Source organism: Hyphomonas sp. (assembly GCF_018402285.1).
GTDB lineage: Bacteria > Pseudomonadota > Alphaproteobacteria > Caulobacterales > Hyphomonadaceae > Hyphomonas.
The window spans coordinates 576,972-627,277 of the sequence record NZ_JAGYJH010000006.1; the positions used below are offsets into that span (position 1 = coordinate 576,972).

The following is a 50,306-nucleotide window of genomic DNA, read 5'->3' on the forward strand; positions in this document are numbered from 1 at the left end:
TCGGGCGAGCGTTGTCTTGCCCGCCTGGCGGGGGCCGAGGAGTCCAACTGCAGGAAACTGCTGCAGTCGCTGGCTGAGTAGCGGTGCGATTCAGCGGGATATCATCCTTGCATTTATGGATATGTCTTCCAGAAATGCAAGGTATTATCTTCCATAAATGGCAAAATACTAAGTTTTATATACCTTAGATTTAAAATCAACTCCGATCCGGAACTGATCATCTGTCTCTCAGCTGACGATCATCACATCACGGATCGTATGGCGCAGCTTTCCGGCGCAGACGATCTCGATGCTGTCTGGATGACCCGCCTGTGTGCTGCGAAAGCCGGCGCTGCCCGGATACCCGGCCCCGCCGGGCTGAAGATCAAGCTGCAGCACGGCCGGGCTTTCTTCCTGCGTTATGGCCGTCAGCATCCAGAGCGTGTCTGTATCAAGGCGCAGGGAGACGATCAGGGGAGAGGCTGGCTTCTCCGGTCCTGGCATCCGGTCCGTCCAGGCTTCAGCGCTGAGAATATCCGGACACGGCGTCTGTGGCGGGAAGAAATGCGCGCACCCGGTCAGGGCTGCGCATGCCGCTAAAACAACGAGCCCGCGCATCAGAACTGCCCTCGCAGGCCAAACCAGAGGATGCCCGCATCATCGGCCGTGGCAACATGGTTGGGCGAGGTGATCCAGGCAGCGGCGGTTTCGGCGCTCCAGCTTTCCTGCAATTGCCAGCGCAGGCGGGTCTCGAAGTTCAGCTGCCGGCCGCTCGGTGTCAGGGCGATCTGCCGTTCACTGAAAATGAAGCCGGCTGTGTCCGCGCCCGTCACCGTCTCGAAGGTCAGGACGCCGCGTTCGGCGCGGCGGGGCTGGGCAAGGACAAAGCTGAGCGTGGCCGGGCCGAGCAAGCGGCTGGCGCCGAGCGACCAGCCGGAGGTCTGAACCGCGCTCGTATCAAGCCCTTCCAGTTCAACAAGGCCAAGTTCTGCCCCGCCCGAGAGGGACCAGCCCCCGCCGATGTCTGCAGCCGCTTCAGCCGTTAGGGCCGTCAACTGGCCTTCATTCTCCGCGCCGAGACGCGACTGGACCGCCCCGCCAAGGGCAGTCTGATTGTCTTCGATGGTTTCAAGGCTCGTGCGCGCGCGCCAGCCCAGGCCGCCGCGGCTGATGCCGGCGCCAAACCGGCTGCGGTCTGCGTCAGATGCTGTGAAGGCGTGCACATCCACGGGGCCAAAAGCATGGGTGATCGAGGCCCAGGTGCCGTCCGGGCTCAGAGCATCGGGCGTGCCAGGCTCGGTCACGAGGCTCGCAACCGGCGCAATCTGAGGCAGGCTGCCACCCCGGCCGGCCGAAACCGCGCCGCCATCAAAGCGGAAGGTTGCCGAGAGCTGTGTCTCAGGCTCTGCTTGATAGGGGGCCGCAGGGTCTTCAAACAGTCTGGGCGTGTGCCAGGAAAGCTCGATCCCGCCAGCGCGGACGGCGCGTGTCTCTCCGGCGAGCGACGCCGTGCGTACACGCAAATCGGCAAGGGGCGCCGTTGGGGCGCGGCTCATCGCGGCTGCATTGAGCTCAAAGGCGCGGTCATACCGGTCGATCAGGGCAACGCCTTGAAACAGACCGCCATGCTCTGCCCAGTCACCGAACGCGCCGCCCGGCGCGGCCGGGAGCTGGTCCAGAAAGACACGTTGCCCGTCGAAATAGGCCGACTGGGCGCCCTGGGGCTGGAAGGCCCGGGCAAGATTGAGCAGGCCAACGCCTGAAACGTCGTCGATGCCCACGCCGGCCGCGATGCCGAGCACGGGGTCCGGGCTCGGGTCGATGTAATCATCTGCGGTGTCGAGCAGGATGCGCAGGGCGTCTTCCGGCCGTGCCTGCAGGTTCGGAAAGGTCTGCAGGAGGAGGGCGAGGGAACCCGACACATAAGGCGCGGCAAAGGACGTGCCGCTGATCCGGTAATAATCGCCGATGTCATCGGCGTCATTGGTCGGGTCACCGGGGAAGACGACATCATCATCTGGGCCCGTGCTGACCACGCCTTGTCCCGGCGCCAGGATATAGGCGTTCTTTGCGTCAGGCCCTGCGCGGTTTGAAAAGCCGGCAATCCGGCCAACCTGTTCCACTTCCGGTGTCGAGGGATTGTCCGACGCGATGACGGCGCCGACGGCCACCACGCGCCCGAGGGAGTTTGCATACCCGGCTGCGCGCGAGGGGCTGTTGGCGGTGGTTCCCTTGGCGGCTACGGGATTACCGTCTTCATCCGTGGTCGGCGGTTCTGCGTCATTGCCGGCAGAGACAACAATGAGGACGCCGCGCGCGGCGGCCGCCGCGATGGCGTTCTCGATGGTCTGGTCGGAACCGGGCTCTGATCCCAGCGACAGGTTGATGACCCGCGCGCCATTGTCGACCGCGTAACGGATCGCTTCGGCGACATCTGAAACAGGATAGCGGCATCCGTCCGGCTCGGCGCAGCTGCCCGGGCGGTCTGCGCGGATGTCGAGGATGCGCGCCTCGAACGCCGTGCCGAGGATGCCCTGATTGTCTCGTTTGGCCGCGATGATACCGGTCACGAGCGTGCCGTGTCCTTCCGCGTCAATGTCGGGATCCGACCGGTCGGCTGCGTTTACGTCAAAGGTTGGCCCGGTGAACTGGCCGGAGAGGTCAGGATGGGTCTGGTCCGAGCCGGTGTCGATGACGGCAACAATAATGCCGCTGCCGGTGGCCCCGCGCGAATAGGCGGTGGACGCATTGATCAGGCCAAGGCCGCGCGTCGTGTTGTATTCGCTGGTCTCGAAAGACGCAGGCGGAGGGGCCGGTGGCGGCGGAGGCGGCGGGGAGGAGGGGGGCGGGGGAGGCGGCAGCGGCTGGACGGGCGCCGAGCCGCCGCCGCTTCCCCCGCCGCCACTGGCGCAGGCGGCGAGCCACAGGGGAGAGGCCGACAGCAAAAGCGCCGCCGCCATCGAGACTGTCTTGCGTGTATCGAAATCCGACCGGGCCATGAGCCACTCCCATTCCTGAGGCGCCCTCACGCCTGGCGTGGAGACTGTCGCGATTGCCGCGTGCAGGCAAGTTACCTTCCGCGCAACCGGCCCCGTGTCAGGCAGAGGTGTCCGGCAGAGGTGTCAGAGATAGGTGTCGAGCCCGCGGTCTTTCAGGGCCTGGACGACCTTGCCGACATCCTGGGATTTGTCCCGGGCGGCCACGAGGACGCGTGTTCCGTCTGCGACAATCACGAGGTTTTCCACCCCGACCAGCGCGACCAGGATGCCCTCGGCGGCATGGACGAGGCAGTCGCCAGCTGAAACGCTGACCGGTTCGGGCGAGTTCGTGCGGGCGGAAACTTCCCCGATCATCGCCCAGGTGCCGATATCACTCCAGGCGCAGTCGAGCGGGGCATAGACGGCCGCGCGGCTGGTATGCTCCATCACGGCATAGTCGATCGATGTGTTCTGGACCGACGCAAAGATGCCGGCATCCAGAAAGAACTTTGCGCCTTCCTGGCGCGCAGCGGCGAGGGCCTGCGCGGATGTCGCGAGAATTGCCGGCGCATGGACTGCCAGTTCGCCGAGCATTGTGGCCGCGTCGAAGAGGAAAATGCCGGCGTTCCAGCTGTACTGGCCGCTGGCAAGATAGCTGGCGGCGGTGGCGGCGTCAGGCTTTTCGCGGAAGGCGGCGACGCGCGCGACCGGGCCGCTGAGGGGGCTGCCCGCCTGGATATAGCCAAAGCCGGTATCAGGCCGGCTGGGCGCGATGCCGAATGTTGTGATGTAGCCGTCTGATGCGGTTGCAGCCGCTTGCCTGACGGCGTCGAGGAAGACGCGCGGAAGGCCGATATAATGGTCGGACGGGACGAGCAGGCCGAGACCGCCGGGAAACCTGTCGGCAATGACCCGGGCGGCAAGCGCTGCGACGGCGGCGGTGTTGCGCCCGACCGGTTCGAGCAGGATGGCGCTCGCCTCGACGCCGATTTCAGCGAGCTGGTCTTCAATGATGCCCGCATAGGCCGCGTTGCTGATGATGATCGGGGCGGCAAAGACGCCTTCATCCTCTGCTGACCCGGAAGCGCAGGACCGTTTCCTGGAACACCGATTTGTCAGAGACGAGCCGGTGGAACTGCTTGGGACAGGCCCGGTCAGAGGCAGGCCAGAGCCGCGTCCCCGCGCCGCCGCACATGATCACTGGATGGATGCTCACACTTCGTCCCCATGTCCGATCTTCCAGACCGCGACAAAGCCCATCTGACAAAAGGAATCAACCGGCAGATGTAAACACAAGCCGGTCCGTCTCAGATGCCGCTCGCCGGACCTTCCCAGATGCTGAGGAAGCCGTTCGTTTCAAGATACACGAAGATCTCCTCGGCGACGTCTTCAGCCGTGCGATCTGCCGTGCTTATTCGGATTTCAGGGTTGCCCGGCGGCTCGTACGGGCTGTCGATCCCGGTGAAATTGCGGATCTCCCCGGCGCGGGCCTTTTTGTAGAGGCCTTTGACATCCCGGCTTTCGGCGACTTCGATCGGCGTGTCGACATGGATTTCGATGAACTCGCCGTCCGGCATCAGGTTGCGCGCCAGCTGCCGCTCGGCCCGGAAGGGGGAGATGAACGAAACCAGCGTGATCAGGCCGGCATCCGACATCAGCCGGGCAACATTGGCGACCCGGCGGATGTTTTCCACCCGGTCAGCATCGGTGAAGCCAAGATCCCGGTTGAGCCCGTGGCGGACATTGTCGCCGTCCAGGATGAAGGTGTGGCGGCCGCAGGCGAAGAGGCGCTTCTGCAGCGCGTTGGCAATGGTGGACTTGCCTGATCCTGAAAGCCCTGTGAACCAGAGCACCGCCGCGCGCTGGCCCTTCTGCTCGGCAAGGGCTTCCCGGCTGATGTCAAGCGCCTGCCAGTGGATGTTGGAAGCCCGCCGCAGGGCGAAATCGATCAGGCCGAGGGCGACGGTGTCATTCGACTGGCGGTCGATCAGGATGAAGCCGCCGGTTTCCCGGTTATCCTTGTAGGGATCAAACGGGATCGGCTGGTCGAGCGAAAGCGTCGTGACGACAATCTGGTTGAGCTCGGCGGTCCGCGCGGAGGTTTCCGCCAGCGTGTTGACGTCGATGCCATGCTTTGGCGCATTGACGGTGGCGGTCACCGTCTTGGCGCCCGATTTCAGGATATAGCGGCGGCCCGGCAGAAGCGGCTGCTCGCTCATCCAGAGGAGGTGTACCTGGAACTGGTCGGAAACTTCCGCAGGCTGATCGGCTGAAGTGATCATGTCGCCGCGGGAGGTATCGATCTCGTCGGCAAAGGTCAGGGTAATCGACTGGCCGGCCACCGCTTCGGCGAGGTCACCGCTGGCTGTCACGATCCGGGTGACCGTCGTCTCGCGGCCCGATGGAAGCGACCGCACCCGGTCGCCCGCGCGGATGGCGCCGCTGGAAACCTGGCCTGCAAAGCCGCGGAAATCCAGATTGGGCCGGCTGACCCATTGCACCGGCATGCGGAAGGGGCGCGATACCTGCTCGTTTGCGATCTCGACGGTTTCCAGGTATTCGATCAGGCTCGGCCCGTCATACCAGGGCGTCTCGGGCGAGCGCTCGGTCATGTTCGTGCCGGCCAGCGCCGAGAGCGGAATGGGCTGGATAATGACCTTGCCCGGAAGACCTTCGGCAAACGCCAGATAGTCTGCGACGATGTCGTCGAAGATGTCCTGATTGAAGCCGACCAGGTCCATCTTGTTCACGGCCAGAACCAGATGGCGTATACCCAGCAGGCTGGCGATGAAGCTGTGACGGCGGGTCTGGGTCAGCACGCCCTTGCGCGCGTCGATCATCAGGATGGCTGCGTCAGCGGTTGAAGCGCCCGTTGCCATATTGCGCGTGTACTGTTCATGTCCGGGCGTATCGGCCACGATGAACTTGCGTTTCTCGGTGGCAAAGAAGCGATAGGCGACATCGATGGTGATGCCCTGCTCGCGCTCTGCGGCAAGGCCGTCGACCAGGAGCGCAAAATCAATGCTGTCGCCCTGCGTGCCGACCTTTTTGGAATCGTTCTCCAGCGCCGTGAGCTGGTCCTCGAAGATCATCTTGGAATCGTAGAGCAGGCGCCCGATCAGGGTCGACTTGCCATCATCCACCGAGCCGCAGGTGATGAAGCGCAGGAGGGACTTGTTCTCGTGCGCTTCCAGATAGGCGCCGATATCCGAAGCGATCAGATCGTCATTGAGGCGCATCAGAAATAGCCTTCCTGCTTCTTCTTTTCCATCGAGGCGGTCTGGTCCTTGTCGATGGTCCGGCCCTGGCGTTCGGAGGTGGTGGTCAGGAGGATCTCCTGGATGACGTCATCGAGCGTGTCGGCGGCACTCTCCACCGCGCCCGTCAGCGGATAGCAGCCAAGCGTCCGGAAGCGGACGGATCTGACTTCTGCCTTTGCCGCGATCTCGGCCGGCACGCGGTCATCATCGAGCATGATCAGCGAGTCGTTCCAGGCGACGACCGGCCGGGGCGCTGCCATATAGAGCGGCACAAGCTCGATGCCTTCGCGGCGGATGTATTGCCAGATGTCGAGTTCGGTCCAGTTGGAAATAGGGAAGGCCCGCAGGCTTTCGCCCTTGTGCATGCGTGTATTGTAGAGGTTCCAGATTTCCGGACGCTGCCGTTTGGGATCCCAGCGATGGCCAGCCGAGCGGAACGAGATGACGCGCTCCTTGGCGCGGGACTTTTCCTCGTCGCGGCGGGCCCCGCCAAAGGCGGCATCGAAGCCGTATTTATCAAGCGCCTGTTTCAGCGCGGCGGTCTTCATCACATCGGTATGGTAGGCCGAGCCATGGGTGAACGGGCCGACGCCTTCCTTCACCCCGTCCTCATTCGTATGGACAAGGAGTTCAAGGCCGAGCTCCTTCACCTTGCGGTCCCGGAACGCGATCATCTCCCTGAACTTCCAGCCCGTATCAACATGCAGGAGCGGGAAAGGGGGCCTTGCCGGATAGAAGGCCTTCAGCGCCAGATGCAGCATCACAGCCGAATCCTTGCCGATGGAATAAAGCATCACCGGCTTTTCGCATTCGGCCGCTACCTCCCTCAGGATATGAAGGCTTTCGGCTTCCAGCCGGTCTAGATGGGTCAGGTTGGGCAAGGGTCTCTGATCCTGTTCTGGTGCTCTGGCGCTTGCTTAGCGGGCCTTGGCTCCGGAATAAAGGCTTCGTGCTAGATTGGCAGTCTCCCTTCAGCAAAGCTAAACGAAAGCGGGCCGGGCGCCAGACCTGAATCTGCCGCAATTGGTGTCACAAATGCACATAAATCGTCATTGTGCAGCCTCAGGTCCATGGGTTTATGGAGACGGTCGGTTTATCGGCTGGGGGCAGCCCGAACGGAGCGCGAAGTTCATGTGTGGTATCGTTGCAATTGCAGGCAGGGAAGATGTCGCTGGCCGCCTGGTGGAGGGCCTGAAACGGCTTGAATATCGCGGCTATGACAGCGCCGGGGTTGCCGTGGCCGCTGCCGGCGGTGTCGAGCGCCGCCGCGCCAAGGGCAAGATCGTTAACCTTCAGGCGCGCCTCGATGAAAGCCCGCTCACGGGCCTGACCGGCATCGCCCACACCCGCTGGGCCACCCATGGCGCGCCCAACGAGGCCAACGCCCACCCTCACATGTCCGGCCCGGTGGCCATCGTCCACAATGGCATCATCGAGAATTACCGCGAGCTGCGCGAAGAGCTTGAAGGGCGTGGCCGCACATTCGAGTCCGAGACCGACAGCGAAGTCATCGCCCAGCTGATCGATGCCTACATGGCCGAAGGAAAGGACCCGGTGGCTGCCTTCGAGGCGGCGCTGAAGCATTTCCACGGCGCCTTTGCCATCGCGGCCATCTTTGCGAGCGACCCCGAGCTTGTGATCGGCGCCCGCAAGGGCTCGCCCCTGGTGCTCGGCTATGGCGAGGACGAGATGTATCTGGGCTCCGACGCCATCGCGCTCGCCCCCCTGACCCGCGATGTCACCTATCTGGAAGAGGGCGACTGGGTTGTCCTTCGCCGCAACAGCTTTGACATCCGCAATGCACTTGGGCAGCGGGTCAACCGGGCGCGGGTGACCTCGGCGGTCAATGACGCGCTGATCGAGCGCGGCGAGTATGATCACTTCATGCTCAAGGAAATCCATGAGCAGCCTGAATCGCTGGCGCGCTCCATCATGCCCTACATCAACCAGGCGACCCAGACGGTCAGCGTGCCTGACGCGGCTGAAACCCTGTTTGCCGATGCCGACCGGGCCGTCGCCATTGCCTGCGGCACGGCGTTCTATGCCGCCTTCACAGCCAAATACTGGTTCGAGCAGCTCGCCCGCCTCGCCTTCGAGCCCGACATCGCATCAGAATTCCGGTATCGCCGCCCGGTCCTGCCGCAGAAGGGCCTGTCGCTGTTCGTCAGCCAGTCGGGCGAAACGGCCGATACGCTGGCGGCGCTGCGCTATTGCCGCGAGAACCGCACGCCGGCGATTGCGGTGGTCAACGTTCCGGAAAGCTCGATCGCGCGGGAAGCGGCCTCGATCGTGCCGACCCATGCCGGGCCCGAGATCGGCGTTGCCTCGACCAAGGCGTTCACCGCCCAATTGTCCGTACTCGCCATCCTCGCCCTCTCTGCAGCAAAGGCCCGCGGGCACCTTCTGCCCGGAGACGAGGTGAAGTTTGTGCGCAGCCTGCTGGCGCTGCCGCGCAAGGTGACGCAGGCGCTGGAAGCCGCGCCGCAGGTAAGGGAGATCGCCAGGCGCATTGCCGACAAGCGGGACGTGCTCTTCCTGGGCCGGGGCCGGTATTATCCCCTCGCGCTGGAAGGCGCGCTGAAACTCAAGGAAGTCTCCTATATCCATGCCGAAGGATATGCCGCCGGTGAGCTCAAGCACGGCCCCATCGCCCTGATCGAGAAGGGCCTGCCCGTCATCGTCGTGGCGCCAAAGGACGAGCTCTTCGAGAAGACCATCTCCAATGTCGAGGAAGTGCGCGCGCGCGGGGCCGAGATCATCCTGATCTCTGATGCTGCCGGCATCAAGGCGGCGGGCAAGCGCGCCGATCATGTGATCGAGCTGCCGGACGGGGACGAGATTTCCCTGCCGATCCTGTCGGCCATTCCGCTCCAGCTGCTCGCCTATTATGTGGCGCTGACACGCGGGACCGATGTCGACCAGCCGCGCAACCTCGCCAAATCGGTGACGGTGGAATAGAGCCTCGGCGAGGAAGTCAGCTACCTGGATAAACTTGATGTCCTTGACCGTGTGCCCCGATCCGATCCTGCCGGAAGTCCTTCACGTGCTTCCTGCCCGTCATGTCGATGCGCGTGGCTGGTTTTCTGAAACTTATAATTCTGAGGCTTTTCGCAGGGCAGGTATCGAGTGTGATTTTGTCCAGGACAACCAGTCCCGGTCGGAGAAAGCCGGCACGATCCGCGGCCTTCATTTTCAGAAACCTCCGCACGCGCAGGCAAAACTCATCCGGTGCGCGCGGGGTCGCATACTGGATGTTGCCGTCGACATCCGGGCAGGGTCCCCGAGGTTCGGGGTGTTTACTCTTGTTGAACTCTCCGCGGACACCGGGCTGCAGCTGTTCATCCCGGCTGGCTTTGCACACGGCTTCTGCACTCTGGAAGACGGGTGTGAGGTTGCCTACAAGGTTGACGCATTCTTTGCGCCCGGATGTGACGCCGGGATTGCCTACAATGATCCCGACATCGGGATTGGCTGGCCTTTTCCGGAGCATGAGCTGCTTCTGTCCGACAAGGACCGAAAGCTGCCACGGCTGAAAGACCTGTGACCGCAGGATCAGTTCACCGTGGCGGGCACCAGATGAGGTCGCCTGCCGGGCCAATTCTCGTCATTGGCCGAAATGGCCAGCTCGCCTTGTCGATTGCAGCTCTGGGCAGGCCGGATACGAACTGCGTCGGCCGTCCGGAGGCTGACCTTGCAGACCCGGCAAAGCTCGCTGAGCTGATCGCTCGGATGAAGCCGCGCCTGGTGCTCAACGCGGGTGGTTTCACAAAGGTCGATCCAGCGGAAAGCCAGACAGAGGAAGCCTTCATCCTCAACCGCGATGGCCCGGCCCATCTGGCCCGTCTCTGCGCCGCCGCCGATATTCCTCTGATCCACGTCTCCACCGATTGTGTGTTTGATGGCCGGAAACAGACGTCCTATGCGCCTGATGATGTGCCTCAGCCACTCAGCGCCTATGGCCGCTCCAAGCGTGCGGGCGAAGAGGCGGTTGCAGTCAACTGCCGCAAACATCTCGTCGTGCGCGTGTCCTGGGTGTTTTCCGAACATGCTGACAATTTCGTCCGTACTATGCTGAGGCTCGCCGGGCAGCGAGACGCTGTTCTGGTGGTAAGCGATCAGATCGGCTACCCGACGTATTGCCCGGACCTTGCGGCTGGCCTTCTGGCGATGGCCGATCAAGTGCTGGCGCCGGGCTTTGACGAATGGGGCACTTATCATCTTGCCGGACGGGAAGAGATCGACCGGGCGAGCATGGCCGAGGCGATCTTTGCGCAAAGCCGCGCTATGGGAGGGCCATCTGCGCAGGTGATGCCAGTCCTGACGCGGGATTTTCCGACCCCGGCGGATCGCCCCCTGAATGCCCGTCTGGATTCGGGCAAGGCTGCGGAGGTTTTTGGGCTACGGTTGCCGGACTGGCGGGCCGGTCTTCAGAAATCCGTCAGGGTTCTTGTGGCAGAGAAGAATTGAGCCCTCTTGGGGGCAGAGCTGAGGAAGGCGAGGAGACGATGTACCCGATCAGCGAGATAGAAGAACGGATTCTTCAGACCCTTTCGGAAAAAGGCCCGCAGATCGGCAAGGAGCTTGCCTTTGCGATGCCCGATGTGCCGGTGCTGGCCCTGTGGCAGGCCTGTTTCCGCAGCCAGTCTTTCCTGATCTCGCACTTTGCGAGCTATTACCTGCGCTACGACATTACCCGCGAGGATCAGGTGCGGCTCAGCCCCTCGATCCTGCGGGACTTTCTTTCCTTCACCCTGTTCGGCCTGCCCGGGCAGCGGGAGCAGATGATCGAGCGGCAGGGCTCGCTCTCGAACATGCACAGGGAAATCAGCCGCGAGAAGATCGCTCTGGCGCAGGCGGCGATGAAGGGGGTGTTCCTGAAGCTCACCCGGGAAATCCGCAGCCAGATTTGCGCTTTCATCGCCGGGGACCTTGCCTATTTCCTCGCCCACAATGAGCCGCGCGAGCATGCTGCTTCGGGCGAGATGGTGAAGGGATCGGATGTCGACATCATCATCATCCTTTCCGACACGCTGCCCGATGAGGTGAAGGAGACGATTGATGCCGAGATGATCCGGCTCAAATCCATCTATCTGCGCCATCCCGACCATCGCCAGGAAATCGATTTCATCACCAAGCGCCAGTCCCTGATGGAGCGCCAGTTCGGCTATTCCACCATCCATGACAAGATCGCCAGCAAGATTGCCTATGAATCGATGTTCCTGGGCGGATCGCTGACGCTCTACATGGAAGTGCGCGATGCGATGTCGCGTCTGGGCGTGGACAAGCTGATCGAGGGGGATTTCGATCATGCGCTCAAGGATCGCAAGAATGCGATGCGCAAGCTGCTGCAGGTTGACGCCACCACGATTGATGACGAAACGCGCTCGCTGTTTTACTTCTCCCAGGAACGCGTAGAATTTTCCTGACACAGGCTGAAACCCTGACACAGGCTGAAACCAAGTGTGACTGGAAAGAAGGCGCAGGGCGCGCCAGAGAGCGCGCTCAAGCTCATTTGAGGAACCGACATGCAATTCATCGACCTTCAGGCCCAGCGCCGCCGCATCGAACCTGAGATCAATGCGGCCGTGCAGTCCGTCATCGAAAGCGGGCGGTATGTTCTTGGGCCCGAGGTTGGCGAACTTGAGAAACAGCTGGCGGCCTGGTGCGGGGCAAAGCATGCGGTGACCTGCGCCAATGGCACCGACGCGCTGGCGCTGGCGCTGATGGCCTGGGCGCTGAAGCCGGGCGACGCGGTCTTCTGCCCGAGCTTTACCTTTGTGGCGACCGCGCAGGTGGTTCCGTGGCTTGGCGCGACCCCGGTGTTCGTGGATATTCAAGCGGCCACCTACAACATGGATCCGGCAAGCCTTGAGGCGCAGATTGCGCGGGTGAAGGCGGAAGGTAAGCTGAAGCCGAAGGTGGTGATTGCGGTCGACCTTTTTGGTCAGCCAGCTGATTATCCGGCGATCAGGGCGATCTGTGACCGGGAAGGGATGAAGCTCATCTCCGACACCGCGCAGGGCTATGGCTGCACGCTGAACGGCCGGCATCCCTCCGACTGGGCAGACATTGCCACGACGAGCTTCTTCCCGGCCAAGCCCCTCGGCTGCTATGGCGATGGCGGCGCGATCGTGACCAATGACAGCGCGCTGGCCGAGCTGATCGAGTCGCTGCGGGTCTACGGCAAGGTGACGCCGACCGATGCGGCGCAGCGCAACTTCCATCATGATCCGAAATATCTGTCGCTGCGCGTAGGTATGAATTCGCGGCTTGATACGATCCAGGCGGCGATCCTGCTTGAGAAGCTGAAGATATTTGCCGATGAGATCGAAAAGCGCGAAGCGATTGCCCGGCGCTATTCAGCCGCCTTCAAGGGCAATGTGCGCCGTGTGCCGGCAGTCATCGAGGGCGGCCAGTCGGTCTGGGCCCAGTATGTCATCGAGCATGAAAACCGCGACGGGCTGCAGGCGCATCTGACAGCCAAGGGGATTCCGAGCATGGTTTATTATCCCGTGCCGATCCACAGCCAGGATTTTGCTGCCCGCTTTGCTCCGCCCGAGGGGAGCCTCCCGGTTACCGAAACGGCGAGCCGGCATGTTCTTGCCCTGCCGATGCATCCTTATCTGCCTGCGGAAGATCAGGACCGGGTGATCGAGGCGGTACTCGGGTTTAACGGGTGATCAGGGACAGGTGCCTGAAGATTTTATCAGGATCTTTTCGGGCTAGGGTTCACTCAAAAGAAAGTGGAAGGCCACCCCTGGCTGATCGGAGGCAGGGTGGGCTCTACAGGCTGGATAGGGTAGGAGTGCCGGATAGCTAAACCGGCCTCTTTTTCAGTTCAGCCGACACCAGCCGCAGAATGTCCGACGGGGCTGCGTCCAGTGCTGAAGTCAGCCTGAGGAACTCGACTACATCGAGTCTGCGTTCACCAAGTTCGATCTTCGCGACGAAAGACTGTGGAACCCCCAGCATATCGGCGACTTCCTGTTGCGACAGGCCAGCCTTCTGTCGTGAACTCTTCAGCTCACGGACCAGGACACGGTGTGCCGGAGATCGAAGCGACTTTGACAAAGGTCCCACCAGAACAAAAAAGCATTGATTTTCTAATCCTGATCGCGGATAATCCCATTTTAGGATTAAATGGATTTCGCCATGGAATGCGGCGCGACGATACCTGAAGAAACTGGAGGCCAGTGCATCTCGGTCTGGAAGGATGCGCTTCGGCCAGGCATGGAGAAGCTGCATGGCCTGAGTGGCTTTGCCGACTTTAATGCGCGTGACTGACCCGGCTACTCACCCTAAGCCTGCCGTACACACTTTACGGACTCGGGCACGAATTGAGGATCGCGCAGCGCCCTGCACTGCCCCGCAGCAACGTGGTGAGCGCGCGCCGTGCGACGGCCTTACCCAAGTCTTTCGCGCTCAGTACCGCCAGCTACTTCGCTTCTGCCGGATACGGGTGCGCAACGACGCCGATGCAGAGGACATCGTGCAAGCTGCCTTCCTTGCGGCGCGAAGAGCCTATCCGGAAAAGGGAATAGAAGAACTTCGGCCGCTATTGTTCACTTTGGTCCGCAACACTGCCTTGAACCATCTCAAGGCCTCATGGAACCGTCGGCGCCATGGAGACGATGTGAGCGCGTTGAGCGAGCAGTTGCCATGCCCTGCCAGCCCGTGCCCTGAGAAACAACTGATCGACTCCGAGCGCCTTGCCCTTGTCGAGGCAGTGATGTCGGGAATGACTCCGAGGCGGCAGATCGCGCTGCGGCTGCACCGGTATGAAGGCTTTTCCTATGAGGAGATTGCGAGGCGCCTGTCGATCTCTCCAACCGCAGTGAAGAAGCATGTGGCCCGCGGTGTCGCCGAAATAGCAGCGCGTCTTGCAGAGGCCGAAGATCCGGCCGGCAAAGACAGGCAGGGGTGACAGGGCAGGACCCGCGCCATGACGGAAGCGGGCCATTGGGCGAGCCGGCGCTTTGCAGCGCTTCGGGCAGTGCTTTGGCAGATGCAAGCCTATCTGCGAGGAACGATCAGCGATCGCATCTGCGCCGCAATGGGTTGCCCATGCTTTGCAGTTCGGGGAAGGGGCCCCGTGGGGACGGCGGTTGCCGTCCCCACGGGTTCGTTTAGTTGACGAGGCGCGTGAGTTCGCTTGCCAGGTCGGTCTTTTCCCAGGTGAAGGTGCCGTCCGTGCCCGGAATACGGCCGAAATGGCCGTAGGCGGCTGTCGGCGCGTAGATCGGGCTTGCAAGCTTCAGATGCGTGCGAATGCCCTTGGGCGAGAGGTCGAAGAGTTCACGCACGGCCTTGGCGATGCGGGCTTCGTCGGCCTGGCCGGTGCCGTGGGTGTCGACATAGATCGAGAGCGGCTGGGCGACGCCAATGGCATAGGACACCTGGATGGTGCAGCGGGTGGCGAGGCCGGCGGCGACGATGTTCTTGGCGAGGTAGCGCGTGGCATAGGCAGCCGAACGGTCAACCTTCGACGGGTCCTTGCCCGAGAAGGCGCCGCCGCCATGAGGGGCTGCGCCGCCATAGGTGTCGACGATGATCTTGCGGCCGGTGAGGCCGGTGTCTCCGTCCGGGCCGCCGATAACGAAGCTGCCGGTGGGGTTGACGTAGAACTTGTCTTCCGGCGGGAACCAGCCTTCGGGAAGGACCGCCTTCACGACCGGGCGGATGATCTCGCGCAGCTCGTCCTGGCTGACGCCGGCCTTGTGCTGGTGGGAGACGACGACAGCGTTGACGCCAACCGGGCGCGAGCCTTCATACTGAAGCGTGACCTGGCTTTTCGCGTCGGGCTCAAGCTGCGGGTTCTTGCCCGAATGGCGCAGGCCTGCGAGCTTTTGCAGGATCTGGTGAGAATAGATGAGCGTGGCCGGCATCAGTTCTGGGGTTTCATTGGTCGCATAGCCGAACATGATGCCCTGGTCGCCGGCGCCTTCTTCCTTGAAGAGGCCCTGGCCTTCTTCAACGCCCTGGGCAATCTCGGAGGATTGTCCGTGGACGTGGTTTTCAACGGCCATCTTTTCCCAATGGAAGCCATCCTGCTCATAGCCGATTTTCTTCACGACCGCGCGGGCAGCGGCGTTCATCTCGTCATGGGTGACGACGGCGCCGTTATTGGTGCGCACTTCACCGGCGAGGACAACGCGGTTGGTAGTGCAAAGTGTTTCGACGGCGACCTTCGCAGGTCGGGTCCCTGCTCAGGAACAGGTCGACGATGGCGTCCGAGATCTGGTCGGAGACCTTGTCGGGATGTCCCTCGGCAACGCTCTCGCTGGTGAACTCATGGGATTTCAGGGGCATTTCAAAGGCTCCTCTCGGAAAAAGTTACCGGGCGAACACGACTGTGCGGCCGGAATTGAGAAAGATACGGTGTTCGGCATGGGCCTTAACGGCCCGCAGCAGGGCGATGCCTTCAATATGGCGACCGGTTTCGACCATGTCCTCGGGCGTGAACGTGTGATCGATCGTTTCGGTGGCCTGGGTGATAATCGGGCCTTCATCGAGATCGGCAGTTACGTAATGGGCGGTTGCGCCGATCACCTTCACGCCTCGGGCGTGGGCCTGGTGATAGGGCCGGGCGCCCTTGAAGCCGGGCAGGAAGGAATGGTGGATGTTGATGACCTGGCCTTCAAGGCGGCTGCAGGCCTCCTCGCTCAGAACCTGCATATAACGCGCAAGAACGACGAGTTCGGAGCTTGTTTCCTCGATGATCCCGTAAAGACGTGCTTCGGCTTCAGGCTTAGTGGCTGCTGTCACCGGCACATGAAACCAGGGCAGGCCCCAGTGCGCAAAGGCCGGTTTCAGCGTGTCATGATTTGACACGATGCCTGTGATCTCGACGGGCAGCTCTCCCCGCCGGGCGGCATAGAGCAGCGTGTTCGCGCAATGGTCCGACTTCGAGACCATGAGCAGGGTGCGCAGCTTCTCATCCGAAGGACGGATCTGCCAGTCCGCCTTGATCTCTTCAGCCAGGGGCGCCATGGCGGTACTCACCGCGTCGAGCGAGCCGCCATTGCCCGGCGGGCTGAAGACCAGCCGGGCAAAGAAGCGGTTCGTCTGCCGGTCGCCGAAGGTGCGCGAGGTCACGATGAAGCAGCCATGCTCCTGCATGAGCCGGGCAAGGCTGGCAACAAGGCCAACCCTGTCCGGGCAGCTCAGGGTAAGGATGAACGACTGCGACAAGTATGTCCCCGGGGCCCGATCAGTAACGGTAATGATCGGGCTTGAACGGGCCGGCCGTGTCGACGCCGATATAGGCCGCCTGATCGCCCGAGAGTTCGGTGAGCTTCACGCCGAGCTTTTCAAGGTGTAGGCGGGCAACTTTCTCGTCGAGATGCTTGGGCAGGGTATAAACCTTGTTTTCGTATTCGGCGCCCTTCGTCCAGAGCTCGATCTGGGCGAGCGTCTGGTTGGTGAACGAGGCCGACATCACGAAGGAAGGGTGGCCGGTGGCGTTGCCGAGGTTTACGAGGCGGCCTTCCGACAGCAGGATGATACGCTTGCCATCCGGGAAGGTGATCATGTCCACCTGCGGCTTGATGTTGGTCCACTGAAAGTTCTTCAACGAGTCAACTTCGATCTCGTTGTCGAAGTGGCCGATATTGCAGACGATCGCCATGTCTTTCATGGCGCGCATGTGGTCGACCGTGATGATGTTCTTGTTGCCCGTAGCAGTGACGAAGATATCAAACTGCGACGCGGCGTCGTTCATCGTGGTGACTTCATAGCCGTCCATCGCCGCCTGCAGGGCGCAGATCGGGTCGATTTCGGAAACGGCGACGCGGGCGCCGGAACCCGAGAGGGAAGCGGCCGAGCCCTTGCCGACATCGCCATAACCGGCGACGAAGGCGCGCTTGCCGGCCATCATCACGTCGGTGCCGCGGCGGATCGCGTCAACGAGGGACTCCTTGCAGCCATACTTGTTGTCGAATTTCGACTTGGTGACGGAGTCGTTGACGTTGATCGCCGGGAAGGGCAACTCGCCGCGCTTTTCCATCTGGTAGAGGCGATTGACGCCCGTGGTGGTCTCTTCCGAGACGCCCTTGATGCCGGCCTTGGTCTTGGCAAACCAGCCGGGGCTGGCGGCGATGCGCTTGCGGATCTGGGCGAAGAGGACCTTCTCTTCTTCCGAGCCCGGATTTTTCAGGACCGACGGGTCAGCTTCGGCCTTTTCACCGAGGACGAGATACATCGTGGCGTCACCGCCATCGTCGAGGATCAGGTTGGGCGCGGTGCCGTCATGCCAGTGGAAGAGACGGTCGGTGTAATCCCAGTACTCTTCGAGGGTTTCGCCCTTGTAGGCCCAGACAGGCGTGCCGTTGGCGACGATGGCGGCGGCGGCGTGGTCCTGGGTCGAGTAGATGTTGCAGGAGACCCACTGGACGTCGGCGCCGAGCGCTTCGAGCGTCTGGATCAGGACCGCGGTCTGGATTGTCATGTGGAGCGAGCCGGCGATCTTGGCGCCTTTCAGGGGCTGGCTTGGGCCGAACTCTTCACGGGCGGCCATCAGGCCCGGCATTTCGGTTTCCGCGATGTCCATTTCCTTCTGGCCGAACTCGGCCAGCGAGATGTCCTTCACGAAATAGTCCTTGGGGAGGGCTTTGGCGCTCATATCAACGATCCTTTATATCTTGATATGCCGTTATCATGCGAATATCGTGTCCGCAATCCTGTGCAGCCTAGAGCCTCGCGCTGTCATTTGGACGCATAGCCCGCAGCTTTGAAGAAGATCCAGCACTAGGCTGATGTGAAGAGCTTGCAGATATCCCCGATGGCGTCGTTATTGTCCTCGAAGGTTCGGGCGGCGGCGGCGCGGAGATGGGCTTTCAGCTTTGAGAAAGCCATCTCGATCGGGTTGAGGTCGGGCGAGCATTTCGGCTGGAAGAACTATCACGCGCCACATTCAGCGAGGGTGTCTTCGGCGCGCTGGCTGTAGTGGACGCTGAGATTGTCGAGGATAACGACATCGCCGGGTGAGAGTGTCGGGGCAAGCTGGGTCTCGACATAAACTTCAAAGGCAGTTCGGTTCATGGCGCCTTCGATGATTCAGGGTGGGGTGAGCTCACCGCAGCGCAGGCCCGCGATGAACGTCTGTGTGCTCCACTTTCCGAACGGCACAGTTGCCTTCAGGCGCTTCCCGCACAGCGACCGTCCGCGAAGGCGGCACATGTTTGTCTTCACAGAGGTCTCGTCGATGAGCACCAGACGGCCAGGTTCAGCCCGCATGGCAGGCTGGCGATAATGCTTCCAGTCCGCTTGGGCCGCTGTCATATCAGCTCGTTCCTGCTCCGCTGCCAGAAGCGCTTTTTTATATGTAAGTCCGGTTTGGCGGAGCGCCCGCGAGAGCGATGCCGGGGCCACCGTTGCCCCGTGCTCCGACCCCAAGCGGCTTGCCAGTTTCGGCATCGTTACATCCGGCCACGCCTCGACTTCCCTGCTCAGGAAATCGAGATACGGCGCCAACTTTGCGTGCCGCCGTCCACCCGCTGGGCGAGGCGTGACCCTCCCCATCTACTGCCAAAACCTAAGCAGCTTCACCGCAAAGCTGGGGCTGACCTCAAACTGGCGAGCAGCAACTTCCCGCGAGTTACTCTGGGTAGCAAGCTCCACAACCCAAAGCCGCATATTCTTAGAATGCCTCAGCCATGAGCCAACTCCTCCAAGGAGTGAATCACAACCCGCACAAACTGAGAATCTTTGATTCCGCGTGACTGCGCAACGGTCTAGTTGGCGTTGCGCCAGCAACACTTGGTTTCAGCTTGTGGCACGTCGAAAGGGCAGAATCACGCCAGCTCTGGCATTAATGGGTGATTTCAGGAGGTTGCTGCTGGCGATTGCGAAGCCGAGGCTGTAAAAAATGCAGGCGCGGAAAAGTTGCCAGATCGGAATTGTCTGGGGTAACGCCATAAGTTCGCTAAATGCGGGAGAGTTTCATGGTGGATGGGACGCAGATCAGAACGCGGTTTGAAACACTCATCCGCAGAATCAAGGACAGCTTTGTGGATCTCAGGCCTGCCCAGCCAGCAATTGTTACCGGTGCGCCCACGGCGGAAACGCCGGAGAGCTGGTTGCCCTTTCTCCCGGACAATGTGTCCAAACCTGACCGCCCACTTCCAATTGTAGGCTTGAGGAGTCACGCTGCACATCCGGTGCTTTGCTCCAGACCTGAGATAAGTGTCGTGCTAGGATCTCTCAACCGCTTCGAATTGCTGAAACTCGCCATTGATTCTGTTCGCAGGGAACTTCGCAAACTTGAGGGCGAAATCCTAGTTGTCGATGGCGGCTCGACGGACGGTTCGCTGGAATGGCTCGTTCAGCAGCACGATATCATCACCCTTATCCAGCATAACCGCTATGAGGCCGATGGCGTGAAGCGGCGACGGCGGAGCTGGGGCGGTTTCATGAATATCGGATTCCGCGCTGCTGCAGCCCCCAATATTGCCATGATCTCGGATGACTGTCTTTTGATGCCAGGTAGCCTCAGAAATGCGCTCGAAAGGATGAAGGCAGCCCGCATTGCAGGCGTGCCGGTCGGCGCATGCGCCTTCTACTTTCGAGACTGGCCGAATGATCAGCGCTACTTCGTGCAGAGGACCCTTGGCGGTAACCTCATGGTTAATCACGGTATATACACGCGCGAAGCTCTGGAAGCGGTCGGGTATGCCAATGAGGACGATTACGTCTTTTACAAAGCCGACACAGATCTGTCGTTGAAAATCTGGCAGAGTGGTTTCTGCATCATCGACTCTCCTGAGTCTGTTTGCGAGCACTATATTGGCGTCGGAGAAACCTTGCGGCAAAGTAATGTCGCTCTCATGGATTACGACCGGGCTCAGATGCGCGCCCTTTGGTCGGGCTTGGTCCACAAATCGTCAGTGGAAAAGATGGGCAAGATTTATCTTGATACCGAGCCGCTTTCTGAAGCAGACGATCTCTGGAGCGTAAGGTATAAAGCCGAAAGCAACCTGTATGCGTCGGCCGCTCATTCTGCAGACAATAGTTGTTAAAGAGTGTAGATTAAAAAGAGTCGGATGACCAAAGACACAAGTTTGCCCCGGAAGAAAAACGGGCGCTCCCCGAGCAAGAAGCATCATCAGCAGGGACGTGCTGGAGCCGGACGCGTAAAGATTGGATCTGCTCGCAGTGGTTTCGCGCGCGGTCAGCCGTTCGAAGACACTGTTCTGACAGGACTCTTCGCATTGCTGGATGATTTGAGCGGCCAGGAAGCGCGCATTGAAGTGAGCCGGATCGCGCGCGAGCGATTGCGCGCTGCCTTTCCGGCGCACTCGAACAATGTGGAGGTTGTGGCGCTCGCAAATGGATTGGACGTCGCGGTTGATACCGGCTGCTCGTTCGGCGCAGAGTTTTTTGTCGGCCACCTGAACGAATGGCGTTTTCTGAATGCGATCATCGCCCACATTCCAGTGGGCGCGAAGATTGTTGATGTCGGCGCAAATTTCGGCCTTTATGCGTTGCATTGCGCCAAGGCTGGAGGCGATAGCGCACGTGTGGTTGCATTGGAGCCGTTGCCGTCGGCGGCGGATCTTCTGGAGCGGAATGTTCGGGACAACAAATTTGCAGATCAGGTTTCTGTGCTGCGAGTTGCGGCCGGCGCAAAAAGTGGAACTGCGACGCTCTTCGTTGCAGCTGACGGCGCGTTCAGCGGATTGCATGATACGCGCCGCTCTACCCTGAAAGAAAAGCTGGATGTACAGATCTGCGCTCTTGATCAGTGCGCGGAGGTTGCTGCGCTTGGTCCGGTCGACTTCCTGAAAATCGATGTTGAGGGGCATGAGGGCAGCGTGCTCGCCGGGGCGCATGAACTGATAGCGCGTTCCCCTGGTCTGCTGATCTCGCTGGAGTACAGTCACAAGAACCTCACCGATAAAACTCGCGCTGAGATATTGGCTGAGATCGGTTACTGTATTGATGCAGGGTACTCAGCCCTGATCGCGAGCGACCAGGGCAATTTCAACAATATCAGCGATACGCGCAAGATTCCGCGCAGTTTCGCCGGAACAGTTCTTCTGGCAGCACCGCAGTGCGCATGGAAGGATGACGTTCTTATGGCGCTCGACAATTCTGTATCGAAAAAGTCGCAAACGGGATTTCAGGAAGCAATTAGCTTTATCGTTCAACGCTCCAAAGCTGCACTGGAGACTGCGGAGGCGCAAAGGCAGCTGGCGGCCCGACTCGGGCTCGATCAGGCAAAAGATTGTAAATCTTTGGAGAAGTTTGTCAACACACTGAAGGCAGGTCATGACACCTTGGAGCGCCGGTATGCCGCGCTGATGGAATTGCAGGCCAACGAAACGGCACGGAACAAGGCGCTTGAGGCCGAACTGGCAGCGGGCCGCAAATTGCTTTCTGAAAAGCAGTCGGTGATTGACCGGATTCAGATAAGATCGGTCGCTCTTGAAGGTCAGCTTGAGGCCGTCCGTTCCAAGGCGGACCAGCGCGGTGATGCCCTGAAGTTGGCGAAGGAGCAGCGCGACGCGCTGCAGGCCACTCAAGCTTTGAGGGTGCGGAAAATTCAGGACGAGCGGGATGCGGCGGTAGAACGCCTGGAGGCAGTTTCGGCGACGCTGGACGCTCTCAGGGCGCAAGCCGAGCGGCAGAACGAGAAACTGGAACGGCGTGCGGCGGCATTGGAGACAGCTGCCGAACAGCAGATTCGACTGAAGTCCGCCAACTCTGAACTGTTGGAAAGGTTGGCGGCAGCCGAGGCTGTTCAGACGGCGGCAACGCAGAAGCTTAGGGAAGAGCGGGATGCGGCGGTAGAACGCCTGAAGGCAGTTTCGGCGACGCTGGACGCTCTCAGGGAGCAAGCCGAGCGGCAGAACGAGAAACTGGAACGGCGTGCGGCGGCATTGGAGACAGCTGCCGAACAGCAGATTCGACTGAAGTCCGCCAACTCTGAACTGTTGGAAAGGTTGGCGGCAGCCGAGGCTGTTCAGACGGCGGCAACGCAGAAGCTTAGGGAAGAGCGGGATGCGGCGGTAGAACGCCTGAAGGCAGTTTCGGCGACGCTGGACGCTCTCAGGGAGCAAGCCGAGCGGCAGAACGAGAAACTGGAACGGCGTGCGGCGGCATTGGAGACAGCTGCCGAACAGCAGATTCGACTGAAGTCCGCCAACTCTGAACTGTTGGAAAGGTTGGCGGCAGCCGAGGCTGTTCAGACGGCGGCAACGCAGAAGCTTAGGGAAGAGCGGGATGCGGCGGTAGAACGCCTGAAGGCAGTTTCGGCGACGCTGGACGCTCTCAGGGAGCAAGCCGAGCGGCAGAACGAGAAACTGGAACGGCGTGCGGCGGCATTGGAGACAGCTGCCGAACAGCAGATTCGACTGAAGTCCGCCAACTCTGAACTGTTGGAAAGGTTGGCGGCAGCCGAGGCTGTTCAGACGGCAGCAACGCAGAAGCTTAGGGAAGAGCGGGATGCGGCGGTAGAACGCCTGAAGGCAGTTTCGGCGAGATCTGGACGCTCTCAGGAGCAAGCCGAGCGGCAGAACGAGAAACTGGAACGGCGTGCGGCGGCATTGGAGACAGCTGCAGAGGCGCAGGCCAAATTACAATCGGCCAACTCCGAATTGTCAGCAACACTATCAGCGGCTCGCGCCGAACTGGAGTCAGAAAGAAAGCAGCACTCGGATCATATCAGAAAACTGGATATTGATCTTGATGGTGAAAGGAAGCGCGTTTCCGAAATCGAAGCGTCACTCTCTGTGGTCAGTGAAGAGAAGCGCGATCTTCAATCTAATATCGCACGCACCATTGATCTTCATAAACAGGAAGTATCAGTTCTGCGGGCTGTGATAGATGACGCAGAGCGCGCGGTGCTGGAAGCGAAACAGCGCGGGGACCAGCTTCATAAGCAACTTGCCGGTAAGATTGAAGATCTGAGCGCGCTGACGACGACGGTTGAAGCCCTGCGTACCGAATTCCGGCAGCTTCAGCAACGCGATGCCCTGCGCGCACTCAAGCGTTGGCGCCGCAGTTGACATGCCTGCCAATTCTACCCGGTTTCCTTTCGGGCTCTCCCGTGATTGAAATCGGAACTTCAGTCCTGCTGTGTGACGCAAAGCGATTTTGGATGTCGATTGCGGCACCAATTGCAGACCGGTCAACCGATTGCAGGCTTGAGTCTCAGCTTCGTGTATCACTTGCCTTCAGGGAGAATTACATTCAGGCGTTCAATTCTCTCTCGAAGCGCCGCAATCTTACTAGCCTGATTTTCAGAAAGAGTTCTGAACGCATGGAGCGCTTCGTCAGATTGCGCCAGCCGGCTGGAAGCGTCTTCAACCTTGAACATCAGTGAACTGATGGTACCTTTTTCAAGGATGGCAGCTTGTTTCGCCTTCTCTAATGCGAGCTCGCAAGTGGTCAGTCGTGATATCAACGTTGCAGCGTCCTTCCTGAGCGCTGAGACCAATTCGGCTTTCTTCAGCGCAGCAGTTCGAAAGGACTCCACAACGTCTTTGAGTTTTGAGTTTTCCTCTCTGAGGTGATTTGCCTGAGCGGTGAATTGTTCAAGCTGTGAATTCAGACTGGCAATGATATCTGATTGCTCCTGTATCCGCTGATTTTTCTTGTCGATAATCTCAAAAGCAATCTCTGGAGTAGAACCTTGGTCTTCAGGCCCAAGTGAGACGACACTTTCGTCGAGAAATCCGTCACCCGGAAACGGATCCTCGGAGCATGGATTGACATAGGAGAACTGCTCAAGTCGCGCGTCGGGTGCGCCTGTAAAGTCCTTGCGTGCAATCATTTCCCGCGCGCGTTCGTAAAGCTCGAACTCCGGACTGAGCAGCTTTTCAATTTTTTGACGGTCAGCTTTAGTAACCTGTGTGTATTGGATGTCTCGGTCACCGACATTCTGCCTTACTGCCGGTAGATGGATTTTTCCAAGAAGTTCAGACAAATATCCAAGAGTCCCCTGCATGTCGGCGGCGTCGCCGACGAATAGAAACGATTTCAAGACCTGATCAGCTTTGACATCCGGCCTGAATTGTAGCGAATGCCGATACATGAAGCGATTGTGCCTTATCAGAAATTCTCTCAGTGAGCGGATATTCTTTGCCGGTACTTTCTCCTGGTGGTGATAGTAGGCTGATAGCAGGTGATCCAAGGGGTTCCTGAGGATCGTTATGACCCGAAAATTTGGATTCGATACGGCGCCGGAAAACGTATCCAGAAGGCTGCTTGGATGGCCAGTAAGCAGGGCACCAAAATGGCCGGTAACGCATGAATTGGAAAGGTCCAGTTCATCGAGGTTTGACTGCGATTCGCGTATCAGTGCACCGTACCAGGATTCAAGCGCACGTTTCAGACTGGTGCCGGCTGTTTTGGGAATGTGATAGTGAATCAGTGCAGGTGGCATTCGCTGGCGGTCCTCTACGCAGAGTAAGATGATCTCTTCCATGTGGGATGATCATCCCGGATAAATAGCATATGCATTTGCCAGAGCGCCAGATCTCCTGGGCGGAACAGCGGATCGCACATATCCACACAGCGAAAGCCGAGCGTCTTCATATGAAGGGACATTTCGTCGAAGGTGAGATTCCTTCCGCCCACAAAGTTGAGCTTGAAATTGTAAACCTCCATCATGATGAGACTGGTATTTTTCAGTGTCTCCACCGCGCCAGCGAGAATATCGATTTCAACGCCGTGGGTGTCGAATTTCAGGAAATATGGAGGCCGAAGATTGAATTCCGCGACGAGCGTATCGATCCGGCGAAGAGGTGTCTCCGTCACGCTATTACCGGCTGCGACGGGAGCCGACAAAAGCGCGCCGCCTACGTCATTCGATTTCAGGAACTGACCCGTGCCGTCTATTGAAGAGGCGCCACATACAACATAATCAGTACCCGGATGTTTATTGGCGATTGATTTCCAGCCGTCGAGGAAACGCGGATCCATATCTATAAGCAGGCTTTTCATGCCGGGCCAATGGCGCAGAAAAAAACTCAAGTCGTCGCCTCGTCCTGCGCCGATATTCACAAAGCTGGAAACCGCTATGTTCTTGTAGCCAATGCGCCGGATCGCGCCGTCCAGGCTTGAGTCTCGTTCAAGGCGCATGTCAGCTCCGATTGCAAACGTCGATAGAATTACACCAACCTTTATATGCCGGGTATGTCAGGTTGCAAGTATTGTGGCCGGACGATCGACCTGTCTAGCAGATCGGCCGAAAAGCCGATGCCGTCTGATACGGGGTTGTCCGAGTTTACCTGCTCATCGTGCTGGCAAGGTCGCCGCCGCCGCTCTGGCGATTTCAACTGCGTTCAATCCCACGGCCTCAAGCACTTCGGCGTTTGCTCCAGACGGCGGAGTTGCGTTGAGGCCCAGGCGGACGAAAGATTTGCCATTGAGCGCGCCCTGTTCGGCCAGTGCAATGCCAATGGCATCGCCCTGGCCGTACCGGCGATAGTGGTTATCAAGCGTGATGATGGATTTAGATGCGCCGGCCACTTCGGCAAGCCAGCCTCTATCAACGATGTTCAGGAAGGGCAGGGCGATGACGCCGCAGGATACGCCCTTGGTGTCGAGCAAGGCGGCGGCTTCCATGGCAAGGCTCACGCCCACCAGTCCCGACGTCACAATGACAGCCTCACCAGGTTGCCGGACGACTGTGCCGCGACCTGCCACGATCTTTCCTGCAGTAGGCTTGTAGCGGGTTTCGAACGGAATTGAGACGAGCCTGAGGAAGGATGGGCCGTCGTGCGTGTTGAGGCACCAATCAAGCAGGGGGCCGACCTCATCCGGGTGAGCCGGCTCGACCATCACGAGATTGGGAATTGATCCGAGTACGGAAATTTCGCGTACGGACTGGTGGGAATGTCCGGGACCGGCAGGCAGGACGCCAGATAGTCCGCCGACGTAGACAATTTTTGTGTCTTCGGTCGCGTTGTTGTAGATTTGCTCGTTCGGCCGTGTCGAGAGAAAGCACGAGAAGGAGTGCACGACAGGCAGCAATCCCTGCAAAGCCATGCCGCCCGCCTGGCTGACCATGTCCATCTCAGCGATGCCGCATTCTACAAAGCGGTCTGGAAACGCATCGCGGAAAGGCTCCAGCCCCATATCGAGCACGAGGTCGGCGTCGAGCGCAACAATCTTGCCATTGCGCTGCGCCTGATCGAGCAGTGCTGCGGTATAGGCAGGAAACAAGCGAACAGCATCGCCTGCGGGAGGGGCGGCAGGGCGTTCAACGGTTTGGTAGGTGATCGACGATATTCCGGACAACTGAGCCAGTTCATTCACCCGTGAGATCAGCTCCTGCGCTGCGCGGGTATAGTCGTCGGCTTTTGGCGCGCCGGAATGAAACTGGAAGCGTTCGACATCGCTATCGATAGAGGCGCCTTCCATGAATGACACGCCTTTGCCTTTCACCGTGTGCGCGATAATCACGCTGGGCCGCTGCGTTTCAGCTTTCGCAGCCGCCAGCGCTTTGGCAAGAGCTTCCAGATCGTGCCCGTCGGCCTCCTGCGTGTGCCATCCGAATGCGCGGAATTTTGCCGGCAGATCTCCAAGGCTGGAGGTCCGTTCCACAGAGTAGTCCGACTGTATCTTGTTGTGATCTACGATCACTGTGATTTCGCTGACCTTGTCATTTGCTGCGGAGATCAGGGATTCCCATATCTGGCCTTCTTGGAGTTCTCCGTCGCCCGTCATGACGTAGATACGACCCGGCCGGCCGAGCAGCTTGTTCGCAAAGGCCATCCCCTTCGCCTTCGAGATGCCCATGCCGAGGGAGCCCGTATTGGTCACCATACCGCCAACGTGAACATCCGGATGTCCCGGCAATCCACCCAGCCGGCGCAACTGGTGAATCTTGTCGAAAGGCAGCGTGCCGAGTGCGGTTAGAACAGCGTACAGTCCCGGCGCATCATGCCCTTTTGAGGAGAAGTAAAGGTCCTCAGCCTTCATTTCATTCAAATAAAGCCAGCTGACGATATCCATGCAGGAGAAGCTGGAGCCGATATGGCCAGAACCGGCGTTGGCAATCATGTAAAGCGTGTTCAGACGGGCGAGTTCTGCAAACAGTGCGGTGCGCTCGGCGGGGCCGGCATTTGATTGGAGAATGCGGACGAACTCCTCCCGCCCAGCGAAACATAACGAGCCAGAAACGGCTTCAGTGACCAGATCGCCCATTGAGGCCTCCTTTTTTGTTTTAACGCTTAGAGTACGGGGGCATGTTGACAGTTGGAAGCGTTGCTTCTCCCCCATCAACCATTGCCTCGAGCATGCGCCAGTCGTGCTGAGAATTGACGTCCAGCCCTTCGTCAGTGTACGTTAGAAACGGCGTCAACACTTCTCCGGAAATTGTGCCGCCTTCGAGTGCCACACGGCTCCACGCGATCTCGAGACTGGCATTCTGGACATATACTTTCGGCAAGGCCGCATACTGGCTCGAGTGATAGGGCGTAGCGTCCTCATGGGTCATGGGCATCAACGGATGCATGCGGTCACCGCGAACGATCCACATCTTGCCAGGGTGCTGCGCACAGAGCTCAACCGCACGCAGACTGTCGACACCAGTCTGCTGGATGAATTGGCTCCAGGCGCGACGAATCGTTTCCGGTTTGCGGCAGGGACTTGTAGGGCGTAGTAGAGCAAAGCACTCGAACACTTCTTCCTGTGGATTTCTCAGGTGGTTCAGAGCGTGGAGAATCCATTCGATGTCGGGTGACTTGTCGCCGGAGATTTCAGCCGGCCGCAGGAAAGGGACCTCTGCGCCATAGTACCTAGCAATCGCAGCATACTCTTCAGAATCAGTAGACACCACAACGCGGGAGAACACGCCGGAATCGAGAGCCGCGCAGATGGTGTAGGCGATCAGGGGGTGGCCAGCGAGCGGCGCAATATTCTTATGCGCGACGCGCTTGGAGCCTGCGCGTGCGGGAATGAGGGCTATGCATTCGGGAGTTGCGCTCATGGCGTCAGAGGCGCTCCGGCTCAGTAATGAGATAGATGTCTTTGAGCTCTGTGTAGATATCCAGCGCTTCCGTGCCGGGTTCGCGGGTCCCGTTGCCAGAATTGCGAAGTCCGCCAAACGGCATGTGTGGCTCCGACCCGAACGTGCCAGCATTGACTACGGCAATCCCGGCGCTCAGACGCTGAGTAAAGGTCCATGCCCTGTCCCAGCTCCGTGTGTGGATAGCGCCCGTAAGGCCGTAGGGCGAGTTGTTCGCGAGATTGATTGCTTCTTCGAAGCTCCCGACACGGAAGATGATGCCGATAGGACCGAACAGCTCTGTCTGAGCCATGTGCGAATGGGGTGGCAGGTTAGTCACGAGAGTAGGGTTCAGATAGAATCCGTTGCCGAGTCCAGCGGTTTCAGCCCGTTGCCCCCCGCACAGCACTTCCGCGCCTTCCGCCTTGGCGCGTTCCAGAGCGGCTAGCATCGCAGAAAGCTGGCGCAGGTTGATGACCGGACCGAGGTCGCAGTCATCTTCCACGCCAAGCCGGAGCGACTTCGCCTTGGCGACAAAACGGTTGACGAAATCATCATAGACATTGTCCATGACTATGAAGCGGCTGCCGGACGCACAGCGCTGCCCCGCGTTGGAGAAAGCCGAAAGCGATGCCCAGTGCACAGCTTTGTCGATATCAGCATCGTCGCACACAATGAAGGCGTTCTTGCCGCCAAGTTCTAGCGATACTTTTTTCAGTTCCCGCCCAGCTTGTTCGGCAATCAGACGTCCGACCCGTGTCGAGCCCGTGAACGAGATTACATCCACGCCGGGATGGCTGGCAAGGACCGGCCCGACTTCCGAGCCAAGGCCATGAACTACGTTCAGCACTCCCGGCGGAATGCCAGCTCCAATCAGTATACGGGCCATCCAGTCTGCCGAAACAGGCGTTTCCTCGGCGGGCTTGAGGACAACCGAATTGCCGCAGACCAGCGCGGGAAATACTTTCCAGGCGAAGTTCGGCGCAGGCGTGTTGGCAGCGGTGATCAGGGCAGCGACGCCGCACGGCTGGCGGACAGTCATCGCGGACTTCTCCGGGGTGCCTGAAGGCATAGTGCGGCCAAACATACGCTGACCTTCGCCGGCGAAGAAACGGCCACAGAGAATGGCGCCGGCTGTTTCCCCACGAGCGTCCTTTAGAGACTTGCCTGCCTCGCATGCCACGATCCTGGACAACTCTTCCGCTCGTGCCTCGATCAGGTTGCAGGCTTTATGCAATATGGCGCCGCGTTGTACTGCAGGGACCGCCGCCCACGATGCTTGCGCCTCGCGGGCCGCCGACACTGCAGCCGACGCAGTGCTCGCATCGGCCAGGTGCAGCCTTCCAACCTCAGCGCTATCATGAGGGCTCAGGATCGGCTGTGTCGACCCAGATGTCAGAGCTTCGCCGTTCACTAAGGACCGGACGTTTTGCGGGTCGAAAGACGTCAGCATTACCTCAGCCTTCTCAATCTACCGGCTGTTTGGCATCGCTGAAGTACATAAAAACCCATAAATACGCTCAGCCCCTCGTAAACAGCAGTCTTCGCTAACAAAAGCGACGATATGGTAGAAGTTATTGCTCACCCGAGCGCTCGATTACGAGGCTCACGTCGTTTACGATAATCTCAAGCGGCTGCAGGTCCTGGCTGCGAAGAGTGAGACGAAGGCAGCTATAAGCGGTCTCGAATGTGTGCCTTACAATGAAGGTCTCATCACCTCCAGCGAGTAGGAAATTCTCCGACGTGGCATCCGAACCATTCGCGGTATCGCAGTGTCTTTGCAGGATTGCGGTGAGATAGCGCTCTGCGGGTCCGTTCACTTCGATCGTAGCAATACCTGTATCGCCGGGGGCAACAGCAGTGTCGCTGAACAGGGCAAAGGCATACCCTTCGGACGAATTGATTCGGACTGGAGGGCCTTCCTCAACGACTGAAGGCTCGATTGCTTTCCAAACAAATGGTTCCGACGAGGGTTTCAGTTCGGTCTGCGGTGCGGCGCCAGCGTCCACCGTAGCTGGAGGAAGCGATGCGGGTGCGGCAGTTTCGTCAGGATCAGACCCTTTCAGTAACGGCATGTCACAAGCCGAAATCATCAAAAGACCAACAAAGGCGAGAGCATAAAATGGTCTACTGTGCACGATCAACCTCAGATCCAATATCTAAAAAGCCCGCTGTATTGCAGGCGGTTATCGATAGCGATTTTAGGGAGTGCGGGCAAGGTGGGCAGGCCAGCTACGGCGCTATCCGGGTCAAATTGCCAAGAAACCGCCATCAATCCGAAGGTCGGCGCCCGTCATGTAGGCCGACGCGTTGGACATCAGAAAAATCGCAGGTCCGACATAGTCACCAGGGGTTGCCATTGAGTGCAGGTGTTCCCTCCCGCTATGCCGCAGCGGTATCTTCCGGGAATACTGTTCCAGAAACTCGGGATCTTGCCCGTTATAGACCCCCGCAAAAGTCAGCGTATTGGCGCGCACGCCCTTCGGCCCCCAATAGACGGCGAGGTAGCGGGTGAAATTGTAAAGCGCTGACTTCGAGGCGCAATACGCGACTGGCTTAAAGAACACTTCTCCACGGTCCCGCCGATACTGGTAGAGCGCCTGGTCCGGCGAAACCGTTCCGTAGATCGAGGCAACATTAGCTATCGAGCCACCACCGTTATCCGCCATGGCTTTGCCGAAGACCTGGCAGGACAGGAAAACGCCTTTGGCATTGACCGACATGACCTTGTCCCAGGATTCTTCCGGGTAATCTTCGAACGGCCCGTTCTCGGAAGCGGGTGAATCCGGTGGGCTGTCCAATGCGGCATTGTTGATGAGCCCATAGGGTACTCCCAACTGCTTTGATATAAGAAAAAGAGCAGCTTCTAGGGTGGTCCGCCTTGTGACATCTGCTGCAAACACGCCCAACTTAGGGTTGGCAGCGTGAGCGCCGAAAAATGCTGCAGTTTTGTCATCCGATGGAGCAGGTTCAAGCACAGCCACGGCAGCTCCGGCTTGCAGCAAACCCAGAGTGATGGCACGACCGAGTTGGCCGTAGCCGCCTGTTACAACGATCGTGCGTCCATCGAGAGCGAACGGAGTGGGAGCAGGAGTCATGGGAACTGTTCGCTTGGACGAGTTGAGAGACTAGCCGCCTTTGGCGGCGGCGATGGCGTCGCAGACCTCACGCACGGCACCTTGGCCGCCGGGTTTCAGAGTTCTGAACGCAGTCAGCGTGTCAAGATCTTCGTGAGCGTCCGCCACGATGACTGGTAGATGCACCTTGCCCAGAACACCCAGGTCGTTGATGTCGTTTCCGATGAAGGCCGCGTCCTGAAAGCCAAACCCGTGCTCCGAAAGCAGGGCTTCGAGGGCAGCTACTTTGTCTTCTACACCCTGATGGCAGGCGATCTTCAGTTTTCGTGCACGCGCCGAGACGACAGGGTTTTCCTCGGTCGAGATAATCACGCAGTGCACGCCGGCTGCCATTGCGCGGCGGAGGCCATACCCCTCCAACCGGGAACACCGCACAACTTCAGTGCCATCTTCCGACACATAAACGTAGTTGTCCGTCATTACGCCGTCAAAATCTATCGCCAACAGACGCACCTTGCGGGCGCGTTCTGCAAACTCTGGATGGGTCAGTGCACGAGAGCTTGATTGCATCAATGTTTATACTCGAATGGTGTTCCTGTGAGGATTCCCGAACAGATGGTGTCGATACCTGGATCGGCCCCAGGGTGCGCAGCGGCGAACGCCCCGGACGCGAGCGTTGTAAGCGGCCATCCTGCGTTGGGGTCAAGAGCCGAAACCGGGATACAGCGCCGGAAAAAGAAATGATAAGCGTAACGACGAGCACGATCTTGCTCGGATGCAGAAAGCCGCACCATCATTTCGGCGTTTTCCAAAAAGCAAAGGTAGCTGTCTCGATCCGTTGCATCATGACTGAATCCTTTGCCGCGGATCCATGCATCGCCGGCAACGATAACAGGAAGGCCGCGTGCGGCGATTTCAACTCCGAGTTTGGTGTTGTAGATTAGCAGCGCCCGGCAGATCTTTGCCAAGCCATAGGTGTTATCAGTCATTTCGGGTGTAATCACACGGATGTTGGGCGGCATCTGTGGCCACCTTTGCTGGATCGCATCGTCCAGGCGCTGCTGCGCGCGCGGGCTGTTCATTATTTCGCCTGGATGGCAGCGAATGATCAGCTGCCGTTCTGGGTGCCGGCTGAACCAGTCAACTGTGTCATGTGTCCACGCAATCATGTCGCCATAGGCCGAACCCGGATAGTGCAAACGAGCGTCCCAGGCGACATTGGCGGCGAGAAGGAAGGTGGACTTTGATGGGTCAAGCTTCAGCTTGTCCCAGACTTTGCGTTCAGGTTGAGGTGCTTGCCGCTGAAACCGTATCCAGTCTGTCGCGCCGGTTTCTCGCTCTGTCAGGTACCGTTCCAGTGCATTGTCTTCTGCCTCGGTAAGGGGACGGGGGCCCCATCGCGATTCTGGTTCAGCAATCATTTCCCGATGATAAGTATCGCGATGCTGGTAGATAAGTGTGCTGCGTCGATAGGCCGGGTGCCAGGTTACAAGGCGCTTGCCAGCGGCTCTGGCCGCGCGGGCGATCTGGCCTTGCGGCACATATATACCGTGATGAGCAACAACAACGTCATAACCACGTTCCTCAAACAGGCGCTGAGCAGCCCTGTCTACCAGGAATGCTGCTTGCCGGTAGCGGTTCAGTATTTGGATTTCGGCATCAGAGTTGCCGAGTGTTGACTTTCCAAAGAAGCGAAGGGCCCCAGCCAGCGCATGCTCATCTAGTTCAGAATTGTGGTGATCTGAGGCGAACGCGTCGGAGTCAAGCATATCATCCGCGCAAAGATAATCACCGAAGCTTCGGACAGGGAGGCCGAGCGGGGTGTACACGCGGTTACCAGCGTCCGTGCAGATTGCGCAGAAATCCGCCTGGGGTCCGCGCTGTGCTGCGCGCCGGACGCTGGGGACGAGCGTATGTTCAATCAGCTGGCAGGCTGGCAGTCTGCCGTCACAAAGCAATATCTCGACCCGCGCGCCGCGAAGGGTCAGCGCTACAGCGATGAGGCTATCGATAGTGTTGATAGTCGAATGCATACCGAGACTGGAAGCGATACACACCTTAGGCCCGCGTGCGGAGTATACCGACGCCATCCATTCCGCCGCATTGCCTTCGATCAAGGTTGCCCAGTCCGGCAGGTAGCCTGGCTGCCGGACTGTTTGACTTAAACGCCACCTTCGGAGCGGCGCATAAAGATCCGATTTGCGGATAGTGCTCCGAAGATTGTCTTTCAAGTGATATCAGGCCTCGCTCAAAGCTCTCACGGCAGCTTCTTCCGTGGTGCCGAGGTGCTCGAAGGTGATGTTCTCGTCTTCCCGCACCGATGACTTAAGCTTCATGCCAACCATGACGTCCTGGAAATAGGGTGCAACACCGTCGCCTGGAGACTTGATCGCGATGTCAGCCAGAGTCAAAATGTGGCCGGCTGACAGATCACGCGAGGCAACGATCTTCTTGCCCATCTTTATTAGCGGCGCGATCTCCGACGGGTAGGTTCGCTTGATGCCATCCCCGAGCGCAATCCGGGCACGCTGCAGGTCCCGAATTAGCCGGCGCAGACCGTTGGGTTCCAGCGAGAAGGCTTGGTCTGTGCCTTTCCAGGCGCGGTTGAGCGTAAAGTGCTTCTCCAGCACCCGCGCCCCGCACATATAGCCGAGAAGAGCCATAGCGATGCCGCTGTCATGAGACGAGAAACCGATAGGAATATCCGGAAATTCACGGCGATAAGTTTCCACGACCCGGATGTTCAACTCCTCGAAGGTCGGCGGATAGCCTGAGGTGCACTGCATGATACACAGCTGCGGATTGATCGGCGCAATAGTGTCGTACATGCGCCGCACATCTTCAAGCGATGCGCCGCCCGTCGACACGAACAGAGGCTTTCCGAAGGAAGCTACATATTTGATCAACGGAAGGGTCTTCAGATCTCCCGATGCGATCTTGTACATCGGCATGTCGAGATCTTCGAGGAAGTCTGCGCTCTTGTAGTCCCAAGCGGTAGAGAAAAGCGTGATGCCGATCTTCTTCGAGTGATTCCGCAGTTCGATCCACTCGTCGCGGTCGAACTCAAGGAATTCACGATGCTCGCCATATGTGGGGGCGTATGCATTTTCCGAGTTGTACGGAGTATTGTAGTACTCTTTGGTGTAAAGGGACCGATTGTCCCGTTTCTGCAGTTTGACAGCTTGGGCGCCGCAGAGTTTTGCAGAGTCAAAAAGCGCTTTGCACTTTTCCACATCACCTTCGTGATTCTGGCCGATCTCGGCGATCACGTACATATCTTCATTGTCACCAATTTTAACACTATCGACAATAAGCTGACGATCCGACATCGAAAGTCTCCTTAACACTGCGTTCTTCGTTGCATCGGCGACACCGCTTCTGCTCCTTGTCGAGTAAACAGTTTCAATGAGGGGTTCAACTCATAAAAAAAAACGCAGAGAGGACATGTTTGGAATCTGCTTCGGGCGACGCGAATCCGGCGCATTTTTGACACGTATTTGTCCAAATCCGAACAGAATCCCGGAGGTGCGCTTCACCTAAAGAGATCAGGAAGTCAGCATCCTCACGCATGCGGCCTTGGAGATGGCGCGGTGGATGGAGATCAGCTCATTGCGGTTTGCCTTTAAGTTCTGATGCTTATGAAAAGCAAGGATATGCTGTTCTGAAACTTCATGCCCTGTGATGAACGCCAGCAAGGCGCAACTAAGAAAAATTGCGCCTGTCGGAGCAAGATGCACTCCGTCATCAGCAAACAGATTTTGCAGACCCGCGTTGGCAGCGATGTACTGAAAATCGAAGCATGGGACCTCCAGCATCTGCGCAACAGCGCGCACAGCGTCATTCGCCGTCGCACCATCGGGAGGCAGGGGGGTGTTCCAGTCCAGATGTATTGGGCAGTTTGACCCGCAAGCAGATGTCATAAGTGCAAGTTCGGTACCGAACTGCCGAACCAGCAAGGCCCGGGCAGTCCAGAGCGCACGAACACCTTGTGACTGTTCGGATCGGGGACCGCAGTCCTGCAGGATTGCAATGTCACCTGTTTGGGGCAACAGCACGTCCATAGCCCCGTATAGCACGTCCGCGTTATCGCCGCCAATAACTGCGGCTTGCCATACCGCGCCAGACTCGACGGCGAGCCAGTTGAACAAGTCCACAATGTGGAAGCCGGTCGCATCTTCATCACCGTTCAGAATACTGTCGCCGACAAGGAAAACAAGACGGGTTTCCGAACTCCTGCGACGCTGCGACCGCCAAAAACTCTTGCGCACCTGTGCTGCACGGCGTGCTGCAGCCAGCCACTCCGTATGCCAATCCATTTGTTTGCCACGCTCCGCTCGCTGAAGTGGGATCAGATCAGTTGAACAGGCGGCCGCTTCCCGCGGTACCTCTGTCTTAAGTGGTAGGGCTTGCCAAAACTGAAAAGCGGGTCGGCGAGACTGATATGTTTGGCCATCACAGTATTGTAGTAGTCTCGCGGCAGGTTGCCGAACACGGGTTTTTCGGAGTTGACATTCAGATCAAGTTTGCTGGCGAACCGGCCACGAGCCCATTCCCAGATTTGTTTCTTCTTCGACCATAGCCAGGAACTCTGGCTGTACGGTTGGTATGTCTCTTCATAAAGCTTGCGAAAGCGATCATGCTTCTCCTGCAGCGTCTTGTATTCTGGGCTTTCCTTGTCCTCCGACCAGTTGCGGAAGTGATGGATAGCTACATCGCGAGTGTATACGACATCAAAGCCGAGGAAGAGGACTTTTGCTGTAAGATCGGGGTCGATGCCGTAATCTCGGAAATCCTCGCTAAAGCCGCCGAGCGCATGCAGAACCTCCGTAGGCAGAACGCCTTGATTGACATTTAGAATCCCAATACTCGAAACGCCACCTATATAAGGCGCCTTCACGAACGGTCCAATCATATCGCGGACCTTCAGCCCGACCATGCCGATACGCCTTTCCCGTTTCAGAATTTCCACAGCCTTGTCGAGCCCTTGATCGACGATCTCGTTATCGTCGCTGACCCAGCACACATAGGGCGTTTTGACACGCATAAAGACATCATTGTAGGCGCGTGCCTGTCCAAGTCGCTTGCCAACAAAAACGGGATGAATCCGGTCGCTGGTTACGGATCGAAGGTATTCGACCGTTCCATCCGTTGATCCGGCGTCGGTTATGTAAAGATGGTAGGGAATTCTGGTTTCGCGGATCACCGAGTTGACGAGGCGTTCTAATTGGTCGCGCCGATTGTAGGTTCCGCAAACGATCGATAAACTATTAGCCTCGTTTGTCATGGCATACCCATTATATTTACATCACTACTCAGGCCCAGATTGACGGATGAACCATTCTACATAGCGTTTCAAGCCCTCCCCCAGTTGAATGCCAGGCCGGAAGCCTAACTCTGTAAAGCTGCGGGCAGGATTGGCGCACAAATGCTCAGGATCGCCTTCGCGGTGGCGGCCGTTGAAAACCAGCTTCGTTTCGTGACCAGCGATTTTCAGCAGTTGCGCAGCCAGATCGCGGACACTGACCGGACGGCCCGAGGCGCCGTTGAAAATGCAGGTTTCGCCCGGCCGGGCTGCTGCTGCCGCGCGCCGGATGAGGTCGGCCGCATCGTCTGCGTGAAGGAAGTCGCGCGTCTCTCCACCGTGTCCCCACAGTTCCATGGCTGCTTCAGAATTGGCAGGAGCACGGTTAAGAATGTCCCAGAGAATCTGCTTGCGCAGGCCTTCGCCGTACACCGAAAAGAGGCGCACAATTGCGGTAGCCAGCCCGGTCATCCGCGCCTCGCCCATAATCAGCTGCTCACAGATATGTTTGTGTAGGCCATAGGGCGAAACAGGCATCGCCGGATCGGTTTCGCTCAGCGTGGTTTTGTGCTGGTTGCCATAGATTGCCGCAGACGAAACCAGCAGCAGGGACGCGCCTTTGCCTTCCTGACGGAGGAAATCTAGGATTTCGGCGGTGCTGGCGACCGAGAGTTCGAAGTCCCCGCGCGGGTCTTCCCAGGAGCGGCCGACAGAAGCTCCGCCTGCAGAATGTATCACGAGATTCGGTTTGCCGTTTTGGCGCATCGCAGCGCTCAACAGGTCCCGGCTGATCAACCCCTCGTGATGGACTACCTGCCGTCCGGTCTGGCCAGTTGGCCCACCAAGTCCCAGCGTGACCACGCGCCACCCGTGAGCAATATACTGGCGAGCAATCGCAGAGCCGAGAAAGCCTCCGCCACCTGCAATCACCACCAACGGCGTCGCCGGGCTACCTTTGCCAGTAGTTTTCACGCCGGGGCTCCTCCGTCTCAGCCCGTTGGAATCCTTTTATGTCGAGTTCGCGCCTCGCTGCCAGCCAGATATGCCGGCGTGGAAACCGGTCCGGCAACTCGCGGAAGTCATCATGTGCCACCGGCCGTGTGCACCGATAGACATGGCTGAAGCCAGCGGCCCACAGCCCCTGGTCTATTGCCTTCGGGCTCAGCAATAGCGCTAGAGGAAGTATCCCCTGCGTTGCGTTCGGGTTTTCGCGTATGACCCGAGCCAGCGGCAGGTTTGATGGAAAAGTCATGGTCTCGAGCAGGAGAGCGTGCTTCGTCAGCGCGCCCATCATGCGCAGCGCCCTTAGTGGATTTTCGAGGTGGTAGAGAATACCAAGGCCGAGCGAGAAATCCCGCGGCGGAGGCAGAGTGTCCATGCCCCAGGCGTCGAAGTCGAACACTTCGAATCTGGCTCCCGGTACGCGCCGGCGGCCTTCTGCGGCTACGGCCTCCCGGCCCTCCAGCGCGACGACATCCAACCCGCTGCGCAGCAGCTTTTCGGCAAACCAGCCAGGGCCGGCGCCAAGATCATAGGCGGTTTCCATCGCCAGTCCTGCGCCGCGCAGAGAGGCGATTACATCTTCTGCCAGCGCCCATCGGGCCGCGTTTATTTCAAGGTAATTGGGCGCATCAAACAAGGCGATGCCGTTAGTCTCAGTCATCAGCGCGCTCTGTTGTCCAATCCAGGCGAGGTCGCAGCCCGCCCGGGAAAGAACGTGCGTAACGTCCGCGCGCTACCTTGGTCGTGTCGCCGATCACTTCGTACACAGAGAAGGCGATAGCCTTCTCGACCATCTGATGGCGCACGAGCGGATCTGCGGTAACAAGACCAATGGTGACGTAGTGCACCCCCTCGTTAAGCAGATTGGCGGGAAGCTCCGTAATCGTCCGGAAACGTCCGGTTTCATTGAAGGCATCGGGCATGCTTGGATCGGTATAGGCGACAACGAACATCATCTCGCCCTTGTCATTTCTGAAGTGTATTGCAGGCTCTATCCGCAATCCCGGCTTCAATACGTCGAATAAAATTTCGATGCGCGCCTTCTGATCGATTTTTAGCGACCGTGCCGGCTGATGGGTCTCGTCCATCACCTTGGCCGATACGATAGCGGCCACATCCCCGTTTGCCATCTCATCAAAAAGCGCTGCCTTCTGGGTCTTGGATGCTTCTACATTGCGCGAGATAGCGGATTGAATCGGTGCCTGAAAGGTGGCCGCAATGTTCATGGTGCTACCCTCATAGGCATCGCACACATCGCGCACATTACCGTCCATCACGACTTCGCCCTTGCTCAACCAGATTGCGCGATCACAAAACCTGCGCACAGCACCGATGGAATGCGAGACGAAAATCAGAGTGCGGTGGTTCCCAGTCAGTTCATCCATCCGGCCAAGGCATTTCTGCTGGAAGGCGGCGTCACCTACAGACAGGACCTCGTCCAGCATGAGAATCTCCGGGTCAATATGCGCGGCCACCGAAAATCCGAGCCGGGAGCGCATGCCTGTCGAATAGGTCCGAACCGGCTCATCGATGAACTGTCCGATTTCAGAAAAATCAATGATCGCCTGGATCTTGTCATCCATTTCTGCGCGGCTCATGCCATGCAGCGCGGCATTCATGTAGATGTTCTGGCGCCCGGTGAGACTGGGTTGGAAGCCCGTTCCTACCTCAAGCAGGGAGGAAGATCGCCCGTACAGAAACGCTTCTCCGGCAGTCGGGTTGATGACCCGCGAGAGAATTTTCAGCAGCGTGGATTTGCCGGCGCCATTGTGACCGATGATGCCGAGGCGTTCGCCGGCCTCGAGTTTGAAGGATACGTCCTTCAGCGCCCAGAAATCGCGCTGGCCAGTCTTTTTTGCGTCTGTAGAAGTAAGCTGGTAGCGTTTCGACAGATTCCGCACATCGACCATAATCTGCTGAGCCGTGTCAGGCTGCGCCGATTCGCGCGCTGACTGCCCGGGCATTGTGCGTAGAGTTAAGTTCATCAGATTTTCTCTGCACTGTTGCGTGCTGCCTTCGACAGCACGATCAGACCTGCTAACGAAAGGGCAACTGATATGCCCGCTGCCACTAGCCACGCGAAAAAGTCGATTAGTTCCGGTTCGAACATGGCACCGCGCACAGCAGACAGTATGCCGACCATTGGGTTAACAAGATAGTATTCCTGAACAGTTGTGGGGAGAATTTCTTTAGAAAACAATACAGGAGACAGGAATAGACCGAGATAAAGAATGGTTTCGAGAATCTTCCGGTAATCGGGATGGTAGATCATTAGCCCGGCGAAGAGGACACCAAGGCCAAAGGCTAGCAGCAGCAAAGTGACCATTGCTGGTGCAAGATATACAATGTGAAGGCTGAATGGCACGCCCATCGCAAATTGCACGATAGCCACAGCCGCCGAAATGACTGCTAGATCGATCCATCGGGAGAGGACCATGGCGATCGGGCTGAGAACTTTCGGGAAGTACACTTTCTGGCTGAGCGCCGAGTCTGTTGCTACTGAGCCGGCGACCTGAACAGCCGTGTCCTGAAACAGGAACCAAAGACAAAGTCCTGTAAAAATGTGAAGTCCGTAGGGAACGGATGTCCCAAAATCGGCGCCTGAGACATTCCGCAGGAACAAGAACGCCAAAGTCATGATGCCCGGTCGGATAAAGCCCCACACCAAGCTCATCGGCGAACTCGCGACCCGCGTCTGGAAATTTCGCGAAATCATCTGTCTGAGCAGGCGCCGGAACTTCCAGATCTCCAGTGGGTTCAGTACGCCCGCGCCGCGTTCAGGGCGGATGTGGACAGCAGGTGGGGCTGGCTTCTGGCTCATTTTCGCTTTCCTCCCAGCCGGACAAGGCGCCCAAACTTATCGCCTACGCGGAATGCCAGATGAAGAAAGCCCATGAGGGCCTTTTCGTGAGGGTTGGCGAGCTTTTTTTGCAGATTCTGTAGCTCTGCAGTATTTTCCAGATTCTCTAGACTTGCATTAAAGGCCGCAAACCGCTCCCGGATGTCGGGAGTGCATTTTCCAAGGGTAGCCTTCACCAGCAGGGTTTCCGTTTCCTTTGAGAATGCTGAGCCATCATTGCAAACATGTGCCGCGATTCGCGCAAGGTCTTCAGGGTGTTCGCGAAGGAGAAGGCGAGCATTGGCTAGCCAGCGGTCGAAGTCTGATCGTGCAAAGCGCGGGTTTTGCCCGATTTCGTCAAACAAGTCGGGTATTGCCTTTGCAAGGATCGCTGATGAATCGTGCAATTCAGACCTGTAGGCCTGCCGCGCGCGATGGGCGATCGACATAAACTTCCGGGCTGCAGACAAGGTGTAGGCTTGGTGTTTCTGCCGGGCATAAGTCAGGCTGGGGCGAAGCGGGCTGGATCCCCAGAAGGCTGATAGCGATGATGCCAGCGCACCGGCATCGTGCGGATCAAAGAAGATACCACCTTCGGGGGACTGCTCGCGGTGAACAGGGATGTCTGACAGAAGCCCTGGCAGTCCGAGTGCGCGGGCTTCTTCGACAAACGTACTCCAGCCTTCGAACAGGCTTGGCTGAATATAGCCTGACGCGCCCAGTAGCAGATTCAGTTGCTCATCCCGGCTGATGCGGCCAGTGAGCGTTACGCGGCGCGCGACGTCCGGCTGTTTTAGTAAGTCCTCGACCTGTTGAGCATAATCAGGCCACCGGCTGTCCTCCAATGCGCCGGTCATGACCACGTGTGCATCCAGTTCTGGCACCCTGGACAATGCTTCGGCAACGGCGAGGTGATTCTTATGGCGCCAGAACTGATTGCAGACGATCAGGTACTTGGCGGGTACCGAAAACTTCTTGCGGGTTTCTGCAATGTCCACTTCAGGACGCAGCCAGGTTTCCTCGTCGAACACAGCGGGGAAGTGAAACACATCCCAGAAGGTTGCCTGAGCTTCGCTCAGCAGCTTGCGCGTGTCGTCGATGGCCTGCTGGCTGGAAAAAATGCAAGCCACCGGCCGCCTGGCGATCTCGCGATACTGCAGATAGCGGCGGGCGCGCTCTTCTTCGGGAAACATATCCGGGTGATACTGGCACTGCCAATCGGGAATCCAGCCAGCCCAGGGAGCGCCGAAAGGAGCTTCCGGAAGTTGCGTGGCGGGGTACACAAAGTCGAGACCCAGCTGCCGCGTTGAAGCAAACGGTGCAATCGCATCCGCGAGGCTGGTGTGGGCGTGTGCAATCTCTTCTGATTGTGGCGCAGTTGTCAGGAAAATAATTTCTGGCTGTTCTTCAGGCGGCAGGCTACGTAGCATCCGCGCTATGTTGAGCACATAGTTGACACCTCCCATCCAGCCGGGATTGTAGAATAGCCTCAGACCTATGCGCATTCTTTTTCTCCGATGACCCAACGCTGGCTTCGGGCGGTGTCACCGTTACGACCTTGATGATATTGCCTTCGCTTTTCCTTGCATCTAAACAAACGTCTGGATAGTCACAACGTAAGGATTTAACCGGCCCGCGAAGTTAACGTCAGGTTTGGTTATGGAGGCAAAGTTTGATCCGCGGGCCAATGTCAATAAGCGACCATGCCTTTGCCGACGGTTTTGTGTTCCAGCGTGTAACAAGCGAAGATGATGCGCGCGCGCTGATCGAAGCATCCGGTGCGGCTGCAGATCCGCAAGTGGTTCGCCACCTGGTAGCGCTGTGGTCCCGTTTCGATGCTGGGGCTGAAGTCGCACGTGAAGTGCGCCTTTCGGCGCAGGCGCGTCTGGTCAACTTTGGAGACCCCGGTTGCGTCAGGATTGATGGCCCGTCTGCAATCCGAGGCATTTTGCGCGCTGAAGCAGGCGGGAAAATCCGCATTGGCCGCTATGCTTATATCGGTGACGGCGCAATCGTGTCCGCGCGAGCAGCAGTGGATATAGGAGAAGCGACCTTGCTCGCGCATGGGGTGCAGATTTTTGATAATGACTCCCATCCGACAGATCCCTTTCAGCGCGAAATTCAGTTTCGTCGGATGCTGGGGGACAAAAGCGTTGTGGCCGCTCTAGACATAGGCGCGGCGCCGGTCCGGATCGGGAATCGATGCTGGATCGGGATGAATTCGATTGTCCTTAAAGGCGTCAAAATTGGAGACGAAACGATTGTGGCTGCAAGTTCGGTTGTGACCACAGACCTTCCTCCGAGGGTGCTCGCGGCCGGAAATCCTGCGCGGGTCGTCAAGGAATTGTCACATACATAATTCATCACAGGCGCAATCCGCTGGTTTGCGATTGGGGAAAAGAGGCAATGAATTCTAAGGCAGAGACACCCGATCCTTATCCGTTTTACTCGTTTGTGACCAAATCGAATGTCGAACTTGTAATGTTGGAAGGCCTCCCTTCGAATCTTGAGGCGGCCTATGGCATCAGCTGCGATTTGCTGCTCCCCGCAGCAAAGGCACCGGATTTCACGACCCGCACTCATTGCAATTTCGGCGCGGGCGTCAGTTTCGCTATTCGCGAACACTGAGCGTTGTTGGGATTCTGATAATGCCTCGTTTGTCTGCGCCACCGCAGTTTCTAGGAGCTAGCCGCATCGGTGCTCCCGAGAAAGGTTTTCCCGATTGGCCTTCGCTGATTGCGCAGTCGGGCGGCGCCTGGTCTGCGGCTGTTGGTGCAGCGAGCGGTCCGAAAGTTCTGGTTGCATCAAACACCGGCATGCACGGTGCGGTCTCCACCTTCGACTCTGTGCTCACGGCAGCTTTGACATTGGCAGGTGCGCGCGTTTCGCGCACTTTCTGCGACGGTGTCCTGCAAGCCTGCCTGATCCCGACATTTGGCGATGCAACGCCGCCGTCCGTGCTGGTTGAGCGCGAACTGCAGGCAAAGCTCTGCAAAGCTTGTTTCAATCGCGGAACGCACACTCATAGGCCTTCCGGGTTGCCGGAACACCGGTTCAGCGACTGGCTGAAGCCGGAAGATTATGCACTGGCAGAGTCGATTGCAGCCTCCGTTCCGTATCCGGACATGCCGTCCTGGCAGATGGACGGCCTTCCGGTGGGAGAGCATGCATATGCTGGCGCGCTTCGCTACTTCGCAAAGGGTGACATTTCCGACGAGCCTCAGGGAGAAGGCGTTGCGCGCCGCTATCTCGAGGGTGCCATTCTCACGGCATGGGTGTTTGACCGGTTGCTGGAAGCCGAGAAACCTGATGTTGCGATTCTTCACCACGCAATTTACAGTCCGCAGGGTGTTGCCGCCGCAGTCTGCCGCAAAAGGAATGTGCGTGTTGTTTCATGGGTCGTCGCCTACAGGAAATCCTGTTTTATTTTTAGTCATGATGACACCTACCACCATACGCTGATGACAGAACCGGTTGAGACATGGTCCGACCTGAAGCTGACGCCTTCGCAGCGCGAGGAGCTGACGGCGTATCTCGCTAGCCGAGCTGATGGTAGCATGGATTGGATATATTTCCATCGCGAAACCTCGTCGGGTTACGATGAGTATGCGCGCAGCAAGGGAATTGACCGGTCAAAGCCCCTGATCAGTGTGCTGACAAACGTCATGTGGGATGCACAGCTTCACTATCCGGCGAATGCCTTCCCCGGAATGAAGGACTGGATTGTCGAAACGGTTCGTCTCCTGAGGGATCGCACCGATCTGGAAGTTGCAATTCGGATCCACCCGGCTGAGGCGCGCGGCGCGATCAAGTCACGTCAGCGTGTCGCTGATGTGCTGCGTGAAGCCTTTCCGGTCTGGCCTTCGCATATCCACCTGATTGAGCCTGAAGAAGAGGCGAGCACGTACGATCTCGCTCACCACTCAAATGCTGTCATAATCTACGGCACCAAGATGGGCACGGAGTTAACCCCGCTGGGCAAGCCGGTCATCGTTGCTGGTGAAGCCTGGATCCGGAACAAGGGACTGACCGAAGATGTTCACAATCGTGACCATTACGCGGAAATCCTGTCCCGGTTGCCGCTGGCGCCCGGCCAGGCGGAGCCTGACCGTGAGCGAGCGTTGCTATATGCCTATCATTTCTTTTTTCGCCGGATGATCCCGCTGCCCTTTCTCGAGCCGAATGGAACGGGCGCGATGTTTGACGTGGGTGTCAGGTCCGTTATGGACCTGTCGCGGGGGCGATTTGGCGGGCTCGACACGATCACCAAGGGTATTCTGGAAGGAACCCCCTTCATCTATGAAGCCGAACGTGCACCTGCCTAGGGGCAGATAGTGCGGGCGGTTTCCATGTTTCGTGCGGCTCAGGCCGCACGGTTAGAACTGAAATGAGGAAAGTATGACAATGGCCAGCACTAAGTCGGCGAAAGCCAAAACCGCGCTCATCACCGGGGTGACGGGTCAGGACGGTGCTTACCTTGCGCGCCTTCTTTTGTCCAAGGGCTACGATGTCCACGGCGTCAAGCGCCGCTCCTCCAGCTTCAATACGGGCCGGATCGAAGACATCTACGAAGATCCGCATGTCGAGAACCAGCGCTTCCGCTTGCATTATGGCGACATGACCGACGCGACTAACCTCATCCGCATTGTTCAGGAGACGCGGCCGGATGAGATCTACAACCTCGCGGCCCAGAGCCATGTGCAGGTAAGCTTCGACACTCCGGAATACACCGCCAATGCAGATGCTGTCGGGACCTTGCGCCTCCTCGAGGCAATCCGCATCCTCGGCTTGGATAAATCCTGCCGGTTCTACCAAGCCTCGACCTCTGAACTCTACGGTCTCGTCCAGGAAGTTCCGCAGTCCGAGACGACGCCCTTCTATCCGCGCTCACCCTACGCGGCAGCTAAGCTCTATGCCTACTGGATTGTTGTGAACTACCGCGAAGCTTATGGAATTCACGCCTCCAACGGTATCCTCTTCAATCATGAAAGTCCGCTGCGGGGTGAGACTTTCGTGACTCGCAAGATCACGCGCGCGGCGGCCGCCATCAAGCTCGGCCGGCAGGAGAGGTTGTATCTTGGCAATCTCAACGCCGAACGCGATTGGGGCCATGCCAAGGAATATGTCGAAGGCATGTGGCTGATGTTGCAGCAGGAAGTCGCCGATGATTACGTGCTCGCTACCGGCAAGACCACGCATGTGCGCACCTTTGTCGAGTGGGCGTTCGAGGATGCGGGCATAAGCCTCGAATGGAAGGGAACAGGCGTGTTCGAAAAAGGCTATTGTCAGAAGACTGGCAAATGCCTCGTCGAAGTCGATCCGCGTTATTTCCGTCCTACGGAAGTCGACCTGCTTCTGGGTAATCCGGCGAAGGCGCGCGACAAGCTGGGTTGGACGCACAAGACATCCGTGCGCGACCTTGCCCGAGAGATGGTGATGGAAGACATTCAGCTGATGCAGACCGCACCGATCATGAGGGATGCCTGAGATGTACGACCTCGCGGGCAAGCGGATCTATGTTGCCGGCCATCGAGGAATGGTCGGCAGCGCCGTCGTTCGCCGCCTATCGCGCGAAGGCTGCGACGTGCTGACGGCTGACCGCGACCGTGTTGATCTTATGCGCCAATCAGAGGTCGAGCAGTTCATGGAGACGGAACGCCCGGACGCCATCGTTATGGCTGCCGCTAAAGTCGGCGGCATCCTAGCCAATGACAGCTATCCGGCAGATTTCCTCTACCAGAACCTCATCATCGAGGCGAACGTTACTGCGGCGGCGCACGGTGCTGGCGTTCAGCGCATGCTGTTCCTTGGATCCTCCTGCATCTATCCGAAGTTTGCAGATCAGCCGATACGCGAGGACGCACTTCTGACCGGGTCTCTCGAGCCGACCAATGAATGGTATGCGATCGCCAAGATCGCGGGTATCAAGCTCGCTCAGGCTTACCGGCGCCAGTACGGGCGCGATTATATCGCGGCCATGCCGACAAACCTTTATGGCCCGGGCGACAATTTTGACCTCTCATCGAGCCATGTGCTTCCGGCGCTGATCCGCAAAGTGCACGAAGCAAAGGCACGCGGCGATGCCTCGATTACTATCTGGGGAACCGGCAACCCGCGGCGCGAGTTTCTGCATGCCGATGACTGCGCAGATGCCCTCGCCTTCCTCCTTAAGACCTATTCCGGGGAAGAGCACGTCAATGTGGGCTCCGGCCACGACGTGACCATTCTTGAACTGGCGCAGATTGTCTGCCGGATCGTTGGGTTTGGGGGCAGTATCGAGCACGACCTGACCAAGCCCGACGGCACCCCGCGCAAACTGATGTCTGCTCACAAGCTGCGTGGAATGGGCTGGAGCCCATCGATCCCACTTTATGATGGAATCGCCTCAACGTATCGCTGGTTCCTAGAGAATGTGGCGCAAGTTAAGCTCTGAATCCTTCAGTGACGTTAGCCGCAGAAGCACGCGAATGAAAATTTGGTCACCGGCAGGGCGGGTTTGATTGGGGCAGCACTGGTGGGACATTTGCTGGCAAGCGGCCCAGAGGTGGTCGTCGTGAACAAGCTGACTTGCACAGCAAATCTGGCGACGCTTGATGCCTTCCGGGCTTCACCTTGGTTCCGGTTCGAGCCTGTCATGAAACCGACGGACAGGGTAAGCTCGAAAACTTCCGGATACTGCATGTATCCACTGATGAAGTATTCGGTTCGCTCGAGTCCGAGGGCGTTTTAACGAAGCAAGTAACTCAATCCGTCATCTCCCTGTGCGCCCTCTAAGGCGGCGGCAGACCAGATAGTCCGCGCATAGCATCGCACATGTAACATTCCAGTCATCATTTCAAACTGCTCCAAGAATTAACGCCCTTACCAATTCCCAGAAAACTTATCCCGTGCGCGCTCTTGACCGCTCGTGAGGGTAAGCGTGTAGAAGTCTACCGAAAAGGCGTGCAGGTGCGCGACTGGTTGTCCCTCGCAGACCATGCGAGGGCTCAGGCCATGATGCTGAAAAAGGGCGTGCCGTGTGAAACCTATTGCGTCGGCGGGCGAGCAGAAAAGCGCAATATCGATATGGTCAGCGCCATATGCTCTTTGCTGGATGAACGGCGTCCCCGGGCTGATGGGCGTCCTTACGGCATCTTGAAAACACGTTTCCGCGACCGGCGCGGCCATGACCGGCGCGACGCCGTCGACGCGTTGAAGATCAGGCGCGATTTCAGCTGGCAATCGCAAGAAAGTTTTGATTCATTCAATCGGCCTGCCGCGCAAGTTGATGTTGGTTAACGCGCGGGTTAGCCGCGAGGTTGCGGGCGAACATGCACTTTGCGGCGGTGCAGGAGCCAGGGGTTCCAGGCCATCCTGTTGACCAACGACCACAGGCCAAGCTTTCGGGAGCTAACCTTCCAGGCACAGTCCGTTCGTATACGCTTAATACCTGTAATGCCGTCTAGCAGCCCTTTAAGCATGGGGCGCGTGCGTGGAGTGAAGGCGTTGTGGATCACGATATAGGCTGTCAGCATAAGATGTCCTGGCAGCGTAAGGATCAGCAGAGGAAGAGGCATGTTCTTAAAGTAGGTCCACACCCGGTTTCGTGTGCCGTGATAGGTGGCAAAGGCGCTCGCCCTTCCGGTTATACCGCTGCCGGTATGGCGAACGACGGCGCCGGGAACAAACAGGCAGTCATGGCCTGCAAGCTGCAGTCGGAAGCCGAGGTCAACGTCTTCGCAATAGCAGAAATAGCGTTCATCAAAGCCGCCCATATCCCGGAAAAGGATGAGGTCGTACATCGCCGCTGCGCCGCAGGCGCTGAAGCAGAAACCGGGTTGTGGAAGCTCCGTCACCGGACGGCTGAACCCGCCCCGCCAGGGAATCCCGAAGAGCAGGTAGGCGTCACCGGCGCCATCCATCAGGGAAGGGGTGGCTAGGTCAATCTGGGCGGAGGCAAATGTCTGAATCCCGGGATTCCCTTCTGCGGCAGCCATCAGCTGCTTTAGCCAGTCTGGCTCCGCCACGGTATCGGGATTGAGCAGGACCAACCATCGCCCGCGGGCCTGTCTTGCGGCCAGATTGTTGCCACCGGCAAAGCCTGTATTTTCAGGGTTCAGGATAAGTGAGGCTGAGGGTAGGGCAGATAGGTCTACTGCCTGCGGAGATCCATCCGTAGACGCATTATCTAACAGGATAAGCTCGAAATCCCGGTAGGTCTGCCGGGCAAGAGAATCCACAGCATTCTGAAGAAATGCGCCGCCATTATAATTGATGATAACGACCGAGATGTTGGGCGAAGTCATGCAAGCTATCCTGCCCGCCAGAAAGGATTGGTCCGTCACAGGCCGACCTTCATCAGACGTTCACCCCTGCGTGGATCGCCTTGAGCCTGCTCAGCAGCGCTTCAGCCTCGGAAAGCGAAAGGGAGCTTGGGCCATCACAAAGTCCCTTGCTTGGGTTAGTATCGAACTCCAAAAATACGCTTTCAACGCTCGCGGCAACTGCCGCTTTGGTGGCTATGGACACCCCGCACTGCTGGCCGCCGGTGGATGCGCCAGCAGTTCGCGGGTCAGCTCCGGGCAGCTGGACCGAACGGGTTGCTTCAATGGTCACCGGACAGCCTAGCTTCTTCATCTCAGGAATCGAGAGCGTATCGACGATCAGATTGTTAATTCCAAAACTCACGCCGCGTTCGCCCGGATGACAGCTGTTTGCGGTGAAACTTCGGTGATTTTCGTCATGATGTTTTTTTGAGTTCCAAGGGGGGGGCATGAACTGGGGCTTCTCGGCCTGGATCAGTGCTTGTTCCTTCGCTGCGGCTTTCGCTGTCGCGATGACTAAATCCGTGTGACGTACCAGGTAGGCTAGCATTTGGAGAATGCCGGCGACGGCGGCGATAGGCTGCCTGAAGGGGATCGTGCAGGTCTGTGACTACGGGCACCGCAAGCTGGATCTTCAAGCGGGCAAGTATCTTCAGTCCTGCCTCCAGACCAAGGCCGCGATAGGATTTTATGTAAGACCGGTTTGCCTTGTCGAAGCTTGCCTTGAACACATAGGGCAGACCCAGCGCGGCGCAGATGCGTTTCACATCAAGGGCCAGTCCTTCATCTTCAAGAACATTCAGTCCAGCCCTGACCGCCAGCCGCCCATTGCCGCCAATAGTCCACCCTGGTGGAGTTAGGATCAGCGCCGTCATGATCTACCTGCTCCTGAAGTCATTTATCTGGCTAGTTAGCGTAAATCTTCGGCCACGCGAACCCGTTCCCGCCCGCTTCACCGAATAATTGGGTCTGTATGGCCTGCTGATTTGCGACAAACTGGTTGGCCAGGCCTGGAGTATTTTTCCCGGGCCCGTCAGAAGGTCTGGTTATTAGCGGGAGCAAAAGTTCTTCTATAGTCTGCTTCAGAACACATACTGGAACTTTCGGTCGCTGATGGGCGAACGCTGGATCAGTCAGAGAGTGGGCGCACTAAGTTCAGGGCCTATCCTCTTGATCCGGCGCTTGGCCGGACGGACAGAGCCCGCCATTGCGAAGCTGTCTGTAGAACTCGGAGAGCCCGATGGTGAGGCGCTCGATGCTGCCGGCCGTTACCTGACAGCGTGGTGGTGGCACGGCGCAATAACAGCCTGTGCTCCAGACCTGAGGTTGCAGGATTTTCTCGAGGTTCCGGTTTGTCAGCCCAATTGTGTGGCTTTCGGCAGTAAGGATCTGGACTTGCCGGCGGTAACGACGGCCAGCATGGGGCTCTCCCAAGAGCAGCTTGCGAGGGATCCGAGAGCGGGATCGATCTTTGTTTTCCTCGTTCACTTAAAGGGCAGACTTCCGTTTGGTTTTTCGGGGACACCGCATGGATTTGAAGCACTTGGGCGCCTGGCCGATAAACAAAGAAGCCGCCCTGTCGAAGGGCGGCTTCCGTGAGCCCCGTGGGGC

At 58.6% G+C, this 50,306-nt stretch carries 45 protein-coding genes and 2 pseudogenes (1 of these 47 only partly in view); 15 read left to right on the forward strand and 32 right to left on the reverse strand.

The features are described 5' to 3' along the window. The 7 genes from KG722_RS14580 to cysD form a co-directional block, all read right to left on the reverse strand. Positions 1-90, reverse strand: partial view of an ATP-binding protein gene (locus KG722_RS14580; RefSeq protein WP_366910255.1) — the beginning only. 1,071 nt of this gene lie to the left of the window's left edge; only the first 90 of its 1,161 coding nucleotides appear in the window; it begins with the start codon at positions 88-90; the stop codon falls past the left edge of the window. Positions 91-228: 138 nt separating this feature from the next. Continuing rightward, on the reverse strand, positions 229-597 hold the full coding sequence (locus KG722_RS14585; RefSeq protein ID WP_213272771.1) for a hypothetical protein: 369 nt from the start codon (positions 595-597) through the stop codon (positions 229-231). After that, positions 597-2,978, reverse strand: coding sequence for a S8 family peptidase (locus KG722_RS14590; RefSeq protein WP_213272773.1), 2,382 nt, complete (start codon positions 2,976-2,978; stop codon positions 597-599). The genes KG722_RS14585 and KG722_RS14590 overlap by 1 nt, the downstream gene beginning before the upstream one ends. A 123-nt stretch (positions 2,979-3,101) precedes the next feature. After that, entirely contained in the window at positions 3,102-4,076 is a 975-nt protein-coding gene (locus KG722_RS15280; RefSeq protein WP_300998577.1) for a sugar phosphate nucleotidyltransferase, read from the reverse strand. Continuing rightward, the gene (locus KG722_RS15520; protein WP_366910256.1) at positions 4,021-4,152 is read right to left on the reverse strand and encodes a sugar phosphate nucleotidyltransferase; all 132 of its coding nucleotides are present in this window, start codon (positions 4,150-4,152) and stop codon (positions 4,021-4,023) included. Before KG722_RS15520 ends, KG722_RS15280 begins: the two co-directional genes overlap by 56 nt. Before the next feature lie 112 nt (positions 4,153-4,264). After that, the gene (gene cysN / locus KG722_RS14610) at positions 4,265-6,196 is read right to left on the reverse strand and encodes a sulfate adenylyltransferase subunit CysN (protein ID WP_213272780.1); all 1,932 of its coding nucleotides are present in this window, start codon (positions 6,194-6,196) and stop codon (positions 4,265-4,267) included. Continuing rightward, positions 6,196-7,098: a sulfate adenylyltransferase subunit CysD gene (gene cysD, locus KG722_RS14615; protein WP_213272782.1), complete on the reverse strand. Its 903-nt coding sequence runs from the start codon at positions 7,096-7,098 to the stop codon at positions 6,196-6,198. The genes cysN and cysD overlap by 1 nt, the downstream gene beginning before the upstream one ends. Before the next feature lie 250 nt (positions 7,099-7,348). On the opposite strand from cysD, the gene glmS reads away from it, so the two are divergent. From glmS to KG722_RS14640, 5 genes are all read left to right on the forward strand, one after another. Next, the gene (glmS, locus tag KG722_RS14620) at positions 7,349-9,175 is read left to right on the forward strand and encodes a glutamine--fructose-6-phosphate transaminase (isomerizing) (RefSeq protein ID WP_213272784.1); all 1,827 of its coding nucleotides are present in this window, start codon (positions 7,349-7,351) and stop codon (positions 9,173-9,175) included. 37 nt (positions 9,176-9,212) lie between these two features. Further along, positions 9,213-9,761 carry a dTDP-4-dehydrorhamnose 3,5-epimerase gene (gene rfbC / locus KG722_RS14625; protein ID WP_213272786.1) on the forward strand — a complete coding sequence of 183 codons (549 nt, stop codon included), beginning with the start codon at positions 9,213-9,215 and terminating at the stop codon, positions 9,759-9,761. A gap of 32 nt (positions 9,762-9,793) precedes the next feature. Further along, complete coding sequence (gene rfbD, locus KG722_RS14630; protein WP_213272788.1) at positions 9,794-10,684, forward strand: dTDP-4-dehydrorhamnose reductase; 891 nt, start codon at positions 9,794-9,796, stop codon at positions 10,682-10,684. 38 nt (positions 10,685-10,722) lie between these two features. Further along, complete coding sequence (locus tag KG722_RS14635) at positions 10,723-11,643, forward strand: hypothetical protein (protein WP_213272789.1); 921 nt, start codon at positions 10,723-10,725, stop codon at positions 11,641-11,643. A gap of 99 nt (positions 11,644-11,742) precedes the next feature. Beyond that, positions 11,743-12,897, forward strand: a complete 1,155-nt coding sequence (locus KG722_RS14640) for a DegT/DnrJ/EryC1/StrS aminotransferase family protein (RefSeq protein ID WP_213272791.1) — start codon at positions 11,743-11,745, stop codon at positions 12,895-12,897. Positions 12,898-13,033: 136 nt separating this feature from the next. Here KG722_RS14640 and KG722_RS14645 read toward each other — a convergent pair whose 3' ends face one another. Then, on the reverse strand, positions 13,034-13,462 hold the full coding sequence (locus KG722_RS14645; protein WP_213272793.1) for a helix-turn-helix transcriptional regulator: 429 nt from the start codon (positions 13,460-13,462) through the stop codon (positions 13,034-13,036). Positions 13,463-13,487: 25 nt separating this feature from the next. Between KG722_RS14645 and KG722_RS14650 the strand changes: the two genes are divergently transcribed. Continuing rightward, positions 13,488-14,141, forward strand: a complete 654-nt coding sequence (locus tag KG722_RS14650; protein ID WP_213272795.1) for a sigma-70 family RNA polymerase sigma factor — start codon at positions 13,488-13,490, stop codon at positions 14,139-14,141. 202 nt (positions 14,142-14,343) lie between these two features. On the opposite strand, the pseudogene metK reads toward KG722_RS14650, so the two are convergent. The 5 genes and pseudogenes from metK to KG722_RS14680 form a co-directional block, all read right to left on the reverse strand. After that, positions 14,344-15,526, reverse strand: a pseudogene (metK, locus tag KG722_RS14655) (methionine adenosyltransferase). 24 nt (positions 15,527-15,550) lie between these two features. Beyond that, positions 15,551-16,408, reverse strand: coding sequence for a formyltetrahydrofolate deformylase (purU, locus tag KG722_RS14660; protein WP_213272797.1), 858 nt, complete (start codon positions 16,406-16,408; stop codon positions 15,551-15,553). 19 nt (positions 16,409-16,427) lie between these two features. Then, positions 16,428-17,837 (reverse strand): adenosylhomocysteinase, encoded by a 1,410-nt coding sequence (gene ahcY / locus KG722_RS14665; RefSeq protein WP_213272798.1) that lies wholly within the window; start codon positions 17,835-17,837, stop codon positions 16,428-16,430. Between the two features lie 278 nt (positions 17,838-18,115). Further along, positions 18,116-18,256 (reverse strand): hypothetical protein, encoded by a 141-nt coding sequence (locus KG722_RS14675; protein WP_213272802.1) that lies wholly within the window; start codon positions 18,254-18,256, stop codon positions 18,116-18,118. A 15-nt stretch (positions 18,257-18,271) separates the two neighbouring features. After that, positions 18,272-18,496: a hypothetical protein gene (locus KG722_RS14680; RefSeq protein WP_213272803.1), complete on the reverse strand. Its 225-nt coding sequence runs from the start codon at positions 18,494-18,496 to the stop codon at positions 18,272-18,274. 662 nt (positions 18,497-19,158) lie between these two features. Between KG722_RS14680 and KG722_RS14685 the strand changes: the two genes are divergently transcribed. Both KG722_RS14685 and KG722_RS14690 read left to right on the forward strand, forming a co-directional pair. Then, on the forward strand, positions 19,159-20,232 hold the full coding sequence (locus KG722_RS14685; RefSeq protein WP_213272805.1) for a glycosyltransferase: 1,074 nt from the start codon (positions 19,159-19,161) through the stop codon (positions 20,230-20,232). Positions 20,233-20,256: 24 nt separating this feature from the next. Next, entirely contained in the window at positions 20,257-23,223 is a 2,967-nt protein-coding gene (locus KG722_RS14690) for an FkbM family methyltransferase (RefSeq protein ID WP_213272807.1), read from the forward strand. A gap of 158 nt (positions 23,224-23,381) precedes the next feature. Here the strand turns inward: KG722_RS14690 and KG722_RS14695 are convergent, their stop codons facing one another. From KG722_RS14695 to KG722_RS14775, 17 genes are all read right to left on the reverse strand, one after another. Continuing rightward, a complete protein-coding gene (locus tag KG722_RS14695) occupies positions 23,382-24,644 on the reverse strand; it encodes a sulfotransferase family 2 domain-containing protein (protein ID WP_213272809.1) in 1,263 nt (420 codons plus the stop codon). Beyond that, positions 24,617-25,300, reverse strand: coding sequence for an FkbM family methyltransferase (locus KG722_RS14700; RefSeq protein WP_213272811.1), 684 nt, complete (start codon positions 25,298-25,300; stop codon positions 24,617-24,619). Before KG722_RS14700 ends, KG722_RS14695 begins: the two co-directional genes overlap by 28 nt. A 153-nt stretch (positions 25,301-25,453) precedes the next feature. Further along, a complete protein-coding gene (locus KG722_RS14705) occupies positions 25,454-27,370 on the reverse strand; it encodes a transketolase C-terminal domain-containing protein (protein WP_213272813.1) in 1,917 nt (638 codons plus the stop codon). A gap of 19 nt (positions 27,371-27,389) precedes the next feature. Further along, complete coding sequence (locus KG722_RS14710) at positions 27,390-28,154, reverse strand: acylneuraminate cytidylyltransferase family protein (RefSeq protein ID WP_213272815.1); 765 nt, start codon at positions 28,152-28,154, stop codon at positions 27,390-27,392. 4 nt (positions 28,155-28,158) lie between these two features. Continuing rightward, positions 28,159-29,625, reverse strand: coding sequence for an aldehyde dehydrogenase family protein (locus KG722_RS14715; RefSeq protein WP_213272817.1), 1,467 nt, complete (start codon positions 29,623-29,625; stop codon positions 28,159-28,161). A gap of 121 nt (positions 29,626-29,746) precedes the next feature. Further along, a complete protein-coding gene (locus KG722_RS14720; protein ID WP_213272819.1) occupies positions 29,747-30,316 on the reverse strand; it encodes a hypothetical protein in 570 nt (189 codons plus the stop codon). A gap of 105 nt (positions 30,317-30,421) precedes the next feature. Then, positions 30,422-31,270: an SDR family oxidoreductase gene (locus KG722_RS14725; protein WP_213272821.1), complete on the reverse strand. Its 849-nt coding sequence runs from the start codon at positions 31,268-31,270 to the stop codon at positions 30,422-30,424. Positions 31,271-31,300: 30 nt separating this feature from the next. Beyond that, positions 31,301-31,819, reverse strand: coding sequence for a haloacid dehalogenase (locus tag KG722_RS14730; protein WP_213272823.1), 519 nt, complete (start codon positions 31,817-31,819; stop codon positions 31,301-31,303). Then, positions 31,819-33,480 (reverse strand): hypothetical protein, encoded by a 1,662-nt coding sequence (locus tag KG722_RS14735; RefSeq protein ID WP_213272825.1) that lies wholly within the window; start codon positions 33,478-33,480, stop codon positions 31,819-31,821. The genes KG722_RS14730 and KG722_RS14735 overlap by 1 nt, the downstream gene beginning before the upstream one ends. A gap of 6 nt (positions 33,481-33,486) precedes the next feature. Then, positions 33,487-34,578, reverse strand: a complete 1,092-nt coding sequence (locus tag KG722_RS14740) for an N-acetylneuraminate synthase family protein (RefSeq protein ID WP_213272827.1) — start codon at positions 34,576-34,578, stop codon at positions 33,487-33,489. 216 nt (positions 34,579-34,794) lie between these two features. Next, positions 34,795-35,565: an SGNH/GDSL hydrolase family protein gene (locus KG722_RS14745; RefSeq protein WP_213272828.1), complete on the reverse strand. Its 771-nt coding sequence runs from the start codon at positions 35,563-35,565 to the stop codon at positions 34,795-34,797. A gap of 32 nt (positions 35,566-35,597) precedes the next feature. After that, complete coding sequence (locus tag KG722_RS14750) at positions 35,598-36,533, reverse strand: glycosyltransferase (RefSeq protein ID WP_213272830.1); 936 nt, start codon at positions 36,531-36,533, stop codon at positions 35,598-35,600. A 24-nt stretch (positions 36,534-36,557) separates the two neighbouring features. After that, positions 36,558-37,523 (reverse strand): NAD-dependent epimerase/dehydratase family protein, encoded by a 966-nt coding sequence (locus KG722_RS14755; protein WP_213272832.1) that lies wholly within the window; start codon positions 37,521-37,523, stop codon positions 36,558-36,560. Further along, positions 37,501-38,214: a hypothetical protein gene (locus KG722_RS14760; protein WP_213272833.1), complete on the reverse strand. Its 714-nt coding sequence runs from the start codon at positions 38,212-38,214 to the stop codon at positions 37,501-37,503. The genes KG722_RS14755 and KG722_RS14760 overlap by 23 nt, the downstream gene beginning before the upstream one ends. Continuing rightward, on the reverse strand, positions 38,207-39,538 hold the full coding sequence (locus KG722_RS14765; RefSeq protein ID WP_213272835.1) for a polysaccharide ABC transporter ATP-binding protein: 1,332 nt from the start codon (positions 39,536-39,538) through the stop codon (positions 38,207-38,209). Before KG722_RS14765 ends, KG722_RS14760 begins: the two co-directional genes overlap by 8 nt. Continuing rightward, a complete protein-coding gene (locus KG722_RS14770; protein ID WP_213272837.1) occupies positions 39,538-40,374 on the reverse strand; it encodes an ABC transporter permease in 837 nt (278 codons plus the stop codon). The genes KG722_RS14765 and KG722_RS14770 overlap by 1 nt, the downstream gene beginning before the upstream one ends. After that, a complete protein-coding gene (locus tag KG722_RS14775; protein WP_213272839.1) occupies positions 40,371-41,897 on the reverse strand; it encodes a glycosyltransferase in 1,527 nt (508 codons plus the stop codon). The genes KG722_RS14770 and KG722_RS14775 overlap by 4 nt, the downstream gene beginning before the upstream one ends. 182 nt (positions 41,898-42,079) lie before the next feature. Between KG722_RS14775 and KG722_RS14780 the strand changes: the two genes are divergently transcribed. From KG722_RS14780 to KG722_RS14805, 6 genes are all read left to right on the forward strand, one after another. Then, positions 42,080-42,751, forward strand: a complete 672-nt coding sequence (locus tag KG722_RS14780; RefSeq protein WP_213272841.1) for an acyltransferase — start codon at positions 42,080-42,082, stop codon at positions 42,749-42,751. Between the two features lie 289 nt (positions 42,752-43,040). Next, positions 43,041-44,717: a capsule biosynthesis protein gene (locus KG722_RS14785; protein ID WP_213272843.1), complete on the forward strand. Its 1,677-nt coding sequence runs from the start codon at positions 43,041-43,043 to the stop codon at positions 44,715-44,717. A gap of 79 nt (positions 44,718-44,796) precedes the next feature. Beyond that, entirely contained in the window at positions 44,797-45,879 is a 1,083-nt protein-coding gene (gene gmd, locus KG722_RS14790) for a GDP-mannose 4,6-dehydratase (RefSeq protein ID WP_213272845.1), read from the forward strand. A gap of 1 nt (position 45,880) precedes the next feature. Beyond that, entirely contained in the window at positions 45,881-46,825 is a 945-nt protein-coding gene (locus KG722_RS14795; RefSeq protein ID WP_213272847.1) for a GDP-L-fucose synthase, read from the forward strand. A gap of 42 nt (positions 46,826-46,867) precedes the next feature. Beyond that, positions 46,868-47,122, forward strand: a complete 255-nt coding sequence (locus KG722_RS15525) for an NAD-dependent epimerase/dehydratase family protein (RefSeq protein WP_366910247.1) — start codon at positions 46,868-46,870, stop codon at positions 47,120-47,122. 137 nt (positions 47,123-47,259) lie between these two features. Then, positions 47,260-47,670, forward strand: a complete 411-nt coding sequence (locus KG722_RS14805) for a GDP-mannose 4,6-dehydratase (RefSeq protein ID WP_366910257.1) — start codon at positions 47,260-47,262, stop codon at positions 47,668-47,670. Positions 47,671-47,678: 8 nt separating this feature from the next. Here the strand turns inward: KG722_RS14805 and KG722_RS14810 are convergent, their stop codons facing one another. Together KG722_RS14810 and kdsA are read right to left on the reverse strand one after the other, a co-directional pair. Next, complete coding sequence (locus tag KG722_RS14810) at positions 47,679-48,677, reverse strand: glycosyltransferase family 2 protein (protein WP_213272853.1); 999 nt, start codon at positions 48,675-48,677, stop codon at positions 47,679-47,681. Positions 48,678-48,729: 52 nt separating this feature from the next. Continuing rightward, a pseudogene (kdsA, locus tag KG722_RS15530) lies at positions 48,730-49,570 on the reverse strand (3-deoxy-8-phosphooctulonate synthase). A gap of 238 nt (positions 49,571-49,808) precedes the next feature. Between kdsA and KG722_RS15535 the strand changes: the two are divergent. Beyond that, positions 49,809-50,294: an SMP-30/gluconolactonase/LRE family protein gene (locus KG722_RS15535; RefSeq protein WP_366910248.1), complete on the forward strand. Its 486-nt coding sequence runs from the start codon at positions 49,809-49,811 to the stop codon at positions 50,292-50,294. The last annotated feature ends 12 nt before the right edge of the window (positions 50,295-50,306 follow it).

What these genes read in the sequence shown, in the direction of transcription:
- KG722_RS14585 (WP_213272771.1), bottom strand. Translation starts at nt 597, where the DNA reads ATGCGCGGGCTCGTTGTTTTAGCGGCATGCGCAGCCCTGACCGGGTGC.
- KG722_RS14590 (WP_213272773.1), bottom strand. Translation starts at nt 2,978, where the DNA reads ATGGCCCGGTCGGATTTCGATACACGCAAGACAGTCTCGATGGCGGCG.
- KG722_RS15520 (WP_366910256.1), bottom strand. Translation starts at nt 4,152, where the DNA reads ATGTGCGGCGGCGCGGGGACGCGGCTCTGGCCTGCCTCTGACCGGGCC.
- cysN (WP_213272780.1), bottom strand. Translation starts at nt 6,196, where the DNA reads ATGCGCCTCAATGACGATCTGATCGCTTCGGATATCGGCGCCTATCTG.
- glmS (WP_213272784.1), top strand. Translation starts at nt 7,349, where the DNA reads ATGTGTGGTATCGTTGCAATTGCAGGCAGGGAAGATGTCGCTGGCCGC.
- rfbC (WP_213272786.1), top strand. Translation starts at nt 9,213, where the DNA reads ATGTCCTTGACCGTGTGCCCCGATCCGATCCTGCCGGAAGTCCTTCAC.
- rfbD (WP_213272788.1), top strand. Translation starts at nt 9,794, where the DNA reads ATGAGGTCGCCTGCCGGGCCAATTCTCGTCATTGGCCGAAATGGCCAG.
- KG722_RS14635 (WP_213272789.1), top strand. Translation starts at nt 10,723, where the DNA reads ATGTACCCGATCAGCGAGATAGAAGAACGGATTCTTCAGACCCTTTCG.
- KG722_RS14640 (WP_213272791.1), top strand. Translation starts at nt 11,743, where the DNA reads ATGCAATTCATCGACCTTCAGGCCCAGCGCCGCCGCATCGAACCTGAG.
- KG722_RS14645 (WP_213272793.1), bottom strand. Translation starts at nt 13,462, where the DNA reads ATGCAGCTTCTCCATGCCTGGCCGAAGCGCATCCTTCCAGACCGAGAT.
- KG722_RS14650 (WP_213272795.1), top strand. Translation starts at nt 13,488, where the DNA reads ATGCGCGTGACTGACCCGGCTACTCACCCTAAGCCTGCCGTACACACT.
- ahcY (WP_213272798.1), bottom strand. Translation starts at nt 17,837, where the DNA reads ATGAGCGCCAAAGCCCTCCCCAAGGACTATTTCGTGAAGGACATCTCG.
- KG722_RS14675 (WP_213272802.1), bottom strand. Translation starts at nt 18,256, where the DNA reads ATGAACCGAACTGCCTTTGAAGTTTATGTCGAGACCCAGCTTGCCCCG.
- KG722_RS14680 (WP_213272803.1), bottom strand. Translation starts at nt 18,496, where the DNA reads ATGACAGCGGCCCAAGCGGACTGGAAGCATTATCGCCAGCCTGCCATG.
- KG722_RS14685 (WP_213272805.1), top strand. Translation starts at nt 19,159, where the DNA reads ATGGTGGATGGGACGCAGATCAGAACGCGGTTTGAAACACTCATCCGC.
- KG722_RS14690 (WP_213272807.1), top strand. Translation starts at nt 20,257, where the DNA reads ATGACCAAAGACACAAGTTTGCCCCGGAAGAAAAACGGGCGCTCCCCG.
- KG722_RS14695 (WP_213272809.1), bottom strand. Translation starts at nt 24,644, where the DNA reads ATGGAAGAGATCATCTTACTCTGCGTAGAGGACCGCCAGCGAATGCCA.
- KG722_RS14700 (WP_213272811.1), bottom strand. Translation starts at nt 25,300, where the DNA reads ATGCGCCTTGAACGAGACTCAAGCCTGGACGGCGCGATCCGGCGCATT.
- KG722_RS14705 (WP_213272813.1), bottom strand. Translation starts at nt 27,370, where the DNA reads ATGGGCGATCTGGTCACTGAAGCCGTTTCTGGCTCGTTATGTTTCGCT.
- KG722_RS14710 (WP_213272815.1), bottom strand. Translation starts at nt 28,154, where the DNA reads ATGAGCGCAACTCCCGAATGCATAGCCCTCATTCCCGCACGCGCAGGC.
- KG722_RS14715 (WP_213272817.1), bottom strand. Translation starts at nt 29,625, where the DNA reads ATGCTGACGTCTTTCGACCCGCAAAACGTCCGGTCCTTAGTGAACGGC.
- KG722_RS14725 (WP_213272821.1), bottom strand. Translation starts at nt 31,270, where the DNA reads ATGACTCCTGCTCCCACTCCGTTCGCTCTCGATGGACGCACGATCGTT.
- KG722_RS14730 (WP_213272823.1), bottom strand. Translation starts at nt 31,819, where the DNA reads ATGCAATCAAGCTCTCGTGCACTGACCCATCCAGAGTTTGCAGAACGC.
- KG722_RS14740 (WP_213272827.1), bottom strand. Translation starts at nt 34,578, where the DNA reads ATGTCGGATCGTCAGCTTATTGTCGATAGTGTTAAAATTGGTGACAAT.
- KG722_RS14745 (WP_213272828.1), bottom strand. Translation starts at nt 35,565, where the DNA reads ATGGATTGGCATACGGAGTGGCTGGCTGCAGCACGCCGTGCAGCACAG.
- KG722_RS14750 (WP_213272830.1), bottom strand. Translation starts at nt 36,533, where the DNA reads ATGACAAACGAGGCTAATAGTTTATCGATCGTTTGCGGAACCTACAAT.
- KG722_RS14760 (WP_213272833.1), bottom strand. Translation starts at nt 38,214, where the DNA reads ATGACTGAGACTAACGGCATCGCCTTGTTTGATGCGCCCAATTACCTT.
- KG722_RS14765 (WP_213272835.1), bottom strand. Translation starts at nt 39,538, where the DNA reads ATGAACTTAACTCTACGCACAATGCCCGGGCAGTCAGCGCGCGAATCG.
- KG722_RS14770 (WP_213272837.1), bottom strand. Translation starts at nt 40,374, where the DNA reads ATGAGCCAGAAGCCAGCCCCACCTGCTGTCCACATCCGCCCTGAACGC.
- KG722_RS14775 (WP_213272839.1), bottom strand. Translation starts at nt 41,897, where the DNA reads ATGCGCATAGGTCTGAGGCTATTCTACAATCCCGGCTGGATGGGAGGT.
- KG722_RS14780 (WP_213272841.1), top strand. Translation starts at nt 42,080, where the DNA reads ATGTCAATAAGCGACCATGCCTTTGCCGACGGTTTTGTGTTCCAGCGT.
- KG722_RS14785 (WP_213272843.1), top strand. Translation starts at nt 43,041, where the DNA reads ATGCCTCGTTTGTCTGCGCCACCGCAGTTTCTAGGAGCTAGCCGCATC.
- gmd (WP_213272845.1), top strand. Translation starts at nt 44,797, where the DNA reads ATGGCCAGCACTAAGTCGGCGAAAGCCAAAACCGCGCTCATCACCGGG.
- KG722_RS14795 (WP_213272847.1), top strand. Translation starts at nt 45,881, where the DNA reads ATGTACGACCTCGCGGGCAAGCGGATCTATGTTGCCGGCCATCGAGGA.
- KG722_RS14810 (WP_213272853.1), bottom strand. Translation starts at nt 48,677, where the DNA reads ATGACTTCGCCCAACATCTCGGTCGTTATCATCAATTATAATGGCGGC.
- KG722_RS15535 (WP_366910248.1), top strand. Translation starts at nt 49,809, where the DNA reads ATGGGCGAACGCTGGATCAGTCAGAGAGTGGGCGCACTAAGTTCAGGG.